This is a genomic window from Rhodococcus sp. GQ147, from assembly GCF_059759155.1.
In genome coordinates this window covers 114,807-170,238 of record NZ_JCAXDU010000002.1, presented here as the reverse complement: position 1 = coordinate 170,238, position 55,432 = coordinate 114,807, and the positions used below count along the sequence as shown (strand labels likewise).

At 68.6% G+C, this 55,432-nt stretch carries 56 protein-coding genes and 1 pseudogene (2 of these 57 only partly in view); 29 read left to right on the top strand and 28 right to left on the bottom strand.

Annotation, left to right across the window (positions count from 1 at the left end):
• Together AC6CID_RS03260 and AC6CID_RS03255 are read right to left on the bottom strand one after the other, a co-directional pair.
• A protein-coding gene (locus tag AC6CID_RS03260) for an ATP-binding protein (RefSeq protein ID WP_498353560.1) crosses the window boundary here: on the bottom strand, window positions 1-1,769 show its 5' portion. Its footprint begins 217 nt before the window's first position; the window shows 1,769 of its 1,986 coding nt (coding positions 1-1,769); it begins with the start codon at window positions 1,767-1,769; the stop codon falls past the left edge of the window.
• 32 nt (window positions 1,770-1,801) lie between these two features.
• Window positions 1,802-2,674, bottom strand: coding sequence for an SDR family NAD(P)-dependent oxidoreductase (locus tag AC6CID_RS03255; RefSeq protein WP_064060656.1), 873 nt, complete (start codon window positions 2,672-2,674; stop codon window positions 1,802-1,804).
• Window positions 2,675-2,814: 140 nt separating this feature from the next.
• Here AC6CID_RS03255 and AC6CID_RS03250 point away from each other — a divergent pair, with 140 nt between their 5' ends.
• Together AC6CID_RS03250 and AC6CID_RS03245 are read left to right on the top strand one after the other, a co-directional pair.
• On the top strand, window positions 2,815-3,303 hold the full coding sequence (locus tag AC6CID_RS03250) for a VOC family protein (protein ID WP_019288011.1): 489 nt from the start codon (window positions 2,815-2,817) through the stop codon (window positions 3,301-3,303).
• Between the two features lie 33 nt (window positions 3,304-3,336).
• Window positions 3,337-4,659 carry an MFS transporter gene (locus AC6CID_RS03245; protein ID WP_064060654.1) on the top strand — a complete coding sequence of 441 codons (1,323 nt, stop codon included), beginning with the start codon at window positions 3,337-3,339 and terminating at the stop codon, window positions 4,657-4,659.
• Between the two features lie 25 nt (window positions 4,660-4,684).
• On the opposite strand, the gene AC6CID_RS03240 is transcribed toward AC6CID_RS03245, so the two are convergent.
• Window positions 4,685-6,211, bottom strand: a complete 1,527-nt coding sequence (locus tag AC6CID_RS03240; protein WP_006550623.1) for an acyl--CoA ligase family protein — start codon at window positions 6,209-6,211, stop codon at window positions 4,685-4,687.
• 685 nt (window positions 6,212-6,896) lie between these two features.
• On the opposite strand from AC6CID_RS03240, the gene AC6CID_RS03235 reads away from it, so the two are divergent.
• The 9 genes from AC6CID_RS03235 to AC6CID_RS03195 all read left to right on the top strand — a co-directional run bounded on the left by AC6CID_RS03235 (window position 6,897) and on the right by AC6CID_RS03195 (window position 15,508).
• Window positions 6,897-7,250, top strand: a complete 354-nt coding sequence (locus AC6CID_RS03235) for a hypothetical protein (RefSeq protein WP_006550622.1) — start codon at window positions 6,897-6,899, stop codon at window positions 7,248-7,250.
• 77 nt (window positions 7,251-7,327) lie between these two features.
• Window positions 7,328-7,936: a ClpP family protease gene (locus AC6CID_RS03230; RefSeq protein WP_064060653.1), complete on the top strand. Its 609-nt coding sequence runs from the start codon at window positions 7,328-7,330 to the stop codon at window positions 7,934-7,936.
• Complete coding sequence (locus AC6CID_RS03225) at window positions 7,933-8,541, top strand: ATP-dependent Clp protease proteolytic subunit (RefSeq protein ID WP_064060652.1); 609 nt, start codon at window positions 7,933-7,935, stop codon at window positions 8,539-8,541. Before AC6CID_RS03230 ends, AC6CID_RS03225 begins: the two co-directional genes overlap by 4 nt.
• Before the next feature lie 86 nt (window positions 8,542-8,627).
• The gene (locus AC6CID_RS03220; protein ID WP_498353559.1) at window positions 8,628-9,902 is read left to right on the top strand and encodes a DUF6986 family protein; all 1,275 of its coding nucleotides are present in this window, start codon (window positions 8,628-8,630) and stop codon (window positions 9,900-9,902) included.
• A complete protein-coding gene (gene allB / locus AC6CID_RS03215; RefSeq protein WP_498353558.1) occupies window positions 9,899-11,251 on the top strand; it encodes an allantoinase AllB in 1,353 nt (450 codons plus the stop codon). Before AC6CID_RS03220 ends, allB begins: the two co-directional genes overlap by 4 nt.
• A complete protein-coding gene (alc, locus tag AC6CID_RS03210) occupies window positions 11,248-12,216 on the top strand; it encodes an allantoicase (protein WP_482127279.1) in 969 nt (322 codons plus the stop codon). Before allB ends, alc begins: the two co-directional genes overlap by 4 nt.
• Before the next feature lie 127 nt (window positions 12,217-12,343).
• A complete protein-coding gene (locus AC6CID_RS03205; RefSeq protein ID WP_064060648.1) occupies window positions 12,344-13,738 on the top strand; it encodes a uracil-xanthine permease family protein in 1,395 nt (464 codons plus the stop codon).
• Window positions 13,719-14,774 (top strand): isopenicillin N synthase family dioxygenase, encoded by a 1,056-nt coding sequence (locus AC6CID_RS03200; RefSeq protein ID WP_498353557.1) that lies wholly within the window; start codon window positions 13,719-13,721, stop codon window positions 14,772-14,774. The genes AC6CID_RS03205 and AC6CID_RS03200 overlap by 20 nt, the downstream gene beginning before the upstream one ends.
• On the top strand, window positions 14,771-15,508 hold the full coding sequence (locus AC6CID_RS03195) for an alpha/beta fold hydrolase (protein WP_231412171.1): 738 nt from the start codon (window positions 14,771-14,773) through the stop codon (window positions 15,506-15,508). Before AC6CID_RS03200 ends, AC6CID_RS03195 begins: the two co-directional genes overlap by 4 nt.
• A gap of 113 nt (window positions 15,509-15,621) precedes the next feature.
• Here AC6CID_RS03195 and AC6CID_RS03190 read toward each other — a convergent pair whose 3' ends face one another.
• The 4 genes from AC6CID_RS03190 to AC6CID_RS03175 form a co-directional block, all read right to left on the bottom strand.
• Entirely contained in the window at window positions 15,622-16,644 is a 1,023-nt protein-coding gene (locus tag AC6CID_RS03190; RefSeq protein ID WP_498353556.1) for a BMP family protein, read from the bottom strand.
• Window positions 16,645-16,714: 70 nt separating this feature from the next.
• A complete protein-coding gene (locus AC6CID_RS03185) occupies window positions 16,715-17,677 on the bottom strand; it encodes an ABC transporter permease (protein ID WP_145692698.1) in 963 nt (320 codons plus the stop codon).
• Window positions 17,674-18,747: an ABC transporter permease gene (locus AC6CID_RS03180; protein ID WP_498353555.1), complete on the bottom strand. Its 1,074-nt coding sequence runs from the start codon at window positions 18,745-18,747 to the stop codon at window positions 17,674-17,676. Before AC6CID_RS03180 ends, AC6CID_RS03185 begins: the two co-directional genes overlap by 4 nt.
• Complete coding sequence (locus AC6CID_RS03175) at window positions 18,744-20,315, bottom strand: ABC transporter ATP-binding protein (protein ID WP_498353554.1); 1,572 nt, start codon at window positions 20,313-20,315, stop codon at window positions 18,744-18,746. The genes AC6CID_RS03180 and AC6CID_RS03175 overlap by 4 nt, the downstream gene beginning before the upstream one ends.
• Window positions 20,316-20,643: 328 nt before the next feature.
• Between AC6CID_RS03175 and AC6CID_RS03170 the strand changes: the two genes are divergently transcribed.
• Window positions 20,644-21,636: an isopenicillin N synthase family dioxygenase gene (locus AC6CID_RS03170; protein WP_006550608.1), complete on the top strand. Its 993-nt coding sequence runs from the start codon at window positions 20,644-20,646 to the stop codon at window positions 21,634-21,636.
• Window positions 21,637-21,691: 55 nt separating this feature from the next.
• Here the strand turns inward: AC6CID_RS03170 and AC6CID_RS03165 are convergent.
• From AC6CID_RS03165 to AC6CID_RS03150, 4 genes and pseudogenes are all read right to left on the bottom strand, one after another.
• Window positions 21,692-21,871: pseudogene (locus AC6CID_RS03165) on the bottom strand (GMC oxidoreductase); the annotation flags it as partial.
• Between the two features lie 134 nt (window positions 21,872-22,005).
• On the bottom strand, window positions 22,006-24,702 hold the full coding sequence (locus AC6CID_RS03160) for a molybdopterin-dependent oxidoreductase (protein ID WP_498353553.1): 2,697 nt from the start codon (window positions 24,700-24,702) through the stop codon (window positions 22,006-22,008).
• Entirely contained in the window at window positions 24,699-25,541 is an 843-nt protein-coding gene (locus AC6CID_RS03155; protein WP_498353552.1) for an FAD binding domain-containing protein, read from the bottom strand. The genes AC6CID_RS03160 and AC6CID_RS03155 overlap by 4 nt, the downstream gene beginning before the upstream one ends.
• A 5-nt stretch (window positions 25,542-25,546) precedes the next feature.
• Window positions 25,547-26,935 (bottom strand): 8-oxoguanine deaminase, encoded by a 1,389-nt coding sequence (locus AC6CID_RS03150; RefSeq protein ID WP_498353551.1) that lies wholly within the window; start codon window positions 26,933-26,935, stop codon window positions 25,547-25,549.
• A gap of 141 nt (window positions 26,936-27,076) precedes the next feature.
• Here AC6CID_RS03150 and AC6CID_RS03145 point away from each other — a divergent pair, with 141 nt between their 5' ends.
• Window positions 27,077-28,540, top strand: a complete 1,464-nt coding sequence (locus AC6CID_RS03145; RefSeq protein WP_498353550.1) for a helix-turn-helix domain-containing protein — start codon at window positions 27,077-27,079, stop codon at window positions 28,538-28,540.
• A gap of 30 nt (window positions 28,541-28,570) precedes the next feature.
• Here AC6CID_RS03145 and pucL read toward each other — a convergent pair whose 3' ends face one another.
• The 3 genes from pucL to uraD are packed head-to-tail and all read right to left on the bottom strand — an operon-like array spanning window position 28,571 to window position 30,323.
• On the bottom strand, window positions 28,571-29,491 hold the full coding sequence (gene pucL / locus AC6CID_RS03140; protein WP_217580013.1) for a factor-independent urate hydroxylase: 921 nt from the start codon (window positions 29,489-29,491) through the stop codon (window positions 28,571-28,573).
• A 5-nt stretch (window positions 29,492-29,496) separates the two neighbouring features.
• Window positions 29,497-29,820: a hydroxyisourate hydrolase gene (gene uraH / locus AC6CID_RS03135; RefSeq protein ID WP_006550603.1), complete on the bottom strand. Its 324-nt coding sequence runs from the start codon at window positions 29,818-29,820 to the stop codon at window positions 29,497-29,499.
• The gene (uraD, locus tag AC6CID_RS03130) at window positions 29,817-30,323 is read right to left on the bottom strand and encodes a 2-oxo-4-hydroxy-4-carboxy-5-ureidoimidazoline decarboxylase (protein ID WP_006550602.1); all 507 of its coding nucleotides are present in this window, start codon (window positions 30,321-30,323) and stop codon (window positions 29,817-29,819) included. The genes uraH and uraD overlap by 4 nt, the downstream gene beginning before the upstream one ends.
• Window positions 30,324-30,544: 221 nt before the next feature.
• Here uraD and AC6CID_RS03125 point away from each other — a divergent pair, with 221 nt between their 5' ends.
• A complete protein-coding gene (locus tag AC6CID_RS03125) occupies window positions 30,545-30,937 on the top strand; it encodes a DUF6037 family protein (RefSeq protein ID WP_024103407.1) in 393 nt (130 codons plus the stop codon).
• 67 nt (window positions 30,938-31,004) lie between these two features.
• On the opposite strand, the gene AC6CID_RS03120 is transcribed toward AC6CID_RS03125, so the two are convergent.
• On the bottom strand, window positions 31,005-31,895 hold the full coding sequence (locus AC6CID_RS03120; protein ID WP_498353549.1) for a sigma-70 family RNA polymerase sigma factor: 891 nt from the start codon (window positions 31,893-31,895) through the stop codon (window positions 31,005-31,007).
• Window positions 31,896-31,970: 75 nt separating this feature from the next.
• Between AC6CID_RS03120 and AC6CID_RS03115 the strand changes: the two genes are divergently transcribed.
• Entirely contained in the window at window positions 31,971-32,432 is a 462-nt protein-coding gene (locus AC6CID_RS03115) for a carboxymuconolactone decarboxylase family protein (protein WP_498353548.1), read from the top strand.
• Window positions 32,433-32,497: 65 nt separating this feature from the next.
• Here AC6CID_RS03115 and AC6CID_RS03110 read toward each other — a convergent pair whose 3' ends face one another.
• Window positions 32,498-34,195, bottom strand: a complete 1,698-nt coding sequence (locus AC6CID_RS03110) for a fumarate hydratase (protein ID WP_498353547.1) — start codon at window positions 34,193-34,195, stop codon at window positions 32,498-32,500.
• 281 nt (window positions 34,196-34,476) lie between these two features.
• Between AC6CID_RS03110 and AC6CID_RS03105 the strand changes: the two genes are divergently transcribed.
• A complete protein-coding gene (locus AC6CID_RS03105; protein WP_085989295.1) occupies window positions 34,477-35,226 on the top strand; it encodes a CPBP family intramembrane glutamic endopeptidase in 750 nt (249 codons plus the stop codon).
• A gap of 69 nt (window positions 35,227-35,295) precedes the next feature.
• Entirely contained in the window at window positions 35,296-35,586 is a 291-nt protein-coding gene (locus AC6CID_RS03100) for a 2'-5' RNA ligase family protein (RefSeq protein ID WP_248846208.1), read from the top strand.
• 7 nt (window positions 35,587-35,593) lie between these two features.
• Here the strand turns inward: AC6CID_RS03100 and AC6CID_RS03095 are convergent, their stop codons facing one another.
• Both AC6CID_RS03095 and AC6CID_RS03090 read right to left on the bottom strand, forming a co-directional pair.
• Complete coding sequence (locus AC6CID_RS03095; RefSeq protein ID WP_026061451.1) at window positions 35,594-35,809, bottom strand: hypothetical protein; 216 nt, start codon at window positions 35,807-35,809, stop codon at window positions 35,594-35,596.
• 46 nt (window positions 35,810-35,855) lie between these two features.
• Window positions 35,856-36,674, bottom strand: a complete 819-nt coding sequence (locus tag AC6CID_RS03090) for a helix-turn-helix domain-containing protein (protein ID WP_019288031.1) — start codon at window positions 36,672-36,674, stop codon at window positions 35,856-35,858.
• Here AC6CID_RS03090 and AC6CID_RS03085 point away from each other — a divergent pair.
• Window positions 36,673-36,894, top strand: coding sequence for a DUF1330 domain-containing protein (locus tag AC6CID_RS03085; protein WP_482127283.1), 222 nt, complete (start codon window positions 36,673-36,675; stop codon window positions 36,892-36,894). The two genes, AC6CID_RS03090 and AC6CID_RS03085, sit on opposite strands and share 2 nt — an antisense overlap.
• Window position 36,895: 1 nt before the next feature.
• Here the strand turns inward: AC6CID_RS03085 and mug are convergent, their stop codons facing one another.
• Both mug and AC6CID_RS03075 read right to left on the bottom strand, forming a co-directional pair.
• A complete protein-coding gene (gene mug, locus AC6CID_RS03080; protein WP_019288033.1) occupies window positions 36,896-37,462 on the bottom strand; it encodes a G/U mismatch-specific DNA glycosylase in 567 nt (188 codons plus the stop codon).
• 25 nt (window positions 37,463-37,487) lie between these two features.
• On the bottom strand, window positions 37,488-38,873 hold the full coding sequence (locus tag AC6CID_RS03075; protein WP_217580012.1) for a carotenoid oxygenase family protein: 1,386 nt from the start codon (window positions 38,871-38,873) through the stop codon (window positions 37,488-37,490).
• 183 nt (window positions 38,874-39,056) lie between these two features.
• Between AC6CID_RS03075 and AC6CID_RS03070 the strand changes: the two genes are divergently transcribed.
• Together AC6CID_RS03070 and AC6CID_RS03065 are read left to right on the top strand one after the other, a co-directional pair.
• A complete protein-coding gene (locus AC6CID_RS03070; protein ID WP_006550592.1) occupies window positions 39,057-39,995 on the top strand; it encodes a restriction endonuclease in 939 nt (312 codons plus the stop codon).
• 126 nt (window positions 39,996-40,121) lie between these two features.
• Window positions 40,122-40,880, top strand: a complete 759-nt coding sequence (locus AC6CID_RS03065; protein WP_217580011.1) for a DUF1906 domain-containing protein — start codon at window positions 40,122-40,124, stop codon at window positions 40,878-40,880.
• Here AC6CID_RS03065 and AC6CID_RS03060 read toward each other — a convergent pair.
• The 3 genes from AC6CID_RS03060 to AC6CID_RS03050 all read right to left on the bottom strand — a co-directional run bounded on the left by AC6CID_RS03060 (window position 40,877) and on the right by AC6CID_RS03050 (window position 43,790).
• Complete coding sequence (locus AC6CID_RS03060; protein WP_482127285.1) at window positions 40,877-42,319, bottom strand: MFS transporter; 1,443 nt, start codon at window positions 42,317-42,319, stop codon at window positions 40,877-40,879. The two genes, AC6CID_RS03065 and AC6CID_RS03060, sit on opposite strands and share 4 nt — an antisense overlap.
• A 157-nt stretch (window positions 42,320-42,476) precedes the next feature.
• The gene (locus AC6CID_RS03055; protein WP_006550589.1) at window positions 42,477-42,860 is read right to left on the bottom strand and encodes a hypothetical protein; all 384 of its coding nucleotides are present in this window, start codon (window positions 42,858-42,860) and stop codon (window positions 42,477-42,479) included.
• Between the two features lie 87 nt (window positions 42,861-42,947).
• The gene (locus AC6CID_RS03050) at window positions 42,948-43,790 is read right to left on the bottom strand and encodes an Rv1157c family protein (protein ID WP_006550588.1); all 843 of its coding nucleotides are present in this window, start codon (window positions 43,788-43,790) and stop codon (window positions 42,948-42,950) included.
• Window positions 43,791-44,168: 378 nt separating this feature from the next.
• Here AC6CID_RS03050 and AC6CID_RS03045 point away from each other — a divergent pair, with 378 nt between their 5' ends.
• Window positions 44,169-45,422: a mannosyltransferase gene (locus AC6CID_RS03045; RefSeq protein ID WP_498353546.1), complete on the top strand. Its 1,254-nt coding sequence runs from the start codon at window positions 44,169-44,171 to the stop codon at window positions 45,420-45,422.
• Here AC6CID_RS03045 and AC6CID_RS03040 read toward each other — a convergent pair.
• The gene (locus AC6CID_RS03040; RefSeq protein WP_006550586.1) at window positions 45,358-45,654 is read right to left on the bottom strand and encodes a 4a-hydroxytetrahydrobiopterin dehydratase; all 297 of its coding nucleotides are present in this window, start codon (window positions 45,652-45,654) and stop codon (window positions 45,358-45,360) included. The genes AC6CID_RS03045 and AC6CID_RS03040 overlap by 65 nt on opposite strands.
• Before the next feature lie 25 nt (window positions 45,655-45,679).
• On the opposite strand from AC6CID_RS03040, the gene AC6CID_RS03035 reads away from it, so the two are divergent.
• On the top strand, window positions 45,680-46,102 hold the full coding sequence (locus AC6CID_RS03035) for a (deoxy)nucleoside triphosphate pyrophosphohydrolase (RefSeq protein WP_024103420.1): 423 nt from the start codon (window positions 45,680-45,682) through the stop codon (window positions 46,100-46,102).
• Between the two features lie 24 nt (window positions 46,103-46,126).
• On the opposite strand, the gene AC6CID_RS03030 is transcribed toward AC6CID_RS03035, so the two are convergent.
• Complete coding sequence (locus AC6CID_RS03030) at window positions 46,127-46,303, bottom strand: hypothetical protein (RefSeq protein ID WP_006550584.1); 177 nt, start codon at window positions 46,301-46,303, stop codon at window positions 46,127-46,129.
• A 360-nt stretch (window positions 46,304-46,663) separates the two neighbouring features.
• Here AC6CID_RS03030 and typA point away from each other — a divergent pair, with 360 nt between their 5' ends.
• The 5 genes from typA (at window position 46,664) to AC6CID_RS03005 (ending at window position 52,313) form a co-directional block, all read left to right on the top strand.
• Window positions 46,664-48,550, top strand: coding sequence for a translational GTPase TypA (gene typA, locus AC6CID_RS03025; protein ID WP_006550583.1), 1,887 nt, complete (start codon window positions 46,664-46,666; stop codon window positions 48,548-48,550).
• 79 nt (window positions 48,551-48,629) lie between these two features.
• Entirely contained in the window at window positions 48,630-50,648 is a 2,019-nt protein-coding gene (locus AC6CID_RS03020) for an ABC transporter family substrate-binding protein (RefSeq protein ID WP_498353545.1), read from the top strand.
• The gene (gene mshB / locus AC6CID_RS03015; protein ID WP_050993397.1) at window positions 50,627-51,550 is read left to right on the top strand and encodes an N-acetyl-1-D-myo-inositol-2-amino-2-deoxy-alpha-D-glucopyranoside deacetylase; all 924 of its coding nucleotides are present in this window, start codon (window positions 50,627-50,629) and stop codon (window positions 51,548-51,550) included. The genes AC6CID_RS03020 and mshB overlap by 22 nt, the downstream gene beginning before the upstream one ends.
• 86 nt (window positions 51,551-51,636) lie before the next feature.
• On the top strand, window positions 51,637-51,795 hold the full coding sequence (locus AC6CID_RS03010; protein WP_006550580.1) for a hypothetical protein: 159 nt from the start codon (window positions 51,637-51,639) through the stop codon (window positions 51,793-51,795).
• Between the two features lie 77 nt (window positions 51,796-51,872).
• Window positions 51,873-52,313, top strand: coding sequence for a hypothetical protein (locus AC6CID_RS03005; protein ID WP_094980799.1), 441 nt, complete (start codon window positions 51,873-51,875; stop codon window positions 52,311-52,313).
• Here the strand turns inward: AC6CID_RS03005 and AC6CID_RS03000 are convergent.
• Genes AC6CID_RS03000 through AC6CID_RS02990 form a run of 3 tightly spaced genes read right to left on the bottom strand, consistent with a single transcriptional unit; the run spans window position 52,270 to window position 55,084 of the window.
• Window positions 52,270-53,028 (bottom strand): uracil-DNA glycosylase, encoded by a 759-nt coding sequence (locus AC6CID_RS03000; RefSeq protein ID WP_019288045.1) that lies wholly within the window; start codon window positions 53,026-53,028, stop codon window positions 52,270-52,272. The genes AC6CID_RS03005 and AC6CID_RS03000 overlap by 44 nt on opposite strands.
• Window positions 53,025-54,530, bottom strand: coding sequence for a PH domain-containing protein (locus tag AC6CID_RS02995; RefSeq protein ID WP_220666028.1), 1,506 nt, complete (start codon window positions 54,528-54,530; stop codon window positions 53,025-53,027). The genes AC6CID_RS03000 and AC6CID_RS02995 overlap by 4 nt, the downstream gene beginning before the upstream one ends.
• Window positions 54,527-55,084 carry a PH domain-containing protein gene (locus AC6CID_RS02990; RefSeq protein ID WP_006550576.1) on the bottom strand — a complete coding sequence of 186 codons (558 nt, stop codon included), beginning with the start codon at window positions 55,082-55,084 and terminating at the stop codon, window positions 54,527-54,529. Before AC6CID_RS02990 ends, AC6CID_RS02995 begins: the two co-directional genes overlap by 4 nt.
• Before the next feature lie 101 nt (window positions 55,085-55,185).
• Here AC6CID_RS02990 and AC6CID_RS02985 point away from each other — a divergent pair, with 101 nt between their 5' ends.
• Together AC6CID_RS02985 and AC6CID_RS02980 are read left to right on the top strand one after the other, a co-directional pair.
• Complete coding sequence (locus AC6CID_RS02985; protein ID WP_006550575.1) at window positions 55,186-55,383, top strand: Rv3202a family protein; 198 nt, start codon at window positions 55,186-55,188, stop codon at window positions 55,381-55,383.
• A 45-nt stretch (window positions 55,384-55,428) separates the two neighbouring features.
• A protein-coding gene (locus tag AC6CID_RS02980; protein ID WP_482127289.1) for a bifunctional FO biosynthesis protein CofGH crosses the window boundary here: on the top strand, window positions 55,429-55,432 show its 5' end (the start). 2,594 nt of this gene lie beyond the right edge of the window; 4 of the gene's 2,598 nt are visible here — the first part of the coding sequence; it begins with the start codon at window positions 55,429-55,431; its stop codon lies beyond the right edge, outside the window.

Below are 55,432 nucleotides of genomic sequence, written 5' to 3'. Positions count from 1 at the left end.
CAACAGGGGTTACGAGAGAGGAGATCGGGCCGACGGAGGTCGTGCAGCGCATTTCGGACCGCCTCCGCGAATTCTTTCTCCGACAGCGCGAGAGGCAGGGACATCGTGGGCTCGGGACCGCTGTGCCCCTGAACCAGAGCACGATCGGTTACGACGGTGAGCCACTCGTCGACATCCCGACGGCGGAAGTCGTGAGCGAACAGTCCGTAGTGACGATCGCCGACCGTGAAATCCGCTCCTTCGGCACGGGGGAGATCTGCGACCGCGAAGTACTCGTTCCACCGGTCGGGCTCCGCCAGCGCCAGGAAGTCCCACGACAGATGCGGCAGGGTGAAATAGCGCTGGAAGGTGAGCACCGGAACCGAGTTCATTGTCGGAGAAGGATTCTGGTAGTCAGCGCGGTCGATGACGATGCGTGTGATCGCGACACACTCGCCGGGACGGGAAGGCGCTGTCCGCCGGGCGAAATCCCACGCGGCTCGCGTCGCCGGGTCGGCACGGACATCCTCGGGTGACGCTCGCGAGAGTTCCAACAGACCGAGCACACCACGTATCGATCCGTCGGTGTCGCGCAACACGAAGAAACCCTCGGGTTGTCGCTCGAGCCATCGTCGCGCATGCACCGCGGATTCGTCTCCCTCCGACGTCCGCACGAGATCGACGATCGCGGAGTGATCGGCCTGCTCCGCACGTTCGGGTTGCGCGCTTCCCCACGACTGCCAATCCACTGGCGACAGCACACCGGGGAGATTGCGGAACACGAACTTCAGGTCCACAATGGCCTGCTGCTGTTCGCATTCTCCTGCAGAATCGAGACCGCGGCGAATGCCCTTCCACACGCGGTGGAAGGTGTACCGGTAGGCATCGGGATCGCGCCAGCGCAGATCGGCGTCGAGGACATCGCGTGCCAGATCGTGGGGAAACAATCCGTCCGGCCCTGCTTCGACGAACGACAGCTCACGGAGCCATTCGAACTCGGCGTGTGCATCGGTGAGCTCGAGGGCGTCACGCAGCAGGGCTTCGGTGGTCACCCGGGCGAGCGCACACACTTCCAGGGCGCGGCGATGTGCGATCCCCGGCTCGGTATCGAGAAACCGTCGGAGCAACATCCCGACGAGATCCGGAGGCCACGGCACACGTACATCGCCTCCTCGGACGAAGACATCCGTGAGCAGACCGAGCCCGAGCGGATGTCCGTGCGTTGCCCCGATGATCTCGTCGTGCAGTTCCTCGGGAACCCGCGCAGCGGTGAGGTAGGCGGCGCTCGTAGCGGGGTCGAAATTCCTGAGAGACACGATCCGGAGCAGATCACCCCAACCCGGATCGGTGCGCCATCCCGCGGAGGGCGGTGACCTATCGGCGATCACCGTCAGCGTCGTCGCAGGAAGGCCGGGAAGAAAATCGGTTCGGATCCAGTCGTCGAGCACGCGTAGCCGCTCGTACGAGTCCAGGAGGAGCACCCTCGGCCGGTCGCCGATGTGGCGATCCACCGACGCGAGGACCGAGCCGGGCGACGCATCCGTGTTGCGCCCGTCGATCACAGTCACCGCGCGATGGCTCCGTTCCGCAAGATCGGAGATCGCGCCGAGCAAGCAGGTCTTGCCGATGCCTCCCGGACCGTACAGGTACAGCACGGCGATCGAGGGTTCGGGGGAGTCCAGTGCGGAGCGAACGATCTCGAGTTCGGCATCGCGACCGACGAACACACGTCGCGCCCGTGCGGCGAGACGATCGCTGAGAGGCCGTGAGGACCGCGAGGCGCTCCCCATGCCACCCGATACTACGCCCGGGGGACCTACACCTAACGGTCGGGCAGTCCGACGAGCCGTGCGCTCTCGCGCCACGACCGTTCGGCCTGCTCGTCGCTGCGAGCGAGCACCGACGGTTCGCCGCGGCGCAGTGCGAGATAACCCCGGCCGTCCGGAACGTCGATGTCACCGAGAACGAGGTCTGCGAGCGTGTTCCCGGCTTCGGTCTGCGTGTTGAAGGTGTCCTGCACGATGCGGAGGAACATGCCGGCCCGCGTCCCGAGGCCGCGCCACGCCAGTCGCATCGGAGTGGGGAGTGCTCGTGCCAGACCGGTTCCGAAGACCTGGCCGGGATCGAAGGCGACCGCGGTGATCCGTCCGGCTCGAACCGTGTCGTCCTTCGACAACCTCCGCATCGTGAGGACGGTGCACAGTTTCGAGGCGGTGTAGGCGTGCTGTCCGGCCTTGCGGGGATGCGTATCGAGGTCGGGATCCCGTTCAGGGTGGGCGAGCAACCCGGCGTCGCCATGTCGTGGCGGTACCAGTCCCGCACCGGTCGCGGGGTCGCGTGTGCCGCTGGTGGTCGCAACGACGACGGCCCGGTCCGCCAGAGCCGGAAGCAACGGGCGCAGCAGCAGGTAGTGGGCGAGATGGTTGACGACGAAGGTCGTCTCGAAACCGTCGACGGTCCGCGCGGCGACGTCGCTCCGGATCATCCCGGCGTTCAGCACGAGCCCGTCGATCCGGTCGCTCCGCTCGCGAACCGTCGCCGCGAAGGTACGAACGGAATCGAGGGAGGACAGATCGAGCGGTAGTGCCTCTCCGGTGGATGCGGCGTGCCGGGCACTGTGGACGAGGCGAATCCCGTCTGCGCCCGAGATCCGTTCGGCGGCGATCGCCCCGAAACCCGACGTGCCTCCGGTCATAACCGTTGGGGCATGCGTTCCCCCTACGAGCACGGGAGCCCTGCGGCTCGGCCTGCGAGTGCGCACGGCGATGAGAATCCGGGCCGGACAGGGTCTGCCTTCGTGACAGTGGAACACATTCGACGACACGAGGAGTCACGATGCCCAGGATCACTCCGTGGTTGTGGTTCGACATGAACGCCGAGGAGGCCGCGAACTTCTACATCGGCATCTTCCCCAACTCCGAGATCGGTGAGATCACCCGCTACACCGAAGAGTCCACCGGAGGCGACATCCCGGTCCCGCCCGGGACCCCGATGACGGTCGAGTTCTTCCTCGACGGTCAGGTCTTCTACGGACTCAACGGGGGACCGCAGTTCCGGTTCTCCGAAGCGGTGTCCCTCCAGATCGACTGCGCCGATCAGGAGGAGGCCGACCACTACTGGTACGCGCTGACCGCCGACGGCGGCGAGGAATCCGCCTGCGGATGGTTGAAGGACAAGTACGGCCTGTCGTGGCAGGTGGTACCGAAACGGCTGAACGAACTGCTCGCCGACCCCGATCCGGAGGTCGCGAAGCGCGTGACCGCCGCGATGATGAAGATGCGCCGGATCGACGTGTCGGCGCTGGAGGCCGCCGCGCGCGGCTGATCGGCGCCCGAGCGCTGCGGTACGTTTCGGTGCATGACCACTCGCACCCAGCGGCTCGACGACCTGCCGTTCACCGGCAGACATCGCCGCCTGCTGACCGGCTCCGGCGTGGGCTGGGCCCTCGACGCCATGGACGTCGGGTTGATCTCGTTCGTCATGGCAGCCCTGGCCGTGCAGTGGGATCTGTCGTCGACGCAGCTCTCGTGGATCGGATCCATCGGCTTCGTCGGCATGGCGATCGGTGCGTCCCTCGGTGGTCTGCTCGCCGACCGCATCGGACGCCGGCAGGTCTTCGCCGCGACGCTGCTCGTCTACGGTCTCGCGACCGGCGCGGCGGCGCTGTCGACCTCGGTGGCGATGCTCATCGTCCTGCGGTTCGTCGTCGGACTCGGTCTCGGCGCCGAACTGCCGGTCGCGTCGACGCTGGTCAGTGAGTTCGCGCCCCGCAAGGTGCGAGGACGCGTGGTCGTGGCCCTCGAGGCGTTCTGGGCGGTCGGCTGGCTCCTGGCCGCTCTCGTCGGTTATCTCGTCGTTCCTGCCGGCGACAACGGGTGGCGGTGGGCGCTCGCCGTCGGGCTCGTCCCGGCTGCCTACGCCCTCGTCGTCCGGTTCGGCCTACCCGAATCGGTGCGCTATCTCGAGAGTCGCGGACGGCACGCGGAAGCTGAGGCGATCGTGCGCGACTACGAGCGCTCGGCCGGTGTCACGTCCGTTCCGGAGGACGAACAGCCCGTCCGGACCGTCGCGGAAGTCGAGCGCGCACCCCGAGGCTCGGTGTGGGCGCCGAACCTGCGCCGCCGCACGGCGGCGCTGTGGATCGTGTGGTTCGGCATCAACTTCTCGTACTACGGCGCGTTCATCTGGCTGCCGAGCCTGCTCGTCGCGCAGGGCTTCGACCTGGTCACCTCGTTCGGCTACACGCTGCTCATCACGCTCGCCCAGCTACCGGGCTACGGCGTCGCGGCGTGGCTGATCGAGGTGTGGGGACGCCGCCTGACTCTGGGGGTCTTCCTCGCCGGATCGGCAGTCTCGGCGGGGCTGTTCGGGCTCGCCGAGACTCCGTCGACGATCGTCGCGGCGGGCATGGCGCTGTCGTTCTTCAACCTGGGCGCGTGGGGTGCCCTGTACGCGATCGGACCCGAGCTGTATCCCACGCCGGTGCGGGGCGCGGGCACCGGTTCGGCGGCGGCCTTCGGGCGGCTCGCGTCGATCATCGCGCCGCTGCTGGTGCCGGTGCTGCTGGGCGCCGGCGGCAACGGTCTCGTCTTCGGTGCGTTCGCGGCATCGTTCGTCGTCGCCGCGGTCGCGGCATTCACGCTGCCCGAGCGGGCCGGGACGGTTCTCGACGAGAGGTGACGTCGGGAACCGCCCCGGCCGGTGCTCAGAGACGCTCGCGCAGTTCGACCTTGCGGATCTTGCCCGAGGCGGTCTTCGGCAGGGCACCGAAGACGATGCTGTCGGGAACCTTGAAACCGGCGAGCTGCGAACGCACATGCGCGCGCAGTTCCGCTTCGTCGGCACTCGCGCCGCTGCGCAGTGCCACGTAGGCGACGGGACGTTCGCCCCACTTCTCGCTCGGCGCCGCGACGACGGCGGCCTCGAGAACGGCCGGATGGCTGATGAGCGCCGCTTCGACCTCGACGGACGAGATGTTCTCGCCACCGGAGATGATGACGTCCTTCGCGCGGTCGCGGATCTCGATGTAGCCGTCCGGATGCATGACGCCGATGTCGCCGGTGCGGAACCAGCCGTCCGGCACGGCGCGGGCGGTCGCGTCCGGGTTGTTGTAGTAACCGAGCATCACGTTGTTGCCGCGCAGCGCGATCTCACCGGTCGTCTCACCGTCGGCGGGAACGTCGGATCCCATCGGGTCGACGATGCGGAGTTCGCCGGCCACGACGTTGCCCACGCCCTGCCGCGAGCGCAGCCGTGCCTTCTCGTCCTCGGGGAGGACGTCCCATTCCGAACGCCACTCGCAGATCGCCGCCGGGCCGTACGTCTCGGTGAGCCCGTACAGGTGCGTGATGTCGAGTCCGAGCGCGGTGCACCGCTCGATGAGGGCGGGCGCCGGCGGTGCGCCACCGATCGCCGCGACGACACGATGGTCGATGCCGCCCGCATTCGGGGCGTCGACCAGCGACGCGAGAACGGTCGGCGCGCCGCACAGGTGCGTGACGTTCTCGGTGCGCACGAGATCCCAGATCCGCTCGGGGTCGACCTTGGGCAGGCACACGTGCGTGCCACCGGCTGCTGTGACGGCCCAGGTGAACGTCCAGCCGTTGCAGTGGAACATAGGCAGCGTCCACAGATAGGTGGATCCGCTGTCGAGCCCGAAATGCGCGACCATCGCCAGGGCCTGCAGGTAGGCGCCGCGCGCGTGGTACATCACGCCCTTCGGATCACCCGTCGTGCCGGACGTGTAGTTCAGGGCGATCATGGTGCGCTCGTCGGCGAGCGGCACGCACCGATGACGGGCGGCGGCGAGCTTGTCCTCGTAGTCGTCGCCGACGACCGTGATCGACGGCAGATCGGCCGTGGCCTCGCGGGCCAGGTCGGCCAGCGACTCCTCGACGAGCAGGACCCGGCTGCCCGAGTGCTCGAGAATGAACCGCAGTTCCGGCGCGGTGAGGCGCGTGTTGAGCGAGACGAGCACGGCGCCCGCGTAGAGCACACCGTAGTGCGCCTCGAGCATCAGCGAGGTGTTCGGCGCGAGTACTGCGACACGGTCGCCGGGCTCGACACCGAGAGCGTGCAGCATGCCCGACTGTCGCAGGCACCGATCGCGCAATTCGGCATAGGTGCGACGGATGTCGCCGTCCACCACTGCGAGGTCGTCACGGAAGACCCGGGCGGAACGGTCGAGAAATGCCGTGGGCGTGAGTGTTTCGAAACTGAATTGCTCGGTCACGTCTGTCGGTGCTCCTTCGGATTACGTCGCGCGCGCACTCCCCATCGCGAACGATGATGCGCACACCTCCCCGTGTGCTGTGAGGGCGATGACCATTCTTCCAAGAGCCGTTACCGATCTTGAACAGGGTCCACCCCTTTTTCCGTACCGGCTGAACGCTCCGTCTGCCGTTGACCGGACCCGGAATCCGGCGTTCACTGAAAGGCACCGTGCTCGTCCACGAGAGAAGGCGAGTGGTATGAGTGCTCGGCAGAACGAAGCCCGCCGAACCTCCCGTCCGGCGCGGCGGCCGACCGCGACGCGCGCGAGGGCCACGGAGACGGAGACTCCCGTCGAGCCTGTGCGGACGCGCAGCCGTCGACCTCGCGAGCCCGAGCCCACCGCGCGGCGTCGCACCCGCGAACCCGAACCCGCTGCACGGCGTCGGGACCGCGACCCCGGAACCGGCTCGCGGCGCACCTCGACCCGAACCTCATCCCGATCGACCACTCGGACATCGACCCGTTCGGACGCCACGCCCCGCTCTCGTGTGAAGCCGGCGCCTCCGAAGGAGAGACGACGACCGCGTCCGCCGGCGAACGACGCCCGGGCAGGGAAACCCACCCGCCCCGGACGTGAGCGGACACGATCCGAGCAGACCCGACCCGAGCAGGCACAGCCGGAACCCACATCGCTCCTCGAGAGGTTGAAGGATGCGCTGCGGGCCGGTGTCCGCAGCGCACTGGCCGAACTCCGGGGACTCGGGGCGAGACTGATCCGGAAGATCCGCGGATGGGTGGACTCGCTCCTCGGCGAGGTCACCAGCGGCGGCGTGGGATTGCAGGCGGTCCTCGCCGGCATCCGAGCCGCGCTGGAGGGTCGCAATCCGGCCCTCGCCGCGCTGGGCGGGCTGATTTCCGGACTCAGCACCAAGGCGAAGATCGGCCTGGCCGTCGTGATCACGCTGGTGCTGCTGCTCGGACCGGTCCTGCTCGTGCTCCTTCTGCTGGCCGTCCTCGTCGCGGTGGTGATCAGCGCCGTCCGGTCCGCGGGGGACTGATCTGCCGGAACGACCGGTCCGTCTGCCGTGAGCAGACGAACCGCCGGTTCGCACCCATCGGGGGTCAGGCTGGCTGCATGACGACCACCGAACCATTCTCGTACCGGGACCAACTGGCCGACAGGCTCTTCCGTCAGCGCATCCTGCGACTGACCGGAGAGGTGGACGACGAGATGGCCGAGCGCGTCTGCTCGGAACTCGTCCTGCTCGCCTCCGCCGACGACCGGCGCGACATCGTCCTGCATATCAACTCACCCGGCGGATCCGTCTTCGCCGGCCTCGCCATCTACGACACGATGCAACTCGTCCCCAACGACATCGTCACGGTGGCAGCGGGATTCGCCGCCAGTATGGGCCAGGTCCTGCTCGCGGCGGGCACCAAGGGCAAACGCGCGAGCCTCACCCACAGCCGGATCATGATGCACCAACCCTCGGCCGAATTCTCGGGGACGGCCGTCGACATCGCGATCCAGGCCGAAAATCTCGAGTACATGAAACTGCCGTCGCAGCAGATCCTCTCGGACGCCACCGGGCATTCACTCGAAGAAATCGAACGCGACAGCGACCGCGACCGGTGGTTCACCGCCGAACAGGCACGCGAGTACGGCATCGTCGACACGGTCGTCGGTTCGCTCGCCGAACTGGCGCCGTTCGTCGCGGGACGACAGATGGGACTGGGACGATGAGCACCTACACGATCCCCAACGTCATCGAACGCACCCCGGCGGGCGAGCGGTCGTTCGACGTCTTCAGCCGGTTGCTCAACGAACGCATCGTCTTCCTCGGCACCGAGATCGACGACGGGGTCGCCAACGTCGTGATGGCCCAGATGCTGCATCTCGAGGCCGAATCTCCCGACCGGGAGATCGGCCTGTACATCAATTCGCCCGGTGGATCGTCCACCGCGATGCTCGCGATCTACGACACCATGCAGTTCCTGCGTCCGAAGGTCGCGACCTATTGCATGGGACAGGCCGCTTCGGCGGTCGCCGTGCTGCTCGCGGCCGGAGCCCCCGGTCGCCGGCACGTGCTCGCACATTCGCGGGTGCTGCTGCACCAGCCGTCGGCGCAGGGGCAGGGCACCATCTCCGATCTGGCCCTGCAGGCGGCGGAGGTGATGAGGGTGCGGGCCCAGACCGAGGAGATCCTGGCCACGCACACCGGGCGCGACATCGACCGACTGCGCCGCGATACCGATCGCGACCGGATCTTCTCGCCGACCGAGGCGGTGGCCTACGGCCTCGCCGATCACGTCGTCGTCGACCGGGACGGATGTGTAACGGGCCCGTAACCGCAGTTAACCGAGCACATGACCTGGCGCCGATAACGTCGGCGCACCACGACGTATACAGCCGTGGATTCAGGACAGGAGTTCGGGTGCCGACAGGATTGCACAGGCTTGCGGCTGCGCTCGACGCGCAGCTCGCGGACACCGACGCGGCATACACTGCGACCTATCCCGGGACCGACGGTGCCCGCCAACCAGTGCACACCGTCTACGTCCCGGCCGACCGCTACGACGCCGGGATCGCGGCACGATGGGGAGCCGACGCGCTCGACGTCCTCGACACCCACATCGACGGTCCCGCGGACCTCGCCGCGGTCACCGGCATCGAACCCGAACTGGCCGACGCCGTCCTCCCTCTCGTGGAGGCCAAACTGCGCACCGAACCGATCGAGGATCTGCGCATCGACTTCGAGGACGGGTTCACCCGCCCCGGCATTCCGGAGCACGAACGGGACGCCGACGAGGACGCCCACGTCGCCCGCGCCGCCGCCGCGCTCGCGACCGATCCCACCGCGACACCCTTCGTCGGCATCCGGTTCAAGTCCTTCGAGGCCGCCACCCGGCGCCGCGGACTGCGCACGCTCGACTCCTTCGTCGCCGAACTGACCGGAAAGTGCTCTCTCCCCGACGGATTCGTCGTCACGCTGCCCAAGGTCACCGCGCCCGAACAGGTCGCCGCTATGGTGACCGTCTGCGAGCATCTCGAGTCCACCTACCCGCTCGCCGCGCCCCTGCGGTTCGAGATCCAGATCGAGACGCCGCAGGCGATCTGCGGACCCGATGGCACCGCTGCCGTCGCCACCATGATCCGAGCGGCCCGGGGCCGCTGTTCGGGACTGCACTACGGCACCTATGACTACTCGGCCGCGTGCGACATCGCCGCCGAGTACCAGGCGATGGACCACCCCGTCGCCGACCACGCCAAGGCCACGATGCAGGTTGCGGCAGCGGGCACCGGGGTGCGGTTGTCCGATGGGTCCACCAATCGCCTTCCCGTCGGCACCCGCGACGAGATCCGCGCGGCATGGGGACTGCACGCCCGCCTGATCGACCGGTCGCTGCGCCGCGGCTTCTACCAGGGCTGGGACCTGCATCCGGCGCAGTTGCCCACCCGCTACGCCGCGACCTTCGCGTTCTACCGCCGGTCACTGTCCACCGCCGCGGGACGCGTCGCGGCCTACATCGACCCGGCCCTGTCGTCGGGGTATCTCGACGAACCCGCCACCGCCCGTGCTCTCGCCGCCTTCCTCCTGCGGGGAACGAGCTGCGGAGCTCTCACCGAGAAGGAAGTATGCGATCGCACCGGCACGAATCTCGACCACCTGGCCCGGCTCGCGGGTCGACCGACGGCGGTGACGCGATGACCACCGTGATCCGCGCGCGACGCGCTGTGGTGGGGGACGAGGAACGCAGCTGCGCCGTCCACGTGCGCGACGGCCGCATCGTCGCGATCGAGGAATACGACGGTGCCGCTCCGGCCGATGTACGGGAGATCGTCCTCGCCGACGACGAGGTGCTGCTCCCCGGTCTCGTGGACACGCACGTCCACGTCAACGAACCCGGCCGCACCGAATGGGAGGGTTTCGCGACGGCCACGCGTGCCGCCGCGGCCGGGGGAGTGACGACGATCGTCGACATGCCCCTCAACTCCATCCCGTCCACCGTCGACGTGGCGGCCCTCGAGGTGAAACAGAAGGTCGCGGCCGAGCAAGTCACCGTCGACGTCGGATTCTGGGGCGGTGCGATCCCCGGCAACCTCGCCGATCTCGAACCGCTCTGGGAAGCGGGGGTGTACGGATTCAAATGCTTCCTCGCGTATTCGGGTCTCGACGAGTACCCGCCGCTCGATCGTGAGCAGATGATCGAGGCGATGCGCGTGATCGTCGGCTTCGGTGGCCTGCTCATCGTGCACGCCGAGGACGGACCGACCCTCGACGCGCAGGACCCGCCGGCCGGACCCCGCTACGACGACTTCCTGTACTCGCGACCACCGGTCGCCGAGTCCCGTGCCGTCGCCCAGGTGATCGACGGTGCGCGGCAGACCAGATGCCGCGTGCACATCCTGCACCTGTCGGACGCGGGAAGCCTTCCGCTCGTCGCCGCGGCGAAGGCCGAGGGCCTGCCCGTCACCGCGGAGACCTGCCCGCACTACCTGTCGCTGTTCAGCGAGGAGATCCTCGACGGCTCCACACATTTCAAGTGCTGTCCGCCGATCCGTGAGGCCCGCAACCGGGAAGCGCTGTGGCGCGGCCTGGCCGACGGCACACTCGACTGCATCGTCTCCGATCACTCGCCGTGTCTGCCGGAACTGAAGAAGTTCGTCACCGGCGACTTCGGTGAGGCATGGGGCGGTATCTCGTCGCTGCAACTCGGACTGCCCATCGTGTGGTCGGAGGCCCGCAAGCGCGGGCACACACTCGTCGACGTGGTGCGCTGGACGGCCGGTCGCACCGCGGCTCTCGTGGGCCTGGCCGACCGCGGTGCGATCGCTGTGGGCAACAGTGCCGATCTGTGCGTCTTCGCGCCCGACGACGCCTTCGTGGTCTTCCCGGAGCGACTGCACCACCGCAATGCCGTGACGCCCTACGCCGAACGCGCGCTGTCCGGGGTCGTGCGGCAGACCTGGCTCGCCGGTGAACCGCTCACCGTCACCCTCGGCGCCACCGACCCCGCACCGCGTGGTGCGCTGCTCTCCCGAAAGGAAAACCGTTGACCGAAGCAGCTTTCCTGCAACTGCCCGATCTCGCCGCGCGATCGCTGGGCGGGGCCGTCGTGTACGCGAACGACGAGTTCTTCGCGAGTCGCGAGAATTTGATCTCGCCGGGCGCACCGGATTTCGATCCGTCGGAGTTCGGGCACAAGGGGAAGGTCTACGACGGGTGGGAGACCCGGCGTCGCCGCGAACCCGGGCACGACTTCGCGGTGGTCCGGCTCGGAGTTCCTGGTGTCGTCGAGGGCGTCGTGATCGACACCGCCTGGTTCACCGGCAACTACCCGCCCTACGCGTCCGTCGACGGGGTGAACCTCGACGGCCATCAGACTGACCGAGCACTCCTGGACGCCCCGTGGGAACCGGTCCTCGAGCGGGTGGCCCTGAATGGCGACACCGCGAATGCCTTCGCGGTGGACGACGACCGGCGTTGGACGCACCTGCGCCTGAACATCTTTCCAGACGGCGGTGTGGCCCGCTTCCGGGTGCACGGCCATGCTCGCCCGGACCCGGCCTTCCTCACGGGCACAATCGATCTCGCGGCCCTCGAGAACGGTGGCGACGTCTTCGCGTGTTCGAACCGCTTCTATTCGTCGCCGCGCAACATCATCGGTCTCGGTCGCTCGCGGCACATGGGAGAAGGCTGGGAGAACGCCCGTCGCCGCGACGACGGCAACGACTACGTCGTGATCCGCCTCGCCGGGCAGGGCTGCGTCGACCACGTCGAGATCGACACCTCCTATTTCGTCGGCAACGCACCGGGGGCGGCGCGTCTGAGCGGAATTCCCGGTGAGGACGCGATGTCCGACGAATCGTCCTGGGTCGAACTCGTGCCGCGGACAACGTTGCTCCCGGACTGTCGGCACCGTTTCCGTGTCGATTCGCCGACACCGGTGGAGTTCGTGCGGCTCGACGTCTATCCCGACGGCGGCATCGCCCGTCTGCGTGTGAACGGACGACTGACCTAGCCCCGACGCGGGTGCGGTGAGTGGTTTCTTACCCGCGCGAAACACGATGACTCGAGCCCGAAAACTTCGGCCCCCAAGCTGTATCCCGCACCGTATACAGCACTGCATCCGAAATGGGAGCGTTCATATGACCTCACCGCACCCCGTCGACGCGCGGCTGCCGTTCGTCCGGCAGTTCACGTTCGGCCTCCAGCATGTCCTGATCATGTACACCGGATGCATCACCGTCCCGTTGGTCTTCGGCGCGGCCGTCGGACTCGACCGCGACACCATCGCGATGCTCATCAGCGCCGACCTGTTGATCGCCGGTCTGATCACCATCGTCCAGAGCCTCGGTGTCGGCAAACTCATCGGTGTCCGCCTACCCATCGTCTGCGGTGCGACCTTCGCCGGCCTGACGCCGATGATCCTCATCGCGAAGGAATACGGCCTGCAGGCCGTCTACGGCTCCATGCTGATCGGCGGCATCGTCGGTCTCGCCCTGGCCTGGCCTTTCGCCAGGATCATCCGTTTCTTCCCGCCGCTCGTCACCGGTGCCGTTCTCACCGTCGTAGGAATCTCGCTCATCGGCGTGGCCGGTGGGTTGATCGTCGGTACCGACCCGTCGTCGCCCACCTTCGCCTCGCCCACCAACATCGCCCTGGCCGTGCTGGTGATCGGCGTCGCCGTTGCCTTCCTGTGCCTCGGTCGCGGCATCTGGGCCCAGCTCGGGGTCTTGATCGCCCTCGCCGTCGGCACGGTCGTCGCGGTCCCGCTCGGCCTGATCGACCTCGGCGGCGTGACCGGTTCGTCGTGGGTGGGTCTGCCCGCGCCCTTCCACTTCGGTGCGCCGGAATTCCCGATCACCGCGGTCGTCGCCATGAGCATCGTCATGGCAGTGGTCTTCGCCGAGTCCACCGCGAGCATGCTCGCCGTCGCCGAGATCACCGGCAAGCGCGTCAGCAAGGGCGACATCGCTCGTGGACTCGCCGGCGACGGAGCGTCCGCCGTGCTCGCGGGTGTCTTCAATGCCTTCGTCGACACCGTCTTCACCCAGAACGTCGGTGCGGTCGCCACCACCCGCGTCTACAGCCGCTACGTCACCGCCACATCGGGTGCGATCCTCGTGGTCCTCGGCGCGTTGCCCAAGGTGAGCTCGGTGGTCGCGGCGCTGCCGAAGCCGGTGGTCGGCGGTGTCGGCCTGATCCTGTTCGCCACCGTCGCCCTCGTGGGCATCAACACGCTGCGCTCGGTGGACCTGTCCGACCGCATCAACTCGACGATCGCCGCCGTCGCGGTGGGTGTGGGTCTGCTGCCCGAACTCGCCGAGGGCATGTTCGAGCGCTTCCCGTCCGCTGCGCAGATCCTGCTCGGCAGCGGCATCACGCTCGCCGCGATCGCGGCGTTCTCGTTGAACCTGCTGTTGAACCACACTCGTCTCGGGACACTGGCTCGCGCGTCCCGGTCCGGCACGCCGGCCCCCGTCACCTCGGCCGGTACCATCTCTCCCAACGGAGTTGCCCATGAACCAGTCGCCGTCTGACGCCTTCGTCGTTCCCGCCGTCGACATCGGCCCGTACGTTCGGGCCGGCGACGAGGCCGAACGAGCTCGTGTCGCCCGTGAGATCGACGAAGCCTGCAGCCGTGTGGGATTCGTTCAGATTCTCGGACACGGCATTTCCGATCCGGTGGTCGACGGCCTCGCCGATGCCCTCGACGACTTCTTCGGTCTGCCGATGGACGACAAGCAGCAGTATCGGGTGGTGGGTGCGAACCGCGGGTACAGCCCGCCGAAGAGCGAGTCGCTGAGCCTGAGCCTCGGCGTCGAATCCGCCAGCCGAATGAACGATTTCTTCGAGGCGTACAACGTCGGCGTGGAGGCCCGGTCGTTCGCCCACCTGGACCTGTCGGAGGACGACTACGGAATCAACGTCTGGCCCGACGTCCCCGGCTTCGAGGACCGTGTGCAGACCTATTTCACCGAGGCTTCGCGGGTCGCGCGGACCCTCACCCGGATCTTCGCCGACGCGCTCGGGCAGGCCCCCGACTACTTCGAGCGGCTCACCGACCACTCGATCGACGTGCTGCGCATGAACAACTACGCGCTGCCCGAAGGCACCGTCGACCTCGACGGCGACCTCACCGGCATGGGCGAGCACACCGACTTCGGGATCGTCACCGTGCTGTGGGCCGACCGGGTCGCAGGGCTGCAGGTGCTCGGCACCGACGGCATCTGGCACGACGTCGAACCGCTGCCCGGCGCCCTGCTGGTCAATCTCGGCGATCTCACCGCCCGCATCACCGACGACCGGTGGATGTCGACGCTGCACCGCGTCAAGCCGCCGATCGTCGACGGGAGGATCCGGCGCCGTCGTTCGGTGGCGTTCTTCCACGACGGCAACGTCGACGCGGTGGTCTCCACGTTGCCCGAATATGCGGGCCTGGAACCCTATGAACCCATCCTGATCCGCGATCACATCAAAGCGAAGCTCGCCGGGTCGCGGCACGGCAAGGCCAACACCGCTGCTGTGCGGGAAGCCGCCCGGGTGCTGGCGGCGACGGGGGAGAACCGCGAGTGAGTCATGTCGTGCTCGTGCACGGCGCGTGGGCCGGAAGTTGGGTGTGGGACACACTGCTCGAACCGCTCCGTCGGGCCGGGCACGTCCCACACCCGCTCGGGCTTCCCGGTGTCGGATCGTGGGGTGCCGACGACGTGACGCTCGACGACGTCGCCGCGGTGGTGGCCGACCACGTTGCCGGACTCGACGGTCCGGTGATCCTCGTCGGCCATTCCGGTGGCGGCATCGTCGTCACGCAGGTCGCGGAGATGCTACCCGAGCGTGTCACCGGGGTCGCCTATGTGGCGGGGATGATGCTTCCGTCCGGGGTCGACTTCGGGATGCTCTGCGACGGAATCGGTCTCGAATCGCCGGTGGGCATCTCGCGATGGCTCGAACCCACCGAGGACGGTCGCGGGACGATCGTGCCCCCGGAGGCCGGTGCGGCGGTGTTCTTCCACGAGGCGGATTCGGCCGACGCGATCGGTGCCGCGCGCCGACTCGTGCCGCAACTCGAGACCACCCGGCTCATGGCGCCCAGCTGGACACCGGAACGATTCGGGCGCCTGCCACGCCTGTACGTCGAAGCGACACTGGATCGTTCGGTTCCCCTCGTCACCCAACGGGGGATGCAACGCCTCACCCCGGGTGCGCAGGTCGTGTCGCTCGAGTCCGACCATGCGCCACAGCTGTCCGCCCGCGACGACCTCGCGGCGGCGCTGGTGGAGTGGTGCGCGGAGCGCGTCCGAACATAGGTCGGATCTTCACAAAGGTCGAAGCTACGGAACGAGACCGACGTTGTGTGCGAAATCCGGTGGGAAATCGCGCACAAGGTCGGTCTCGTTCGTTCTACAGGAGGTGCTCCGGGTCAGTCGCCGCCCTTGTACTCGACCTCGAACTCGCCGGCCATGATCCTCTCGCGGTACTCCTCGAACAGCGCCATCGCCTCGGGCGAGATCTTGTCGGCGAAGGCCGGATTGATGACGACGTCCAGGCCGCCTTCGGTGATGTCCACCTCGTAGTACTTCGCCGGGTCGACGTTGCCGGCCTCGACGTCGGCGATCATCGCGCGGAGGACCTCGTCGAGATTCCACACGACGGAGGAGACGACGTTCTGGGGTGCCAGCGGGGTCTGATCCATCGTGTAGCCGGCGACGCCGACACCGCGCTGCTTGGCGCCCTCGATGGTGGCCGCGTCGACACCGCACGTGGAGAACTGGTCGGCGCCCTGGTCGACGAGGGCGTTGACGGCCTCGATGGTCTGGGCCGCCGCGTCGGACCATCCGCCGATGTAGGACGGACGCAACTGGATCTCACCGGGGCCCTTGTAGGTCAGGCGCGCGCCGTCGGCGAACGCCTCGATCTGGGCCTTGCACACCGGGATCTCGAAACCGGCGGTGCCGGCGAGGATGCCGGTCTCCGTCAGGTCGCCGGCGAGGATGCCGGTGAGGAACGAACCCTGATAGAACGGCTGGCTGTAGTCGGCGAGGTTGGCGGTGATGTCGCCGAAGCCGCCGGGATAGGCGAACAGCACGTCGGGGTAGTCGGCGATGATGCCCTTGATGGGTTCGCCGTAATTGAACGAGTGGCCGACGATGAGCTGGTTGCCGTCCTCCGCGAGGTCGGTGACGATCTGGGCGATCTGCTCCGAGGTCGCGCCCGAATCCTGTTGCACCACCGTCAGGTCGATGAGACCTTCCGCTTCGAGTTTCTCGGCGCCCTCGACCATGCCCTGGTTCCAGCCGACGTCGTTGACCGGACCCGAGGTGATGATCGCGGCCTTGACGACCCCGTCGGCCGAGCCGCTCCCACCGGAGTCGGAGCTCGAACACCCGGTCACGGCGGCTCCGACGACGGCGGCGGCCGCCACAGCGGTACCCAATTTCTTCACGTGGTTCTCCTCGGGGAAGGGAGGGCTCGCGACTACGAGCCCCATGACTGACGGGAAAGCTGACGGAAAGCTATTTCGCGGGGACGAACGGGACGCCGAGCGCCTTCGGGGAATTGCTGCGCGAGAACCACACGGTGGTGGCGATGACCGCGAGCAGCGTCACCGCGTACGGCATGGCCTGGAACAGCTCGTACGGCACCGATGTGGCCTGCCCACCGGATGCGGCCTGCACGCGCAACTGGAAGGCGTCGACGAGACCGAACATGAAGCCACCGGCGATGGCGCCGAGCGGATTCCACCGGGCGAGGATGACGACACCGAGCGCGATCCAGCCGCGACCACCGGTGATGCCGTCCTGGAAGAAGCCCAGGCCGTCGATGACGAGCGCGCCGGCCATACCCGCTGCGGCGCCGGAGATCAGCAGCGTGCTCCACCGGGTACGGGGGACGGAGACGCCCACCGAGTCGGCGGCCTCGGGGCTCTCCCCGGCCGCGCGGATCGACAGGCCGAAAGCCGTGCGGGTGAGCACCCACCACAGGGCGACGACGATCGCGAGCGCGAGGTAGACGAGCGGGGACTGCGAGAACACGACCGGGCCGAGCACCGGCAGGTCGGACAGCACCGGAAGGTCGAGGGGCGTGGTGCCCTGGATGCGCGGCGGTGTGCCGGTCACGCCGAACACCTGCAGGTACAGGAAGGACGCGAGGCCGGTCCCGAGGATCACCACCGAGATGCCCGTGATGATCTGGTCGACGGCCATCGTGATCGTCAGATAGCCGACGATCGCGGCGATCACCAGGCCCGCGGCGGCACCGGTGGCGGCGCCGAGCATCGGTTGCCCGGTGTAGTACACCGTCACGAACGCGATGATCGCGCCGACCATCATCTGTCCCTCGATACCGAGGTTCATCAGCCCCGAGCGCTCGGCGAGGCACGCGCCGGCGGCGGCGAGGATGATCGGCACCGCCAGACGCAGCGCGGCGGTGAACAGCGGGACGAGCGCACCGGCGCCCAGGACGTCGGACCAGTTCATCGGGCACGCTCCACGATTCGGTTGGCGAGCAGCACCGTCAGGATCATCACTGCCTGGACGACGGTGCCGATGGACGCGGGGATCTCCTGGGTGCGCTGCACCGCCTGACTGCCGAGAGTGAGCCCGGAGACCAGCGCCGCGGCGAGGACGATGCCGAACGGATTGCGACGCCCGAGCAGCGCCACCACGATCGCGGTGAACCCGATCCCGGACGAGATCGCCAGGGACAGGCGGAACTCACTGCCCAGCAACATGATCGCTCCGGCGATACCGCCGAGGGCGCCGCTGATCAGAGCGGAGGTGACCACGGTGCGGGCGACGGAGATGCCGTTGGCCTCGGCGACGCTCGGGCTCTCACCGACGATCTGCGACGCGAAGCCGAACCGGGTCGAACGCATGAGCCACCACACCAGCGGCACCGCTGCGATCGCGACGAACACACCGATGTGGATGCGGGTGCCGGGGATCGTCGCGAGCGCCGCCCAGTCGGGGATGCGCTCGGACTCGGGGGTGAAACCGTTGGGGTTGGCGAGGGGTTTGCGCACCGCCCACGCCAGTGTGTAGAAGACGAGGTAGTTGAGCATGAGCGACGAGATGATCTCGTTGACCCCGAGCCGCGCCTTCAGCACGCCTGCGATGCCGCCGATGCACGCACCTGCGGCCGCGGCGGTGACGGCGACGATCGGGATCGCGATCCAGCTCGTCCCCAACGGCATGCTCAGCACCACGGCCGTCGCGGTGATCGCGCCGACGTCGTAATGGCCCTGCGCGCCGATGGTGATGAAGCCGGTGCGGTACGCGATCGCGTAGCCGAGACCCATGAGGACGAGCGGCGTCATACCCGTGAGCAGGCGGCCGAGCTGCGTATCGCCGCCGAGAGCGGCGTCGAGCATCGTCGCGTAGGCCTGCCCCGGATCACCGCCCGCGAGGACGATGAGGATCCCGCCCGCCGCGAGACCGACGGCGACGGCGAGTAGCGGCACCCCGATAGTGGTCGTGAGACTCCGGATCCGCGACGCGGTGGGCGGCTCGGGTGGCGTCGTCACCGGTGGGCTGAGCGTGGCGGTCATGCTGCGGCCTCCTGGAATCCGCCCATGGCCGAGCCGAGGGCTTCGCGGTCGAACGGGCCTTCGTCGAACTCGGCGACGATCCGTCCGCGGTAGAGCACGACGATCCTGTCGGCGAGGCTGCAGATCTCGTCGAGATCGGACGAGATGAGCAGGATCGCGGCGCCCCGGGAGCGATGGTCGACGAGCGTGTCCCAGACGAACTCGGTGGCGCCGATGTCGAGACCGCGGGTGGGCTGGGCGACGACGAGGACGTCCGGCTCACCGTCGAGGACCCGGCCGAGCACCACGCGCTGGGCGTGCCCACCGGACAGGGTGCCGGCGAGCGTGCGCGGGCTCTGGGCCTTGACCGACAGGGCGGCGATGATGCGCTCGGCGCGTTCGCGGACGGCTGCCCGCGACAGGCGGCCCCAGCGACGGGCGAGCGGGGGATCGGTGTAGCTGTCGATCGCGAGATTGGTGTCGATTCCCAACGACTTGATCAGTCCCCGGGTGTAGCGGTCGGCGGGGACGATGCCGACACCGGCCTCGCGCATCGCGCGGGGGGACGAGGAGTCGATCTCCCGTTCGGCGACGACCACCGCACCGGTGGAGTCGGGGGAGAGCCCGGACAGGACGTCCTCGAGGGCGGACTGGCCGTTGCCCTCGACGCCGGCGACGGCGACGAGCTGCCCGGATGCGACCCGCAGGGTCACGTCGTGCAACTGACCGGGGACGGACACACCGACCAGTTCGAGCATCCGGTTCCCGGCCGGTTCGGTGGCCGCACGGCGGATACCGAGCCCGACCTCACGGCCGACCATGTCGCGGGCGAGTTCGGCGGTGGTGACCCTCTCGGCGCCGTTCCCGCGGATGGGGCGTTCGGCGACGAGCCGTCCTCCCCGCAGCACACCGACCCGATCGGCGGCCTCGAGGACCTCTTCCAGATGGTGAGTGATGAGCACGATCCCGACGCCGCGTTCGGCGGCGAGTCGGCGGACCTGTGCGAGCAGTGAGTGCACCTCGGCCGGAGCCAGATTCGCGGTCGGTTCGTCGAGCAGCAGGTAACGGGCGCCCAGGTGCAGGGCTCGGAGGATCTCGACGCGCTGCTGCTCGCCGACCGACAGGTTCTCCACGCGTGCGGTGGGGTCGCAGGCGAGACCGGTGTCCTTCGCGAGGGCGGCGATCTCGGCCTCGTTGCGCCGCAGGCGCTTCCGGCCGATCACTCCGCGGGACCGGCCGAGCAGGAAGTTCTCCGCAACCGTCATGCTCGGCACGAGCATGAAGTGCTGGTGGACCATCGCGATCCGTTTCCGGCCTCCGTCGATGAGCGACTTTCCGTCCACCGCAATGGAACCGGAGTCGGGCGGGAGAAGCCCGGTGAGGATGCGCATCAGGGTCGACTTGCCGGCGCCGTTCTCGCCGAGCAGTGCGTAGACCTCGCCGGGGCGCACATGCAACGACACGTCGCGCAGGACGGTGTTCTCACCGAAGGACCGGTGGATACCGCGCATCACGACGCCCTCGGCGGGAACCGATTCTGTCACTCCCGCAGTGGTGGTGATGCTCGCGGTCGAAGTTGCTGTCACCATACGGTGGGGCCTTCCGAGTAATCGCTATGTGTCGAGTCGAGACGATCCAGGTTGGTAGTTGAGCGGTCGTGTCCGATTCATGACGATTGTGTTTCGGGCGGCGGAAGGGAATGAAGTTCGTGATGCCGACGGAGAATGCAGTGCCGGAACAGGATCGCGTCGCTCGGACGGTCGCCGTCGGACTTCCTCGATCCGGCTCGCCCGGTGCTCTGCGTCGGGGCGCGGTCCGGGAACCCGTAACACGGTCCTCACCTCAGCGAGACGGATCCGCAGTATCGCAGGAGTTGACTCGGAGCGATCACCCGTCCGCTCTGTCCAGGAGTCACCCATGGAAGCCCTGCCTCTCATCGATCTGCGTCCGCTGCGCGACGGGAGCGACCCGCACGCCGTCGTCGGCGCGCTCGACGCCGCGTGTACCGACCTCGGGTTCTTCGTCGTCACCGGTCACGGACTCGACCCCGACCTCCGCGCGGCGACGATGGAGCAGGCGCGGCGCTTCTTCGCGCTGCCTTTCGAGGAGAAGATGGAGATCGCCATCGCGAGATCCACCTGTCACAGCGGATATGTGCCGCCGAAGACCGAGGCACTCGACCCCACCGTCGGAGCCGACGGCAAGGAGGCCCTCGACATCACCACCGACCGTGCGGCCGATCATCCGGAGGTGATGGCGGGTACGCCGCTGCACGGTCCGGCACAGTGGCCCGCCTCGCTGATGCCCGACTTCAAGAGTGTCGCCGACGAGTACGCGAAGGCGTGTCTGGACATCAACGCCCACCTCATGCGCGGTCTCGCACTCGCTCTCGGCCTCGACGCCGACGCCTTCGTGCCGATGTTCACCGACCCGCTCGGGTCGCTCCGTATGCTGCACTACGCACCCGTTCCTGTCGGCGATACCACACTCGGCGTCGCGCCCCACACCGACTACGGCTCGTTGACACTGCTCGCCCAGAACGACATCGGTGGGCTGCAGGTCGCCGCGCGAGGCGGCGGATGGATCGACGTCGTGACCCCGCCCGACGCGCTGATCGTCAACCTCGGCGACATGATCGCCCGGTGGACCAACCACCGCTACGTCTCCACCCGCCATCGTGTGCTGAATCCCACACACGGACACCGTTATTCGCTGCCCTATTTCGTCACCCCGGACTACCACGCCGTGATCGAGGCGATCCCGACCTGTGTCGAACCGGGCGCGGAGCCGATCCATCCACCGATCGGGGCCGGCGAGTACCTTCAATCGCGGTTCGAAGCGACGCACGCATACCTCGGGGCCCCGACCGACGGTCAGATCGACAAGCACACCGTCTTCGTCTCCAAGTAGTTCTCCGGCCCGGCGGCGCCGTTCTCGTAATCCCAGACGACAGTCTCCTCTCGGTTCCGGTGATCAGCGAGGCCGCGCGCTCGGCGAGGGCGATCACGGGGGCGTTGGTGTTGCACGACGGGAGCACCGGGATGACGGAGGCGTCGACGACGCGCAGTCCGTCCACGCCGTGGACCCGCAGGTCCGGGTCGACGACGGCGTCGGATCCCACGCCCATCGCGCACACAGCGTGATGAGTCGAATCGACCCCGCTGCATCAACTTCGTGGTACGGCTGCGTTGCGTGTCCGGCCGTACAACGAACGAGACCGATGTCGTGTGCGAAATCCGGCCGGAAACCGCACACAACATCGGTCTCGATGGGTGGGTCTCACAGCATGAGGCGCCAGATGCGGTCGCGGGACAGCGGCAGCTCGTGCGGCCGCACCCCGATGGCGTTGCGCACGGCGTTCGCCAACGCCGGGGCCACCGGGTTGAACGGGGCCTCGCTCATCGACTTCGCGCCCATCGGCCCGAGTTCGTCGTAGGTGTCGGCGAAGTAGACCTCGGTGCGCGGGACGTCCGCGAATTGCGGAATATGGTAGTTGCGTAACACATCTGTCGTCACGCGGCCGGCGTCGTCTGTGATGATCTCCTCGTACATCGACGCACCGAGCGCCTGCGCAGTGCCGCCTTCGATCTGCCCGCGGCACTGCTCGGGGTTGAGGACGGTGCCGGCATCGGCGGCCTGGACCGAGCGGAGGATCCGCACCTCGCCGGTACGGGTGTCGACGGCGACGCGGAATGCCTGCACGTTGAACGACAGCGACCGCGGCAGACCGCCGTGCCGGCCCTCGGTGCGCAACCGGCCACCCGCGACCTGCAGCAGCTCACTGGGAGGGACGAGATGATCGCCGCACCGCACGCCGTCGGCCTGCAGTTCGGCCTGCTCCGGGTCGAGGCCGGTCAGCTCCGCAGCGGCCTTGGTCATCCTGCGTCGCAGTTCGTGGGAGGCCGCCAGCAGCGCCTTCGACGCGACGACCGTGCCCGACGATCCGAACGCGCCGGTGTCGTGGGTGGTGACGTCGGTGTCGGACTGCTGGACCACGATCCGGTCGGGGGTGGTGCCGAGCGCGGTGGCCGCGATCTGGGTGTGGACGGTGGTGGTGCCGTTGCCGAACTCCGCGGTGCCCACCCGGGCGAGATACCGGCCGTCGGGCAGAAGTTCGATCGACGCCTCGGAGATGTGCCCGTTGGGCGGGTTGGTCGCGATCATCGCGAGCGCCATACCCTCGCCGATCCGCCAGTGATCACCGGTCGGCGCGGGCCGGCCACCCGTGCGCGCCATCGCCCGTTCGGCAAGGTCGAGACACTGGTCGAGTCCGTAGCTGCCGTACGTCAGGTCGGCGCCCTCGGGATGCGCGGCGACCAGCGGATCTCCCGGCAGGATGATGTTGCGGCGCCGGAACTCGTACGGGTCGATGCCGAGCTTGCCGGCGAGTTCGTCCATGGCCGACTCCACCGCGAAGATCACCTGGCCGAGACCGTAACCGCGGAAGGCACCCGACGGCCGGTTGTTCGTGTACACGGATTCGGCGTCGACGCGCTTGTTCGGGCATCGGTACACCGCGATCGACTCCGTGCAGCCGTGGAACATCACCCCGGGGCTGTGGTTGCCGTAGGCGCCCGCGTCGGCCAGCACGTCGATCGCGAGGGCGGTGAGGACACCGTCGGCGTCGGCGGCGAGGGTGACGTCGACCCGCATGGGATGCCGGCACGGAGCGACGGTGAGCTGATCGGAACGGGTGAACTCCCACTGCACCGGGCACCCCGTCTTCAGGACCGCCGCCGCGACGACATCTTCGACCAGCATCTCCTGCTTGGCGCCGAAACCCCCGCCCACCCGGGCCGTGTGCACGCGCACCCGGTCCCGGTCGAGTCCGAAGATATGGCACAGCTCGTCGCGCACCAGGAACGGAACCTGTGTGGAACTGCGGATGACGAGCCGTCCGGCCTCGTCGAGATGACCGATGGCTCCGTGTGTTTCGAGATGGGTGTGTTGGACGCGGTGGGTCTGCCAGCGTCCCTGCACCACCGCCGCAGCGGACGCGACCGCCGCGTCGACGTCCCCGCTGCTGCCGTGGATCGCGGCGACGACGTTGCGTCCGGGATCGGCGATGCGCGCGTCGGCGGACTTGTCGGCGTGCAGGAGGGGAGCCCCAGGCTTCCGGGCCTCGTCGGGATCGAGGACGAAGGGCAGTTCCTCGTACTCGACGTGGATCGACGCGAGCGCCCGGTGTGCGATTGCCGGACTCTCGGCGACCACCGCGGCGACCCGCTGTCCGCGGAAGCGCACGACCCGGTCGAACAGGTATGTGTCGTCGGGATCGTCGTTGCGGTTCTCGTGGCGAGCGGTCGAATAGGCGGTGGCCGGGGCGTCGCGGTGGTACAACACAGCGTGGACACCGGGGAACGCCTCGGCGGCCGAGACGTCGACGGAGAGGATCCGCGCATGGGTGTGCGGGCTGCCGAGGACGGCGATGTGCAGCAGGCCCTCGACGGTGGTGTCGAGGGTGTACGGCTCGGTGCCGGTGACGACCCGCGTCGCGGCCGGTGCGCGCTGCGAGCGGCCGCACGACGGGCCATCGACCTGCTCGACGTTGGTGCGCGACCGCAGGGCATCCTCGATCGATCGGTAGCCGGTGCACCGGCACAGGTTGCCCTTCAAGCGTTTCGGCAGGTCGTCGAGATCTTCGTCGGTGAAGGTGGACGCGGTGACGATCATGCCTGCGGTACAGAAGCCGCACTGGAAACCGGCGGCGTCGGCGAACTGTTGTTGGACGGGATGCAGGTCGTCGGGGGTTCCCAGTCCCGCGACCGTGGTGACCTCGCGACCCTCGACCCGCACGGCCGGGACCACGCAGGAGTGGACGGGTTCGCCGTCGAGCAGGACCGAGCACGCGCCGCAGTCGCCGGCGTCGCAGCCCTTCTTGACCTCGAAGTGCTCGGTCTCGCGCAGCAGGGTACGCAGGCACTGGCCGGGCCGGGGGTCGACGTCGCGTTCGCGGCCGTTGACGGTGAGTTTCACGGCTGAACCTCCGTTTTCGGCAGTGCAGTGTTCGACAGTTCGGTGCGGATCTCTTCGGCGAGCACCGCGGTAACGGCACGTCGCCAGTCGGCGGAGCCATGCGCATCGGTGTAGTAGCTCGTCGTCGGGACGAGACGGGCCAGTGCGTCGGACAACGCCTGTGCCGACGGGACTTCCGTGAACCCCAGGAGACAGGGACGCACCGTCGACGCGGTGATCGACAGCGTGACACTGCCGTCGTCGTCGCGGCGTCCGATCACGACGGCCCCCGAACGTCCCAGCGGAGAGAGGGCGATCTTGCGGAAGACCGTGCGGGAACTCAGGACCCGCAGAGGAATCCGGATGCTCCGCAGGATCTCTCCGGGTGCGAGGGCGTTGGAGGCGACTCCGAGGACGAAGTCGGCCACCGGGATCCGCCGTTCGCCGCCGTCGATCGTCCAGATCGCCGCGTCCGCGTCGAGTGCGGTCGCCAGCGAGATCATGGCACCGGCGGGGAAGGACAGGCAGATGTTGCCGCCGACCGTGGCGCGCTTCCAGATCTTCCACGACGCCAACAGTGCCTCGGCGCACTGCCGGAACAGCGGTGCCGCAGTATGTTCCGCCTCGTCCGAGAGTGCGGCCATCTGTTCGACCGTGCAGGTCGCGGCGATCTCGAGAGCGTCGGGGTGCCGGGTCACGGCAGGCCAGCCGAGACCGGACAGATCCACGAGTCGGTGGAGGTGCGGTTGCGGTTCGGAGAACAACCAGGTGCCACCGCCGAGCGGGGCCGCGCCCTCCTCGAAGGTCAGATCGGTGCGGTCGCGGGCGATGTCGTAGGCGGTGATGTTGTGCAGATCCATCGCCTTCACCCCGCCTTGGCGACCAGCGCGGCGTGTTCCGCCGCGACCTGCCGTGCCACGACGTCCTCGTCGACGGTCCGGACCTCGTCGCGGACGACCACCTCACGGCCGTTGATCAACAGCAGTTCGAGAGGCGGTGTGCTGCCGAGGACGAGGGCCGCGACCGGGTCGGCGATGCCGGAGTGGGCGAGGCCGTCGATCCGCCACAACGCCAGATCGGCGAGCTTGCCGGGCTCGATCGATCCGATCTCGTCCTCGCGTCCGAGGACCCGGGCGCCGCCGATGGTGGCGAGTTCGAGGCTCTGCCGCACCGTCATGGCGCGGGGGCCGCTGCGGGCACGGGCGAACAGTGCGGCGTGGTGGGCCTCTTCGAGCATGCAGCACGACTCGTTGCTCGCGGCACCGTCGACACCGAGGCCGAGCGGCACGCCCGCGGCGTAGAGGTCGGCGGCGCGGGCGATGCCGGCACCGAGCCGGGCGTTCGAGGTGGGGCAGTGGGCCGCACCCGTACCCGACGCGGCGAGCACACCGATGTCACGGTCGTCGAGGTGCACGGCGTGCGCGTACCAGACGTCGGGTCCGGTCCAGCCCAGCGACTCCATGTACTGGACGGGCTTGCATCCGAACTTCTCGAGGCAGAAGTCCTCCTCGTCGAGGGTCTCGGCGAGATGGGTGTGCAGCCGCACCCCGAGATCGCGGGCGAGCAACGCGGACTGCTTCAGCAGCTCACCGGTCACCGAGAAAGGCGAGCACGGCGCGAGCGCGACCCGCAACATCGAATCGAACGACGGATCGTGCCAGCGGTCGACGGCCTCGCTGCTGCCCTCGAGGATCGCGTCGATGTCCTCGACGATGTGATCGGGCGGCAGACCCCCGGCGCTCGCACCGAGGTCCATCGACCCGCGGCAGAGATGGAAGCGGATACCGACCTCGGCCGCTGCGGCGATCTCCGCGCCGAAGACGTCACCGCCCTCGCGAGGCACGACGTAGTGGTGGTCGGTGCTGGTCGTGCATCCGGTGCGCACCAGATGCGCGAGTGCGCCCTTGGCCGCGACGTGCACGGCGTCGGCGTCGATGCCACCCCAGACTGGATAGAGGGTGGTGAGCCATTCGAACAGGGTGTGGTCGGCGGCGAGCCCACGCGTGATCCATTGGTACAGGTGGTGGTGGGTATTGATCAGGCCGGGGGTGAGCACGCACCCGGTGCCGTCGACGATCTGCGCGTCGTGTATGGCTGTGCCGTCCTCATGGGCGGGTTCGCCCGACCCGACCGCGACGATCCGGTTGCCGGAGACGACGACATAACCGTCGCGGTGTTCGGCGCGGGCGGCGTCCATGCTCACCACGTGTGCGCCGCGGATGACGAGCGGCCGGGTGGTGGGATGCGCGTGCATAGTCGACTCCTCGGATCGTCGGGAGTCTTCAGTCAACTGCGCCGAACAGATGTACCTCTGCGGCAGCACGCACGAAACACCTCGGAAATCCGCGGCTCGTACTGTGCGATCGTCCAAGACCGTCACCAGGAGGTGAACATCGTGCTTCTTCGAGACGTGGTGGAGGCGCCGGGGCTGGGAATCGGTGTACTGCACGGCGACGCGGAGGCCCTGAGCCGTCCCGTGCTGCGCGCGTGCACCACCGACATGCCCGACCCCACGCGCTACGTCAGCGCAGGCTCGCTCGTGTTCACCGGCCTGGTGTGGCGACGTTCCGTCGAGGACTCCGACCTGTTCGTCAAACGGCTCGTCCGAGCGGGGGTGACGGCGATGGCCGCCGGCGAGGCCCTGCACGGCCGGGTACCCGACGACGTGATCGAGGCGTGTGCACGACATCGCATGCCGCTGCTGGTCGTGCCCGACGAGGTGCCGTTCAGCCGGGTCATCGAATACATGACCGGGCAGATGGCCGGAGCCCGGATGGATCGTCTGCAGACGGGACTGGCACGGCAGCGGCAATGGCTCGCCGCCGTCGCCGACGGTCGGAGTGTGGGGGAGCTGCTCGACGGACTCGCGCAGCAGCTCGGGGTGGAATCGGCGCTGATCACCTCCACAGGCGTGACGGTCGCAGGAGGTGCAGAGCTCGACGACGCCGAACTCGACCGGATCACCGCAGCAGCGTTGACCGCCGACCGCTTTCCACTGCGGCTCGACGGTGACTTCACCGTCCTGCCGGTGGGACGCGGACTGACGGACCGGATCGACGCGTGGTTCCTGGTGATCCGGCACGACGAGAGCGGACCGGAGTGCGTCGAGGCGTTCTCCGAACTCGCCGCGGTGGTCGCTCTCGATCGGATCCGGCGCGACGAACGGCGCCGGGTGGCATGGGAGATCACCGACCGGACCCCGACCGTGCGCGCTGCGGACTCGCGGGTCGCGGTGGCGGCCGAAGCCGAGGGCCGGATCTCGCCGGACGTCCTACGCGGTCTCGTCGAGGACGTCCTGGACGGAGCGGTCACATCGATCGACGCGGCGAACAGGGTGGTCGCCCCGGCGATCGGCAGCGACGTCGACGTGGCACGGCTGTTGAGCCGACGCCTCGGGCGTCTCGCGCCGGCGCTGCGCGGCGACCGGATGTTCGTCGGTGTCGGCGGGCAGAGTTCCGACGACGACCCGGCGGGAGCGGTCCGCGCGGCAGCGTCGGCATGCGCTGCAGCACACAATGATCCGGGCCCGGTGTCGGTGCGACGCGCCGAACTCGATTCGGCGCTCGACCTGTTGTCGACCCTGCCCGACGAACTGCGGCGCGCCTACGCCGACCGGCTGCTCGGGGACGTCGTCGAACACGACCGGCGCACCGACGCGGGTCTGCTCGCGACCCTCGAGGCATTCCTCGACTGCGACGGATCGTGGCGGCGCACGGCCGATCGACTGCACGTGCACCTGAACACGGTCCGCTACCGCATCGGACGGGTCGAAGCGCTCACCGGGCGTTCCCTCACACGCACGGGTGACCGCTTCGACCTGTATCTCGCGTTGCGTTCCTTAGAACCTGCTGTCGTGTGATCGACATCCGTTGTCGCGCCGCATGAGTGATCACATGGCGCCGGTGTAGGGCTCCCAGGCGATGCCGGCATCGGGGGCGTCCTCGCGCAGCACGCTCGCCTGGATCAGTCCGTAGGGCCGGTCGTCGGCGTGGAAGACCTCACCGGCGTTCTCCACTCCGAAACGTGTCAGGTCGTAGAGGAAGTGGTGCTTGTTCGGTGCGGACAGGCGGATCTCGGCGATCGACGGGTAGCGCTCGAGCACGGCGCGGCCCATCTCGTACAGGCTCTCCTGCAGGGCCTTCGAATGCAGGTTCGCGAACACCTCAAGGAGGGTGGCGCGCACGCCCGCGTAGACGGCGTCCCAGTCGACGTCGGTCGACGCGAACCGCCACCGCGCCTGGAGGCTCGTTGCCATGATGCGATCCTCCGCCGGTTCGAGAACCGTGTACGGGTCGGTGAGGAAGCCCTGGAACTCCGAGCCGGTGGACTTGAGGACGACGAGATCCTTCAGGCCGCCGACCACCCATTCGCGTCGGTCGGTCCCGGTGCCCTCGACGGTGATCGCGGCGGTGCGGACCTCGGATCCCTTGCGCGTCCAGGTGTGGTCGTGCTCGGCGCCGTCGACGACGACCCGCTCCCAGGCGTACTCCTCGATCTCGATGCGCGCCGAGCGGACGGGTTCGACGTCGTCGACGAAATGCCGCGCGAGCGCGAGGCCGTACTCCTCGACGAACTCGACGCCCTTCTCCTTGGCGTAGGAGTAGATGGTCTGCTTCTGGCTGTCGGTGGGCAGCACCGTGCCCTGATCTCCCTCGAGATGTGCGGCGTCGAAATCGCCGTGCAGGCAGGACGAGACGTTCAGGTCGCGGATCTCGTGCCGGTCGGTGTCGCGCACGATGCGCACCACCCGATTCTCGGCCTTGCCGTAGCGGTGCGGTCCGAGGACGATCTTGCCGGTCAGTTCGGTCATGGTGGTCAGCTCCCGCGGTAGGTGGAATACGAATAGGGCGACAGGAGGAGCGGCACGTGGAAGTGGCTGCTGCCCTCCGGGATACGGAAGGTGACGGTCACCTCCGGATAGAAGGACGCGACTCCGCGGCGCGAGAACCAGTCACCGGTGGCGAAGGTCAGGTGGTAGGTGCCCTCGGGCAATGGATCGGTGAAACCGGTGAGACGACCGTCGTCGTCGGTGACACCGGCGCCCAACGAGGTTCCGTGCGTATCGGTGAGGGCGACGCGCAACCCCACCGCGGGGGCACCGGCCGTCGCGTCGAGCACGTGGGTACTCAGGGTGTTCATGCGCGGCTCCCTGCGGTCTCGATGACGATCCGCTCGAGGCGGAGTCGGGTGATCTCGGCGAGCGCCGCACGCATCTCGGCTTTCTCGCTCTCCGGGTCGTTGTCGAGGCGACGCTCGAGGATCTCCAGCAGTTCCGGGGCCGTGCGGCCGGCGGCGCGGACGAGGTAGACGTGCCCGAACCGTTCCTCGTATTCACGGTTGCCGGCGGCGAGCCGGTCGAGGATGTCGGCGTCGGCCGTGGCGACGGCGGACTGCTCGCGACGGGAAGCAGCGTGTTCGCTGCGTTCGCCGATGCGCGGGTGGCCGGCGAGGGCGTCGGTGAGGTCGTCACCGTCGAGGTTCTCGGCCGCGGCAGCGGCGGCGGTGAGCAGCACGGTGCGCGAACCGAACGGGCGCGCTGCGACGACGGAGTGTGCCCATGTCCGGCTCGAACAGCAGTCGAGCAACAGAGCGACGGCCTCGTCCTCGGGCATCGCATCGAACCGGGCCGTTGTGAGCTGCACGGACCCTCCTTTCGTCGGTGCATTCGATACTGTCCGGTGGGCGTGCGGCGGGGGAGGTGCAAGCGCTACAGAGTTCGGTTCGCCGCGGGTGCGCCGGTTGGATGATCGGCCAACGAGGTGGTTGCGTCTTGAACGTTTTTCTGGAATAGTTCCAGTTATTGGATTTATTCCAGAAGAAGTGGGCGACCCGGGTGGGGTCGCAGGGTTGAAGGAGTGATCACATGTTCACCGCCGACCGTCCTCGAGCAGTGACGCTTCCGCCGGTCGTGCTCGGCGGACTGCGACCTCTCTACCGGCAGATGGTCCGCAACAACGTTCCGGCCGCATCGTTCGAGCACACCGCCGGACGGGCCGTCTTCGACGTCTGCCTGATCGCGGGGGAGCACGGTCCGCAGCTGCAGGTCCGCGCCCGCGACTTCGGGATCGACTTCACGCTCGCGATGACCACGCACTTCCGTATCGCGCCCGTGATGAGCGACGACCAGTACCGCGCACTGTGCTCGGTGCTCGCACCCGGCGCCGAACCGGCACCAGGCATCGTCCTCGACTTCCTGCAGCAGGTGGTCGTGCAGTCGCCCGCGGTGCTCGCGCGGACGCATACCTGCGCTGCCTGACGAGCACACGACCGTTCGAGCCCGGTGGGATCACTCCCGCCGGGCTCGACCCGTATCGGAGCAGGTGTCAGAGCAGAGCCGTGTCGAACGTGGTGATCGCCTCGGGATCCGCGATCACCTCTAGCGCCACAATGCGACCGTCCTCGACGGTGAAGCGGAACACCGACCGCACGATCCCGCCCGGCGCCCAGGCCGCCCCGGGCACACCGTCGATCGTCGCGGGCACCGCGCCGCGTGCGCGGCCGTGGAAGGCGTGTGCCACCGCGTCGGCGCCGCGCAGTTCCGGCTCGAGTGCGGGGCCACCGTGCAGCCTGCCCGTCTCGGAATTCGCTGCCGCCACAGTGTCGGCGCGGAGCACCACGTCGGGATCGAGCACCGCGAGCAGATCCTCGAAGCGGCCCTCGCGGGCCGCGACGAGGAAGGCGTCGACCACCCGACGCGGATCCCCGGCCCCCGATGACGTCGTACGTGCACCGCGCACCCGTCTCCGCGCACGACTGGCGAGCTGACGCGTCGCGGCTGCGGATCGGCCCACGACGGGCGCGATCTCGTCGAACGGCATGCCGAACATGTCGTGCAGCACGAAGGCGAGACGTTCGGCGGGACCGAGCGCGTCGAGGACCACCATCATCGCGATACCGATCGAATCTGCAAGCACTGCTTCGTCTTCAGGTGCCTCGGAGCTGTCGCTCCGTCGAGGCGGTTCGACGGGTTCGCCGACCACGACCTCGTGACGCGCCGAACGTGCGCGCAGCATGTCGAGGCACACGCGGCTCATCACGGTGGTGAGCCAGCCGCCGAGATTGTCCACGGACTCGGTGTCGGCGCGGACGACCTTGAACCACGTCTCCTGCACCGCATCGTCCGCCTCCGCAGCCGACCCCAGCATCCGGAAACCGACGGCGCGCAAGCGCTCGCGGTGCGCGTCGAACTCCCTCGCCAGAAATTCCTCGTCCATGGTCGTCACATTCTTCCGTCGGGATCCGTCAAGGAAGTGACGGATCCCGAAGAACCGATGTGACAGGAGCAGGCGATGGAAGCACGAATGAACAATCCCGTGATGGTGCTGCCCGGCACCCTCGACGCGTTGCAGGCCGCGGGCCGGACCTACGAGAACACCGGGCTCCCGGCCCTCACGGTCCACCTGGTGCACCTGCGGGCCAGCCAGATCAACGGATGCAGCTTCTGTGTGGAGATGCACACGCGCGAAGCGCTGGACGACGGGGAGAACGTCGAACGGCTCACGGCGGTCGCGGCCTGGCGCGAATCGCGACGATTCACGGAGGCCGAGCGCGCCGCACTCGCGCTCACCGAGGCCGTCACGCGGATCGCCGACCGGCCGGAGGCCGTCTCCGACGAGGTGTGGGACGCCGCGGCCGACATCTACGACGAGAAGCAGCTGGCCGCGCTGGTCATGCAGATCGCGACGATCAACATGTGGAACCGGGTCAACGCCACGATCCGGCAACCGGCCGGAACGGCACCCCGGAGCTGAAATCACGAATGGCCCGGCTGGAATCCTGCCGGGCCGTTCGGAGCAGTGCGTCTACAGCGCCGGGTCTACAGACCGGGTCGCTTGCCGACCGTGAGCGTGACCTCGCCGGTGTGCGCGAAGAAGTCGTTGCCCTTGTCGTCGACGACGATGAATGCGGGGAAGTCCTCGACCTCGATCTTCCAGACCGCTTCCATGCCGAGCTCTTCGTACTCGAAGACCTCGACGTTCTTGATGCAGTCGAGCGCCAGACGCGCGGCCGGACCGCCGATCGAACCTAGGTAGAAGCCGCCGTACGTGTGGCATGCGTCGGTGACCTGCTTGGAGCGATTGCCCTTCGCGAGCATCACCATCGAGCCACCGGCGGCCTGGAACTGGTCGACGTAGGAGTCCATACGACCGGCCGTCGTCGGGCCGAACGAACCCGACGCCAGACCCTCGGGGGTCTTCGCCGGACCGGCGTAGTAGACCGGGTGATCCTTCAGGTACTGCGGCATCTCCTCACCACGGTCGAGGCGCTCCTTGATCTTCGCGTGCGCGATGTCGCGCGCGACGACCAGCGGACCGGTGAGCGACAGGCGCGTCTTGACCGGGTGCTTGGACAGCTCCGCGAGGATCTCCGGCATCGGCCGGGTGAGGTCGATCTTGACCGCGGCACCCTTGCCGGTGCCCGAGACGCCCGACGTCTCGGAGTCGAGCTGGCTGTCGGTGACCTCGGGCAGGAACTGACCGGGGTTGAACTCGAGCTGCTCGAGGAAGACACCCTCGGGCGTGATCTTGGCCTTGGCCTGGCGGTCGGCCGAGCAGGAGACGGCGATCGCGACGGGCAGCGACGCGCCGTGGCGCGGCAAGCGGACGACGCGGACGTCGTGGCAGAAGTACTTGCCACCGAACTGCGCGCCGATGCCGATCTTCTGGGTGAGCTCGAAGACCTTCTTCTCGAGTTCGAGATCGCGGAAGCCGCGGCCGGTGATGGCACCCTCGGTGGGCAGCTCGTCGAGGTAGTGCGCCGAGGCGTACTTGGCCGTCTTGAGCGCGAACTCGGCGGAGGTGCCGCCGACAACGATCGCGAGGTGGTAGGGCGGGCACGCCGCGGTGCCGAGCGACCGGATCTTGGCCTCGAGGAACTGCATCATCGAGTCCGGGTTCAGGATCGCCTTCGTCTCCTGGTACAGGTACGACTTGTTGGCCGATCCGCCGCCCTTGGCCATGAACAGGAACTTGTAGGCGTTCTCGTGGCCCTTCGCGGTGTCCGCGTACAGCTCGATCTGCGCCGGCAGGTTGTTGCCCGTGTTCTTCTCGTCCCACATCGTCAGCGGGGCGTTCTGCGAGTACCGCAGGTTCAACTTCGTGTACGCGTCGTACACACCGCGCGCGATGGACTCCTCGTCGTCACCCGGGGTGAGCACCTGCTGGCCGCGCTTGCCCATGACGATGGCGGTGCCGGTGTCCTGGCACATGGGCAGCACGCCGCCGGCGGCAATGTTTGCGTTCTTCAGGAGGTCGAGCGCAACGAACTTGTCGTTGTTCGACGCCTCGGGGTCCTCGAGGATGCTCGCCAGCTGCTTCAGGTGATCCGTGCGCAGGTAATGGGAGATGTCGTGCAGCGCGGTCTCGGTGAGCAGGCGCAGGGCCTCGGGTTCCACCTTCAGGAAGGTGCGGCCGTCGGGTCCTTCGACGGTGGACACCCCCTCGGTGGTCAGCAACCGATACTCGGTGGGGTCTTCCCCGATCGGCAGCAGGTCCTCGTAGAGGAAGTCGGCCATTGTTTCTCCTGGAAGAGGGCTGGTGATCGCCGTACACGTTAGCGGCGCCGGCGCAAGGCCTTGACAACGGGGCATGTGACGGACTCGACCTGCAAACTCGATGTGACCTGCGTCTCGCGACTTTCGGCGGCGTGTTTATGTCGCCGACGACCGGAAATCCCGCAAGGGAGTCGAGGCCGGAGTGTTCGCCGTCACGGCGGCCGGCAGGCCCCGATCCGTACACTTGACCGGATGTTCGAGAGTTTCCGGAGGGATCGCACGTGACCGTAGAAATCGAACGGTTGCCCTCGCCCGAGACCGGACGCCTGCCGTCGCTGGCCTGGCTTCCCCGTTTCCACGCCTGGATCGATCTCGCCGTCGTGATCGCGGTGCTCGTCACCACCAACCTGATCGCCCACTTCACCACGGCGTGGGCGTCGATCGCGACCGTGCCGATCGCAGCATGCGTGCTGGTCGCGATGATGCGTCGACGCGGCATGCGCTGGTCGGAACTCGGCCTCTCACCCCGGCACTGGAAGAAGGGGACGCTCTACTCGGTAGCAGCCGTGGCCCTCGTCCTGGCGGTGGTGGCGATCGGCATCGCCCTGCCGTTCACCAGGCAGTTCTTCCTCTCCGAGCGCTACGCCACGATCTCCGGTGCCCTCGTCGCCTCGATGATCATCATCCCGCTCCAGACCGTCATCCCCGAGGAACTCGCCTTCCGCGGGGTGCTCCACGGAACCCTCGAGCGAGTGTGGGGCGCACGCGGGGTCTTCGCCGCGGGATCCCTGCTGTTCGGGCTGTGGCACGTCGCCTCGTCGTTCGGTCTCACGGCGGGTAACGCCGGCCTCAGCGCCTTCCTCGGTGCCGGGCTGCTCGCGCAGATCGCCGGCATCGTCGGCGCGGTGATCGCGACCGCCGCCGCGGGCTTCGTCTTCACGTGGCTGCGTCGTCGCAGCGGCAGCATCCTCGCGCCCATCGCCCTGCACTGGTCGCTCAACGGCGCCGGTGCCCTCGCCGCCGCGCTCGTCTGGCACGCCACACTCAACTGATGGCGCTGGCGGTCTGTCTCCTGTTCGACCCCGAGACCGACCGCGCGATCCGGCGCCTGTGGGGCCGGGATGTTCCGGCGCGGCCGGGCGTCGCTCGTGCCCGCCCCCTCGTCCGAACTCGTGCAGCGACAGGACCGCGTCGTGCGGGTCGTGGAGACGACGGGAGCGGACCTGCACCGCTACTACGTCCCGGGACGCTGGACCCCGCACTGTTCGCTGAGTCCCCGAACCCGGCGTGAGGAACTCGACCGTCTGGGCGCGGTCGTCTACGACGTGCTGCCCATCGACGCGACGCTCGATCGCGCGGTGCTGATCGACACCGCCACCGGCGAGCACACGCCGCTACGGATGATCCCGTGAGGGAAACTCACTCCTCGGGGTTCTCCACCCACGGTCCGTACGGAGGTGGGCCCTCGCTCTGGATCTGCAGGCCGAAGTGCGGACAGTGCTTCCACACGTAGCCGTGCAGGACGTGTTCTTCCGACGTCGCGGTGTTCATCAGTACGAGGTCGCCGCTGGGGCGGTGTTCGAGGGCGAAGCCGGACTCCCGCTGATCGAGAACCCACCATTTCGCAGTGCTCATGTCGGTGTCCTCCGCATGATCCGCTCGGCAGACGCGCACCTCCACATTAGCGCGGAAACCATTCGTGATCGGCCGATTCGGCGATCACGATCCGGTTCAGGACCCGGGCCGTCGCCTCATCGGCGGGATAGAACGCCTCGATCGCCAGTTCCGACACCGTCACGTCGAGCGGGGTCCCGAAGAGGGTGGTCGTGCTGAAGAACGACAACTCGCCGGCCTCGGTCCGCAACCGCATCGGCACGACCAGCGAATGCGGTTCGATCTCCTCCACCGGATCGTCGCAGGGATAACCGGCGAGTTCGTCGTACAGGCGCAGCAGGACAGGGTCGGCGGTCGCACCGATCTGGTGTTGCAGCCGGGCGAGCAGATGACCGCGCCACTGCCCGAGATCGACGATGCGCGGCGCCAGTCCCCGCGGGTGCAGAGTCAGTCGCAGCACGTTGATCGGCGGTTCCAGCAGTTCCGGAGCGCACCCCTCGACGAACACCCCGACGGCGTCGTTGGAATCGACCATCGTCCAGTGCCGGTCGACGACGAGTGCGGGAAAGGGGTGGTGCGACGACAGGATTCGCGTGATCGCGTCGGAGATCGCCGCCATCGGCATATCGCCGAGGTGATGCTCGGGGTAGACAGGCGCATGTCCCGCCGCGACCAGAATGGTGTTGCGTTCGCGCAGCGGGATGTCCAGCCGGTCACTCAGCTTCAGCACGGTCGCGCGTGACGGGCGGGACCGGCCGGTCTCGACGAAGCTGAGATGCCGCGACGAGATGCCGGCGGTATGGGCCAGGGTGAGCTGGCTCAGGCCGCGGCGCTCGCGCCATGCCCGCAGCAGGGCGCCGGCGTGGGGAGTGTCGACCGTGGTCATGCACCCGACAGTAGAGCCGGCCGGGAACGGTCACCATTACTTCCCGGGTAAATTCCCCGACGTCGACCGTGCCCGGTCCTGGTACGAATCCCCGGGGTACCAGGCGATCCTCCCGCTCCGCACCGAGAACTCCGAGGGATGGGCGGTCGTCGTGCAGGGCACACCGCCCGGCTACCGCGCCACCCACTTCCTCGACAAGGTGTTCGGCGCTCAGCGGTAGTTCAGGACAGGATGCCGGCCGCCCGGGCCGGTTCGGCGTAGGCCCGCGCCAGCGACTCCACCGTCTCGTGGGCGTTCAACCCGCTCGGATTGGGCACCACCCACAACGGGACGTCACCGATCGTGTCGTCCTGCCGCCCGGCCTTCGCCTTGCGCCGGCCGAAGGCCGCGCGGTAGGCGGTGATGCCCGCGACCGCCACGGCGCGAGGGCGGAACTCCGCCACCACGTGCGCCAGATGGCGTCCGCCCTCACGCAGTTCCTCGTCGGTGAGCTCGTCGGCGCGGGCCGTCGCACGCGGCGCCAGGTTCGTGATGCCGACACCCCGCTCGAGCAGGTGATCGCGGTCGGCGTCGCTCATACCGGACGACGCGTCGATCGGCCGGTCGACGATGCCGGCACGGAACAGGGCGGGGTAGAAGCGATTTCCGGGCCGCGCGAAGTGGGCTCCCGTCGCCGCGGTCCACAATCCCGGATTGATGCCGACGAACAACAGGCGGCAACCGGGCGCGACGAGATCGGGGATCACCGCATCGCGGAAGGACTCGAGTTCGGCTCGTGTGAAACCCATCCACCCAAAATAGCCGGAGCGACGCTCAGTCCGGCGGGAGCCAGGCTCCGTGCAGGCCGGCCGGGACACGGATCGGCAGACGGACCCGCGCGATCGGGCCCGATGCCGGGTCGGATGCGGGGAAGATCAGGAACCAGCTCGACATGTCCGCGCGGTCGGTGGCGATCGCGCCCCAGTAGCCGCCCGAATCACCCGAGAGATAGGCGGGTTCGCCGGGGGAGAGGGTCTCGTGTGCCCAGACTGCTTCGGTCCCGGACGCCACATCGAACCAGAAGAGCGAATCAGCTGCTCCCGCTGGGAGTTTCTGCGACCTGCTGCGCCCGATGGTCGCGACGACGGAGTGGCCGAGGGTCATCGACCGGTCGTCGATGCGGGGGAACTCGATGTCTCGTTCGTGCAGGGTCGTGCGGGTCACCCCGTCGCGACCGATCACGGCGCGTCGCAGGACGGACCGGTTCGGACCTGCCTTCTCGGTCAACGCGCCCGGATACGCCCACTCCACGTAGTCGAGCGCGACGTCGCCGTCGGGCAGGTCGAAGGCATTGGCGGTGTGCCACATCCAGAACGTGTCGGTCGAGAACCACCGCACCGCGCCGCCGTCGCGGGGGACGAGCGCGACACGCGTTCCGAGATCCGGCTTCCAGTCGAGCGGCGACCCGCCGGAGAAGATCTGCGAGAGATCGAACACGAGCGGGGCCAGGACCAGAACGACATAGGTCGGCGTCAGTGCCATGTCGTGGATCATCAACGGCCGGTCCATGCCGTCGATCGGGGTGGGCGCGCGCGTCACCGTCCCGTCCGGTGCGACCACCGACCAGGTCAGATACGGCGGGTCGAGCATGTAGCAGAAGGCGACCATCTCGCCGGTGTGCGGATCGATCTTCGGGTGCGCCGTCAGCCCGACCGGCAGGGTTCCGTCGAAGGTCTCGCGTCCGAGCGTCTCGAGGTCGGAACCCAGGGTGTACGGTGGCGCCGCTTCGGCCATCGCCATGAGCCGCCCGCCGTGCCGGACGATGTTGATGTCCGGCAGCTCGCGCATGGTGTTCGCCAGGTCGGGCCCGACCTCCTCCTCGGGAGGGAAGTACGGATCGGTGATGCCGGCCCACAGCGCGCGACCGGCCTTCTCCTCCGCGACGACCTGCGGGGTCCGCACGAACCTGTTCGTGTAGCGCGCGGTGCCCCCGGCGATCTGCACGCGGTGGACCATGCCGTCGCCGTCGATCGGGTAGACGTAGTGACCGATCGGGTCGAAGCGCGGATTGGGTCCGTTGCGGAGATAGCTTCCGTGCAGATCTGCGGGCAGTTCCCCGTGGACCTCCAGCTCGCGGACGTCCACTTCCTCGCGTTGAGGCGCGAACAGGCCACTGAGGTGCGGATGGTGTGCCAGGTCGACAGGCGCCGGACGTTGCATGACGACTCGCTTCGGTGGAGGCGATTCTTCTGTGGGGCAATCGTAGGACCGGGAAGGGCGATCGGTTCGTGATTCGGCGCGCCCGATCCCACACCCACGGACGGGGACCGTGCATCGGATAGAGTTGTTGCCTACGTGCAGGACTGATAGTGCGGCCGCACGGCCGCGACGTTAGGGGAAGGTGTGCAGCGCCGGAACGCGATCGGAAACTCCGTCCGGAACACCGGAGGTGACGAGGCCACGTTGCCGCCGTACACGGATCTTCTCTGGCCGACCGTGCAGGCGGTGATCGAACTCGGCGGATCCGGTGTCATCGAGGAGATCGATTCCGCCGTGATCTCCCGGACGGGACTGTCCGAGGCCGCACAGGCGGTACTCCACGGTGACGGCCCCGGAACGGAGATCGAATACCGGCTGGCCTGGGCCCGGACCTACCTCAAGGGCATGGGTCTGCTGTCGAATACCCGCCGCGGTGTGTGGAGCGTGACCGACCGTGGCCGCGCCGTGCGCGAGTCGGAGATCAAGCCCATGCAGGTCGCGTACACGGCCGAGAAGCGTCGCAAGCGCATGGTGCGGAACGTCTCGCAGGGTGCCCAGGTCGTGCCGCTCGCAGCCGCCCCCGAGGATCCCGAACTGTGGCGCGAACCCGTCCTCGGTGCCGTCGCCGACCTGTCGGAGGACGGTTTCGAACGGCTCGCCACCGCGGTACTGCGCGCGGCCGGATTCACCACCCTGACGATTCCGGCCCCGGGCGGATCCCACGCTCCCGAGGGCGCCGGTCACGTCGAGGGCACCGGTGTCCTGCGCGTATCGCTGCTGAGCTTCTCGGTGTTCTTCCGTTTCCTGCGGGCACCGGAGAAGGCGGGTGCCGACGTGGTCCGCGAGTTCCGCGCCGCGATGGTCGGGCGGGGCGAGAAGGGTCTGCTCGTCGCCACCGGATCGTTCACCGAGGACGCGCGCGCCGAAGCCCACCGGCACGGCGCCCCGCCGATCGATCTCGTCGACGGCGACGGGTTGTGCGATCTGCTCAAGGAGCACGGTCTCGGTGTCCGTTCCACGGTGCGGACGGTCGAGGACGTCTCCCTGGTGCCGGCCTTCTTCGCCGAACTGTCCGGCCGCTGACCTCGTAGCGCCGTTGCGGATATCGCCTGCCGCGACCTGTCGAATTCTCGGTGTGGCCGGTGGGACGGCTGTGATTGTGATGCAATACGGCGGACGTACAGACGGCAATACGAAGGACAGGTTGCGATGAGCCTTTCGCGGCGGGACATGTTGCGGTACGCGACGCTCGGATCGGGCGTCGCGTTGATCTCTGCGCTCGGCGCACCGGGTCTGGCTCAGGGACGCCCGGTGCTCGGGACCATCATCGACTACTCGGCCGCCGTACCGTCGCCGTCGTCGATCCGCGCCGCCGGCCATATCGGCGCCATCCGGTACGTGTCCGATGCACGACCCGATGCCGCCTGGATGCGCGCCAAGCCGCTCACCGGACGGGAAGCGGACGCGCTGCTCGACAGCGGACTCGAAGTGGTCTCGTGCTACCAGTACGGCAAGGCCGCGACCGCCGACTGGCTCGGTGGTTACGAGGCGGGGCTGAAGCACGCCCGGCGCGGCCTCGACCTCCACTACGCGGCCGGTGGCCCGGAGAACCGACCGATCTACGCCTCGATCGACGACAACCCGACCTTCGAGCAGTTCACGCTCCAGGTCGTGCCGTATCTGCTGGGCTGGCAGGAAGTGGTCGGCGCCGGAAATCTCGGTGTGTACGCCAACTCGCCGACGATCGACTGGGCGTCGGCGGTCTCCCTCGGGTCCTTCTACTGGCAGCACGACTGGGGCACGCCCAACGGGTACGTGCATCCGCGGGCGAACCTGCACCAGATTCCGGGCGAGGTCCGGATCGAGGGCATCGGCGTCGACATCAACCACGTGCTCACGCCCGACTACGGCCAGTGGTCGCTCGCCGGCAGCGCACCGAGTTCGGACCCGGGACTCCTGGGAAGTTAGCGCTCGGGTCGGGTGTCGTCGACGGGTCGCACGGAGCGGCCCGGCGGCGGGATGAGGACCGTGAAGACCAGTCCCACCACCGCCGCCCACATCGCCACCAGGAAGGTGGCGCGGAACCCTTCGAGTGCGGGCACCACGGAGTCGCCGATGCGCTGGGTCATCGCCGCCAGCATCACACCCACCACCGCTGCGGCGCTCGTCGTGCCGATCGACCGCATCAGGGTGTTGAGGCTGTTGGCCGCGGCGGACTCGCGCAACGGCACGGCGCCCATGATGAGCGCGGGCATCGCCGCGTAGGCGAGACCCACACCGGCGCCGATGAGCATCGAGGCGCCGACGATGTGCCAGACCTCCTGGTACAGCACGTACGCCATCAGATAGCCGAGGCCTACGAGCACTGCGCCGCAGCCGAGGGTCACGCGGGCGCCGAACCGCGTCGTGATGCGCGCCGAGACGGGGGACAGCGCCATCATGACGAGTCCGGCGGGGGCGAGCGCGATCCCGGCGGTGACCATCGTCTGGCCGAAACCGTAACCGGTCTCCGTCGGCGCCATCAGCAGCTGCGGGAACGCCAGGATGTTCGAGTACATCGAGAACCCGAGCGCGACCGACGCGAGATTCGTCATGAGGATCGGCCGGCGGGCGGACAGTCGAAGGTCCACGAGCGGACGCGATATCCGCAGTTCGTACAGGCCCCAACCGACGAACACCACGACTGCCCCCGCGAGCATCCCGAGCGTGGCCGGGGCGGTCCATCCCCAGTCGTTGCCCTTGGTGACGGGCAGGAGCAACAACACGAGGGCGACGGAGAGCAGCAGCGCCCCGGCGATGTCGAAACGTCCCGGATTGCGGTGCGACGATTCGGGCACGACGAACAGGATCGCGGTGATACCGATGAGCCCGAGGACCAGCGACGCGACGAACAGCATGTGCCAGTCGGTCGCCTGGGCGACGAAGGCCGCGGCCGGAAGGCCGATCGCGCCGCCGACACCCATCGTGGCGCTGATGGTGGCCATGGCGCCCGGGAGTCGCCGGGAAGGCAGCTCGTCGCGCAGGATCGCGATACCGAGCGGGATCGCGCCCATCGCGGCGCCCTGGAGAGCCCGGCCGACCACGAGCGGGACGAGGGTCGTCGCGAGCGCGCAGACCGCCGAACCGAGCACCATGAGCGAGAGCGAGGTCAGCAGCATCCGGCGTTTGCCGAACATGTCGCCGAGGCGACCGCTGATGGGGGTGACCACCGCGCCGGCGAGCAGAGTCACCGTCACAGCCCAGGACGTGTTCTCGGGTGACGCGCCGACGAGCACCGGCAGCCGCGGGAGGATCGGGACGATCAGGGTCTGCATGAGCGCGACGCTGATCCCGACGGTCGCGAGGACCGGCACGATGCCGCGCGGGGCAGGAATCTCCCGGGTGGAGAGCGGTGTCTCTACGGCCATGCGGCTCCTCGGTCCGGGGCCGGGGTGACGCGGCCTACAACGACAATTTGTGCGCAATACGAACGACGCTGCCATCGTGTCTAACACGGCAGGGCCGTCGATCCCTAGTGCCCTCCCGCCGTCCGGTCCTGCGTGGCCGTTCGACCGGCGTCCGGTGTCAGGACTGACAGTGCTTGTCGGGCTCGGATTCGTCGACGGTGATCGAGAGCGGCGGATGCTCGTCGGGCGCGGAATGATCGCCGCGCCACGCCAGCAGCGACCAGCGCGACAGGCCGGACAGTGCCGAGCCGAGACTCGCGAACGACAGTGAGGACAACGCCGAACCGAACGACCCGACGGAGCCGATGGACAGAACCGACCCGCAGCCACCGATCGACAGGATCGAGTACGAGGAACCGATCGACAGGATCGACCGCTCCGAGGCGATCGACAGGATCGAGCGGTGAGAGAGGAGTGAGCGGCGGGAATTCACGGACGCGGCGCCGGCCGGGTGCCGCAGACGACGCTGCTTCGACGGGATGCGCGACGCGGTGAAGGCCATGCTCCGGTCTATCACGCCCGGCGTCGACGGGGGAAGACACGAAGGCCGCCGGGAGAAACTCCCGGCGGCCTTCGGTGAGTACGTGAATCAGGGAACGGCGACGAGACCCACGGTGGGCAGGAAGGTGCACGAACGCGGATCGGCGCCCTCGTCCTGCGTGGTGATTCCACCGGAGATCACGGCAAGGACCTGACCCGAACCGGTGTCGGCGATCGCGCTCAGCGTGGTCGGGCCGTCGGGGTTGATCTTCGCGTCGTTGGTGAGCGGTTGCGTGCCCGTGCGTCCGTTGGAGACGTTGACCCAGCTCAGGGTGAGCGGCTGTTGCTGTTCGCCGGCGGCGGGTGCGGTGCCCAGCGCGGTGAAGACGAAGCCGGTCTGGCCTGCGCCCGGTCCGGGAGGGGGAAGGTGCGACGGACCCGCGACCGCGAGGGCGGTGCCCACGGAGTCCTGGCTGTCGCCGATGCAGCCCTTGCCGATAGTCGGGTAGAGGAACTGCGAGATCACCACGGCGCCGGGCTCGGGGATCTCGGGTCCGCCGCCGCCGCTGCCATCGAGGAAGGTGATGACGCGCTGGAGCGTGCTCTTCACCGATTCGGGGAGCTCGGAGTTCGCGAGCAGTTCCTTGGCCTGCGCCAGCAGGTCGTTCTTGCCGTCGGCCGCGTCGGCGACATCGGCGGGGCCCGCGGCCGCACCGATGATCGCGGGCGCAAGGGAAGCCAGGGCCTCGGCCTCTTCGGGGTTCGCCCGGACCCCGGCGAGCAGGTCGGTCAACGACTCTACGGAAAGATCAGCGGGAATCTCGAACTGGGGCAGTTCGACGAGCCCTGCCAGGTCCGGCAGTACGGGTGGCGCCGGTTGCGCGACGGCCTGCGTAGGCACGGCCAATCCCGCGGTGGCGGCGAGTGCGCACAGCGTGAGCGCCCGTCGCATTCCTCGAGTACGAAGCACTGTTCCCCATCCTTGTCGTTGAAGCATCCGGTTGTTCGGGACGAACGACCGGATGCTGACGGCTCGAGGAGACACTCTATGGACCCCCCGCACACGGGACAAGCCTGCCGTTTCGGAACGGCGCGCCCATCGCTGGTTCGGGATTCTAACCACGGGGTGTTCCGTCCCTCGGATCCTGTCGAACATAACGCGTTCGACCTGAGAAGATTGTGACTGTAGATGAAATCGTTACGGGAGTGAACTCCGGTTCGTTTGCATGCCTATCGGAACGGTAATCTCCTTCGCCGGGTCCGGTTCACCGGACGGACGTTCGACGGGAGAGGCCGCACCGCAGTGCCACGAGGGTTTCCTTCGCACCGGATGTGGTGGTGCGCGGCGTTACTGGCGCTGTCCGTCGTCGTCCGGATCGCCTGGGGATTCATCACTCCCAACGGCATGAACCTCGTCGACCTGCACGTCTACGTCGACGGATCGGCCGCTCTGCTGCAGGGCGACCTCTACGGGTTCACCTATTCGGAGGACACCCCCGACTTCCCCCTGCCGTTCACCTATCCGCCCTTCGCCGCGCTCGTCTTCCTGCCCCTGCACCTGATCCCGTTCGGAATCCTGGGCGTGGCCTGGCAGCTGCTGACGGTCGCGGCGCTGTTCGCCGTCGTGTGGATCTCGCTCGAACTCGTCGTGGACGCGCGGGCACGGAGCCGGTCGTGGGTCGGTGTCGCGATGCTGTGGACGGCTGCGGGCATATGGACCGAGCCGGTACGCACGACCCTCGACTACGGCCAGATCAACGTCTTTCTCGTCCTCGGCGTGATGCTCGTGGCCCGCAGTTCCCGGTGGTGGCTGTCGGGTGGGCTCGTCGGCGTGCTTGCCGGGATCAAGCTCACGCCTGCCATCACCGGCCTGTACTTCCTCGCGCAGCGACGCTGGCGCGAGGCGGTGTTCTCCGCGGTCGTCTTCGTGGGGACCGTCCTGGTGAGCCTGCTCGTGCTCGGCTCCCAAGCCGCCACCTATTTCGGGTCCCTCTTCGGCGACGCGGATCGGATCGGGCCGGTCGTGTCGGTGTGGAACCAGTCGCTGCGCGGAGCGCTGGGTCGTCTCGCGGGTGAGGACGTCGGACTCGGGCCGGTGTGGCTGGTCGGCGTCGTGGTCTGCGCGGTCCTCGCGTTCGCGGCGTGGCGGTCGCTGGAACCGCTGCCCGACGGAACGCGCGACCGTCTCGGCACGCTGCTGATCGTGCAGTTGTTCGGTCTGCTCGTCTCGCCCATCTCGTGGGTCCACCACTGGGTGTGGGTGGTCCCTTTGCTGCTGTGGCTTCTCTACGGACCCTTGGCGCGGTCGCTCGGAGCCCGCATCGTCGCCGCGTGCTGGGCCGCGGTCACGCTGATCGGCGTTCCGTGGGTACTGAGTACGGCGCAGAACTCGATCTGGGATGTCGAACGTCCCGCTCCGCTCGCCTGGCTCGGCGCCGTCAACGTGGTCGGTGTCCTCGCCGTCTACGTCGTCGTGATCCTCGCAGCCCGGGGACGTGAGGGGCAGGACGAACGGGTGACTACAGACCCGAGCGCCGTGCCTCCTCGTCGATCCGACGCGCAAGAGCCGGATCCGACTCCGTGATGCCACCGGCGGAATGCGTGCTCAACGCGAAGGTCACCTTCCGCCACCTGATGTCGATGTCCGGATGGTGATTCGCCTCCTCGGCGACGACGGCCACCCGGTCGACGAGTGCGATCGCGTCGGGGAAGGTGGGCGCCTCGATGGTGCGGACCAGCGACTGTCCCGCGCGGTGCCAGTGCGGCAACTCGGCCAGCGCGGCGTCGATCTCTCCGTCCGTCAGCAGCTGGGACATGACTCATTCTGGGACGATGCACGTCATGTCTGCAAGCACATCGTCCGCGAGTACACCGGCGCCCGACGGGCACGTCGTGGCCGGCGCCGTCATCCGGGACGGACGCGTGCTGCTCGCCCAGCGCACGCGGCCCGTCGACCTCGCGGGCCTGTGGGAGTTGCCCGGAGGCAAGGCGGAACCGGGGGAGAGCGTGGAGGCGGCGCTCGTGCGGGAGCTGAGGGAAGAGCTCGGTGTCGAGGTGCGCGGTGCGGAGCGACTGGGGGTCGCGGTGCCGTTGGCCGGAGGTCGCGAGTTGTGTGCCTACAGGGTCGAACTCGTCTCGGGTGATCCCGAGCCGCTGGACCACGCGGCGTTGCGGTGGGTCGACGCGGACGAACTCGGGGAGGTCGATCTCGTCCCGGCCGATCGTGCGTGGATTCCCGATCTACGCGAACATCTGCGGCGCTGAGGTCATACGGCGCATGCCTGGTGGTCAGGCGGCGCGGGCCTTGTCGAGATACTTGCGCAGTTCCTTCTTGCTGAGCCCGTCGTTCTCGACCTTCTTCATGCGCATGACGACGACGGGGCATTTGAGGCACCGCGTCTTCTTGCGGCAGCACTTCTTCTTCGGCTTCAGGCCTGCGACCTTGCTCGCCTTCACCTTCCCCATACGTCCCGCCTGCCTTCCACGGTCCTGCGCGCGGCGAATCACCGGCGAGCGAAGGTTAGCATCCCCTTACTCGCGGACCCAGGGGTGCATGTGGTGCCGGATTCGGCGGTTACGTCTCCTGGGGGAGTGTCGAGCGTCACCCCGATCGTCGCCGACCTGCGGGTATCTGATGAGCTAGAAGCGGCGACCGACGAACGGCCTGTAAAGTGTATTGACGGCCGCAGTGCCTGCACGCCGAGAATCGGACGGGGCAGGTAGCTCGCAATCTCGCGTCGCGGCCATCGAGACGAACGCCGTACGGGCGAGGTGCCGACCGGGTCCAGTGCCGTGTGGCCGGACTACAGCCAGGAGAGCTATCGCGTGAGCACCGCTGATTTTCGGAACGTCGCCATCGTGGCGCACGTCGACCATGGAAAGACCACTCTCGTCGACGCCATGTTGCGCCAGTCGGGCGCGTTCGCCGAACGTGCGGAACTCGTCGACCGGGTCATGGACTCGGGCGACCTCGAGCGCGAGAAGGGCATCACCATTCTCGCGAAGAACACCGCGGTGCACCGTCACCACCCGGACGGCACCGTCACTGTCATCAACGTCATCGACACCCCCGGCCACGCCGACTTCGGCGGTGAGGTCGAGCGCGGCCTGTCCATGGTCGACGGCGTCGTCCTGCTGGTCGACTCCTCCGAGGGCCCGCTGCCGCAGACCCGCTTCGTGCTCCGCAAGGCGCTCGCCGCGTCGCTGCCGGTGATCCTCGTGGTCAACAAGACCGACCGCCCGGACGCCCGCATCGCCGAGGTCGTCGAGGAGAGCCAGACCCTGCTGCTCGACCTCGCGTCCGACCTCGACGACGAGGCCGCCGAAGCCGCCGAGCTCGCCCTCGAGCTGCCCGTCCTCTACGCCTCCGGTCGTGAGGGCAAGGCCTCGAAGAAGCAGCCCGAGAACGGCCAGGTCCCCGACGCCGAGAACCTCGACGAGCTCTTCGAGGTCCTCATGGAGTGCATCCCCGCACCCAAGGGTGATCCGTCGGCGCCGCTGCAGGCCCACGTCACCAACCTCGACGCCTCCGAGTTCCTCGGTCGTCTCGCGCTGCTGCGCATCCACCAGGGTGAGCTGCGCAAGGGCCAGACCGTCGCGTGGATGCACGCCGACGGCGTCAAGAACGTCAAGATCACCGAGCTGCTCAAGACCGTCGGTGTCGAGCGGCAGCCGGGCGAGGTCGCGGTCGCCGGCGATATCGTCGCCGTGGCCGGCATCCCGGAGATCATGATCGGCGACACGCTCGCCGATCCGGAGAACCCGGTGGCGCTGCCGCGCATCACCGTCGACGAGCCGGCCATCTCGATGGTCATCGGCACCAACACCTCGCCGCTCGTCGGCCGGGTCAAGGGCCACAAGCTCACCGCTCGCATGGTGAAGACGCGGCTCGACTCCGAGCTCGTCGGCAACGTCTCGCTGCGCGTCCTCGACATCGGACGCCCCGACGCGTGGGAGGTGCAGGGCCGAGGCGAACTCGCCCTCGCCATCCTCGTCGAGCAGATGCGCCGTGAAGGCTTCGAGCTGACCGTCGGCAAGCCGCAGGTGGTCACCCGCACCATCGACGGCAAGCTCCACGAGCCCTACGAGGAGCTGACCATCGACAGCCCCGAGGAGCACCTCGGCGCCATCACCCAGCTGCTCGCGAACCGCAAGGGCAAGATGGTCCAGATGACCAACCAGGGCACCGGCTGGGTTCGTATGGAGTTCATCATCCCGTCGCGCGGTCTGATCGGTTTCCGTACCGACTTCCTCACGGAGACCCGCGGCACCGGCATTTCCAACGCCATCTTCCACGGTTACGCGCCGTGGGCCGGCGAGATCCGCGCCCGCCACACGGGTTCGCTCGTCTCCGACCGTGCAGGCTCGGTCACCCCGTTCGCGATGATCCAGCTCGCCGACCGCGGCACCTTCTTCGTCGAACCGGGCAGCGACACCTACGAGGGCCACGTCGTGGGCATCAACCCGCGCGCCGAGGACCTCGACATCAACGTCACCCGCGAGAAGAAGCTCACCAACATGCGCTCTTCGACCGCCGACGTGATGGAGACCCTCGCCAAGCCGATCGAGCTGACCCTCGAGGCAGCGCTCGAGTTCTGTGCTGCGGACGAGTGCGTCGAGGTCACGCCGGAGGACGTGCGCGTGCGCAAGCTGCACCTCTCGCAGACCGACCGTGCGCGTGCGCGGTCGCGGGAGAAGGCCCGTAACAAGTAGTCCAGGTGTGGGGTGGCCCCGGCGAGCGCATGCTGGCCGGGGCCACCCACGTACCACCTGCCTCACGGAAGGAGCCCGAGTGTCGCGTACGCGCGCTCGTCGCCGACTGATCGGGGCGACGGCCGGCCTGGCCGTGGCTGCGCTGGTCCTCACCGGTTGCACCGCCGACCCGCCGCCGCCCATCGAGCAGACGGAGCCGACCACGACCCCGGCTCCCGCTCCGAAGCGCAGCACGGTGGTGGTCGCGATCGACGAGGTCGGTTCGGGCTTCAACCCCCACCTGCTCGCAGACCAGTCGCCCGTCGCGAACGCCGTTGCCGAACTCGTGCTCCCGAGTGCCTTCCGGGCCGTGCCCGATCCGGAGAATCCCGCTGCAGCACTGTGGGTTCCGGACGACTCGCTGCTGCTGTCCGCGGAGGTCACCGACGAGGCGCCGTTCACCATCACCTACCGCCTGCGCGACGAGGCCCAGTGGTCGGACGGAGCGCCGATCGTTGCCGAGGACTTCCGGTATCTGTGGCGGCAGATGATCACCCAGCCCGGCGTCGTCGATCCTGCCGGCTACCGCCTCATCGACGACATCCGATCGTCGGGCGGAGGCAAGATTGTCACCGTCACCCTGCGCGAGCCGTATCCGGCCTGGCGCGAACTGTTCACGAATCTCTTGCCCGCGCACCTGGTCAAGGACACTCCGGGTGGCTTTTCCACCGGCCTGTCCGAGACGATTCCCGTGTCCGGCGCGCGATTCCACGTCGACAACGTCGATCGGGGGCGCGCCGAGGTGCTGCTCGAACGCAACGACCGGTTCTGGGGCACCCCGGCCGGACCCGACGAATTGATCATGCGCCGCGCCGGCACCGACGCCCAGGTGACCGAATCGGTGCGCAGCGACGACGCCCAAGTGGTCCAGAGCGCGGGCGGTGTCGCTCTCGAGGCGCAGCTCGCCGCCGTGCCGGGTGTGCGGACCGGCGTCCAGCTCCAGCCGCGCACCCTCGATCTGACCCTCAACACGCGCACCGCCGAACTCGCCGACCCGGTCGTCCGGCGAGGCATACTCGACCTGCTCGACCCCGAGCTGCTCGGACTTGTCGCCACGGCCAACAGCACCGGGGTCGTGCGGGCGCGGGCCCAGGTGCTCGCGCCGTCCGATCCGGGATACACCGACACGATGCCGGCGCGTCTGTCCCGGGAGCAGGCCCTCGGACGTCTCGCCGAGGCCGGATATCTACCCGTCCCGCCTGCCGTGCCCCCGGTGCCGACGGACCCCGGCGCACCCGGCCCCGAAGCGCCGGAGGCCGCTGCACCGGAGACGGGGGCATCCGAGACGGCGGCATCCGAGACGGCGGCGCCGACGAGCGCGACTCCCGGACCGAGAACTCCCGACGGGCCGGCCCTGCCCGAGGGCACCCTGGCCCGGGCCGGCGTGCCGTTGACGCTGGTCGTGGGCGTGCCGGAGGGTGACGAGACCGCCCGCGCCGTCGCAGGCACCGCCGTCGACCTGTGGCGTGGCGCCGGGATCGACGCATCGGTCGACGAACTTCCCCCCGACGAGCTGTACGGCGAAGCCCTCGTCGAGGGCACCGTGCACGCGGTCGTCGGCTGGATGCGTGCCGGTGGAGACCCTGCCACCGCCGCGCTGTCCCGATTCGGATGCGTCCCGGTGGCCGCAGCACCCACCGTGGCGGGGGAGGACCTGCCGACCGTGCCCGAGTCCGACCTCCCGGCGCAGCCCGACGCCCCCGGGACGGCGGAGGCGGCACAGTCGTCGGACCCCGCGACCACCACGCTCGACGAGGACGACGTCGAGGAACGTGAGGATGCGCTCGCAGCGCAGCTCGAGGCTCCGAGCAACCTCTCGGGTGCGTGCGATCCCGGTCTCGAACCCGATCTGCTCGCTGCACTGAACGGCACCACCGACCCGGCGAAGGTCGTCGCCGACGCGCAGGCCAGGCTGTGGGATCTCGCGGTGAATCTGCCGATCCTGCAGGACCGGGCCGTTGTCGCCGCCGGTCCGGGCGTCGAGAACGTCTCGCTGACAGCCGCCGTCGCCACCGGTATTCTCGGCGACGCCCATCTGTGGGGAAGGACCACACCGTGACCGATGCTCCGGGAGCTCTCCCCGACGTTGCGGATCGACGACTTCTGCTCGTCCACGCCCATCCCGACGACGAAACCCTCACCACCGGCGGCACCATCGCCCGGTACGTCGCCGAGGGCGCCGAGGTCACCGTCGTGACCTGCACGCTCGGTGAGGAGGGCGAAGTGATCGGCGACGAGTGGGCCCAGCTCACCGCCGACCGCGCCGATCAGCTCGGCGGATACCGCATCCTCGAACTCACCCGGGCGCTCGACGCGCTCGGCGTCGAGCGACCGCGTTTTCTCGGCGGTGCCGGGCACTGGCGCGACTCCGGGATGGCGGGCACCCCGTCCGCCGACAATCCTCGGGCCTGGGTCAACGCCGACCGCGACGAGGCGATCGAGGCGCTCGTCGCCGTGATCCGCGAGACGCGTCCGCACGTGGTCGTCACCTACGACCCGTTCGGTGGCTACGGGCATCCCGACCACATCGCGGTGCACGAACGGGTGACCGCGGCCGTCGAAGCGGCCGGCACCGAGGACTATCCGTCCGCCGGGGCGGCGTGGACCCCCGCGAAGGTGTACTGGACCGTCGCCGAACGGTCCGCGCTCGAACGCGGCATCGCCGCCATGGGCACGCTGCCCGACGGCTGGCGCCGACCGGAGGCCGGCGAACTGCCGAGCGTGCCCGACGACGAGGTCACCACCGTCGTCGACGTCCGCTCGGTTCTCGACGCGAAGCGGACCGCGATGGCCGCGCACACGACCCAGGTGCTGGTCGCGGAGGACGGCGAGCAGTTCGTGCTCTCCAACCTCGTCGCCCAGCCCGTCTTCGACCAGGAGCACTTCGTGCTCGTGCGCGGGCAGCTCGGCCTGACCGACTCCACGGGACGAGAGGACGACCTCTTCTCCGGCATCGGCTAGTGTGACCCGAGTCATCAACGAGGCTGTGGGTGGTTCGCGTCACCCGGCCTCGCGTACCACGCAGGCACACCGTCAGGGGGTTGTCGATGTACAACTGGTCCGTCCAGAACCAGATCGTCGCGTTCGTGGAGTCGTTGAGGCCGTACGCCGACGAGATCCGGGCCGACTACTGGCACGCTCTGTACTCCTTCGCCGACCAGCAGAGCGCGCTGCTCACCATGCTCGGATACCCGCCGGTTCCCTGACGTCCCGTGCGTGGGTCGCGGATGGTTCCGCGGACCCCGGTTGTGCTCGGGCGCGTCCGGTAGCGCACCATCGAAGCATGACGGTCGATCCAGCAACCGCTGCACCCCTCGCGTCACCGGTGGGCGTCCAACCCCGCCGGGGGCTCGTCGCGCTGCTCGTGCTCGACGGTGCGCTGTGCGCCCTGTTGTCGGTCTTCTATCTCGGCGTGTACATCGCCGGAGCGCCCTTCCCGATCACCATCCTGCTGGCCGGCCTCGTCAACCTGCTGCTGGTGATGGCCCTCCGCGCCGAGACCGGATCCCTGCGCAGCGCGGCCCTGCCGCTGCTGGCCTGGGCCGTCGTCTTCCTCGTCTGCCTCGTGGGTGGGCCGGGCGGCGACCAGCTCGCGCTCGGCGACTGGCGGACCCTGCTGCTGCCCGTGGCCGCGCTCGCCCCCGCCGGCGGCTACCTGTTCTCGGCCCGCATCAGGGAGATCACCCAGGCAGTGGGAGGGACGCAGCCCGCGCCGCGTCCCTGAGCACCTCGGTCACCATCTCCTTCGTCAACCGGCCGGTGAAGGTGTTCTGCTGGCTGACGTGATAGCAACCGAAGAGGTGCAACGGGTGCTCCCGCGCCTCGGTGGCAGCGAGCAGCACATGTGCGCCGTGCCCGAACTTGGGGCGGGGAACCGGAATCGTCCACCCCGCCGCCGACAGGACCGGCAGTAGTGCCTGCCACCCGAACCCGCCGAGCACGACGACCGACCTCAGCGTGGGGGAGAGCAGGTCGAGTTCCTGTTCGAGCCAGTGCCGGCAGGTGTCGCGTTCGACGACCGTGGGGCGATTGGCCGGTGGCGCGCAGTGCACCGGCGACGTGATGCGCGTGCCGAACAGTTCGAGGCCGTCGCCGATGTGCGTCGCGGTCGGTTGCGACGCCAGTCCCGCGTCGTACAGGGCCGCGTACAGCACGTCGCCCGACCGGTCGCCCGTGAACATCCGTCCTGTGCGGTTCCCGCCGTGCGCGGCGGGCGCCAGCCCGACGATCAGCAGGGACGCATCGGCCGGGCCGAAGCCCGGGACGGGCCGGCCCCAGTACTCCTCGTCGCGGAAGGCCGCTCGTTTCTCCCGCGCGACCTGCTCACGCCATGCGACCAGCCGCGGACACGCGTGGCAGTCGACGAGCGCGTCGTCGAGCTCGGCCAGCGTCGCCGGGGGAGTGCCGTGCAGGGGGCCTTTGCCGGATGTCGGCTTCATCGGTCGATCCATGCTTCTCCCATACCCGGTGTGACCTCCTGGACAAGCGCCCACGCCTCGTCCACGGGGATGTCGATCACCTCGTAGCGTCCCGCACCCGCCGGCGTCGCCGCGACGACGGTCGCGAGACCGACACGGCGCTGGAAGAAGGTCTGCCGCACCGTCCAGCCGATCACACCGTCCGCATCGAGACAGATGCGCTGCCGGTCGATCGAACCGCTGCGGGCGACGAGATGTCCGTCGACGACGGCGTGGCCGAGACCCCGGTAGCGGTCCTGCGCCAGCGCGCACGCCCCCGCGACCAGCACCACGACCACCGTGGCGATCACGGCGAACGGCACGTGCCGGTCGGTGACGCTCAGGGCGACGAGCCCGGCGGCGACCACGACGGCCACCGGCCACAGCGTCCGCGTGTAGCGGCGACGCCGGGCACGGGGACCGTGACTGCGCAGCGGAACGTCGAGCGGCAGCCCCCCGGTGAGCACCTCGGCCGCGACCCGCCGGACCTCCCCGTCGGGCGCCGACGGCAGGACCAGTGACGAACCGCCCTGTTGCGCGGTTCTGCCCGTCATGACGGCGTCGAGCCGTGCGGCGCCGACGAGCCGCAGCGCCAGCGGTTCGTGCAGCGCGATCCCGCGCAGCCGCGCCCGGTCGAGGGTGGTGTGACGGGTCGTGAGCAGGCCGTGCGCGATGCGCAGGACCCGCTGGTCGTCGGTTACCCGCAGATCGCCGTAGAGCAGCAGGTACCGCACGCACGCGGCCGGGCTGGCGACGAGCACGACGACCAGCACGAGGATCACGAGCGCGACCACCAGGCCGAGGTCTTCCGCGGTCTCCACCGCGCGGCGGACGACCTGCGATTCGGCGATCCACCGGCCGAGCCCGAACTGGAAGGCGGCACCGGCGACGGCCGCGATGGCGAGCAGTCCCGTCGTGGAGAACGGCGCGTAGCGCACCCAGGCCGGGTCGAATCGCGCCAGCTGACGCTCGGTGACGGCAGCGGTCGAGGTCGTCTCGACCGGCACGTCGTCCTGTTGCCCACCCCTCAGGAGAACGGCACGGAGCTCGGGGACTGCTGCGATCGGAAGGCCGTTGAGTTCGAACCGGTTGCGATCGGCGCCCCCGCTCTGACCCGTGCCGATCTTCACGACCGCGAGGCCCAGCACGCGATGCAGGAGGCGTTGCTCGACGTCCACCGACCGGATGCGGCTGCGGGGGATCGACAACTCGCGTCGTTGCAGCAGGCCGCGGCGGAGTTCGACGTGCTCTGGTCCTACGCGGTAGGTGGTGGTGAACCAGCGCAGCAGACCGACCAGCACGAGCACGCCCATCGCTGCGAGGCCCCACACGGGATTGCCGCTGGTGGACCCGATGACGAACGAGCCTGCGAGGACGGGCAGCAGGCGCAGGATCTCCTCGATCGGGTGGATCAGCAGCATCCGGCGATCGAGACGCGACCACGGCACCTCCTCGTCCGTCCCGGCCACGAGGGCGTCGTTCATGTCGCGTCCGTCTCCGAGCTCGCCGCGAGTGCGGTCAGGCGAGCGACGGTCTCGTCGGCGACCCGGCTGTCGAGCCCGACGATCTCCACCGCACCCGCCGCCGAGGCGGTGGTGACGGTGACGGTGGTCAGGCCGAGCCACCGGTCGAGCGGTCCACGCTCGGTGTCGACGGTCTGGATCCGGGAGATCGGTGCGATGCGGTGCTCCTGCGTCCACCAACCCGAACGCGTGTAGACCGCGGTCTCGTCCATCTCCCAGCGATGGACGCGGTATCGCCAGACCGGCACCACCGCGACGTGCAGTCCACCGAGGACGACGGTCGCGGCCGCGGCGGCGACGTGCCACCCGGCGCCCACCGGCGTGACGAGCACCCACACGACCTGCGCGACGACCAGCGGCAACCACATCAGCGCTGCACTCACGGCCCACAGCACACGCGCCTTCGGGCTCGGCCGCCACGACGGTTCCCTCATCACCACGCTCGTCGCTGCCGTGTTGTCGGCCGACCCCGCCGGCGAACTCTCGTCGTCCTCCACCCGCACCTCCTGCTCCATCGGGCCCCGTGTCCGGTTCCACGCTAGGCTGGGATCCGTAGAACCCGGCCGGACTCGCCCGATCCGATCTCACGATCGGGCCCTATCAGGAGGAGATCGCAATGACGGAGTCGAATGCGCTCGGCATCGAGATCCAGTCCGACAACGATTCCGAGGCCGACCGGCTCGAGCAGGCCATTCCCGTCTACGACGATCCTGCCGACGACCTGCCTTCGGACGTGCCCCTCGAAGCCGACCCGGCAGACACCTACGAGCAGTCCCGCGAAGTCCCGGCGGACGACGACTACCCGCGCGGATAGACCCCGAAGTGGCATGGGGGTGCTCGTAGGCGCATGATCGGGCCCATGA

What these genes read in the sequence shown, in the direction of transcription:
- AC6CID_RS03255 (WP_064060656.1), bottom strand. Translation starts at nt 2,674, where the DNA reads ATGACCGGAGGCACGTCGGGTTTCGGGGCGATCGCCGCCGAACGGATC.
- AC6CID_RS03040 (WP_006550586.1), bottom strand. Translation starts at nt 45,654, where the DNA reads ATGTCCCAGCTGCTGACGGACGGAGAGATCGACGCCGCGCTGGCCGAG.
- AC6CID_RS03050 (WP_006550588.1), bottom strand. Translation starts at nt 43,790, where the DNA reads ATGCGACGGGCGCTCACGCTGTGCGCACTCGCCGCCACCGCGGGATTG.
- AC6CID_RS03060 (WP_482127285.1), bottom strand. Translation starts at nt 42,319, where the DNA reads ATGGCCGTAGAGACACCGCTCTCCACCCGGGAGATTCCTGCCCCGCGC.
- mug (WP_019288033.1), bottom strand. Translation starts at nt 37,462, where the DNA reads ATGGGTTTCACACGAGCCGAACTCGAGTCCTTCCGCGATGCGGTGATC.
- AC6CID_RS03185 (WP_145692698.1), bottom strand. Translation starts at nt 17,677, where the DNA reads ATGAACTGGTCCGACGTCCTGGGCGCCGGTGCGCTCGTCCCGCTGTTC.
- AC6CID_RS02985 (WP_006550575.1), top strand. Translation starts at nt 55,186, where the DNA reads ATGACGGAGTCGAATGCGCTCGGCATCGAGATCCAGTCCGACAACGAT.
- AC6CID_RS03120 (WP_498353549.1), bottom strand. Translation starts at nt 31,895, where the DNA reads ATGGACGAGGAATTTCTGGCGAGGGAGTTCGACGCGCACCGCGAGCGC.
- AC6CID_RS03005 (WP_094980799.1), top strand. Translation starts at nt 51,873, where the DNA reads ATGACGGTCGATCCAGCAACCGCTGCACCCCTCGCGTCACCGGTGGGC.
- AC6CID_RS03035 (WP_024103420.1), top strand. Translation starts at nt 45,680, where the DNA reads ATGTCTGCAAGCACATCGTCCGCGAGTACACCGGCGCCCGACGGGCAC.
- AC6CID_RS03030 (WP_006550584.1), bottom strand. Translation starts at nt 46,303, where the DNA reads ATGGGGAAGGTGAAGGCGAGCAAGGTCGCAGGCCTGAAGCCGAAGAAG.
- AC6CID_RS03155 (WP_498353552.1), bottom strand. Translation starts at nt 25,541, where the DNA reads ATGGATCTGCACAACATCACCGCCTACGACATCGCCCGCGACCGCACC.
- AC6CID_RS03245 (WP_064060654.1), top strand. Translation starts at nt 3,337, where the DNA reads ATGACCACTCGCACCCAGCGGCTCGACGACCTGCCGTTCACCGGCAGA.
- AC6CID_RS02990 (WP_006550576.1), bottom strand. Translation starts at nt 55,084, where the DNA reads ATGGAGCAGGAGGTGCGGGTGGAGGACGACGAGAGTTCGCCGGCGGGG.
- AC6CID_RS02995 (WP_220666028.1), bottom strand. Translation starts at nt 54,530, where the DNA reads ATGAACGACGCCCTCGTGGCCGGGACGGACGAGGAGGTGCCGTGGTCG.
- AC6CID_RS03225 (WP_064060652.1), top strand. Translation starts at nt 7,933, where the DNA reads ATGAGCACCTACACGATCCCCAACGTCATCGAACGCACCCCGGCGGGC.
- AC6CID_RS03000 (WP_019288045.1), bottom strand. Translation starts at nt 53,028, where the DNA reads ATGAAGCCGACATCCGGCAAAGGCCCCCTGCACGGCACTCCCCCGGCG.
- AC6CID_RS03075 (WP_217580012.1), bottom strand. Translation starts at nt 38,873, where the DNA reads ATGCAACGTCCGGCGCCTGTCGACCTGGCACACCATCCGCACCTCAGT.
- AC6CID_RS03115 (WP_498353548.1), top strand. Translation starts at nt 31,971, where the DNA reads ATGGAAGCACGAATGAACAATCCCGTGATGGTGCTGCCCGGCACCCTC.
- AC6CID_RS03090 (WP_019288031.1), bottom strand. Translation starts at nt 36,674, where the DNA reads ATGACCACGGTCGACACTCCCCACGCCGGCGCCCTGCTGCGGGCATGG.
- AC6CID_RS03175 (WP_498353554.1), bottom strand. Translation starts at nt 20,315, where the DNA reads ATGGTGACAGCAACTTCGACCGCGAGCATCACCACCACTGCGGGAGTG.
- pucL (WP_217580013.1), bottom strand. Translation starts at nt 29,491, where the DNA reads ATGACCGAACTGACCGGCAAGATCGTCCTCGGACCGCACCGCTACGGC.
- AC6CID_RS03045 (WP_498353546.1), top strand. Translation starts at nt 44,169, where the DNA reads ATGTGGTGGTGCGCGGCGTTACTGGCGCTGTCCGTCGTCGTCCGGATC.
- AC6CID_RS03250 (WP_019288011.1), top strand. Translation starts at nt 2,815, where the DNA reads ATGCCCAGGATCACTCCGTGGTTGTGGTTCGACATGAACGCCGAGGAG.
- AC6CID_RS03065 (WP_217580011.1), top strand. Translation starts at nt 40,122, where the DNA reads ATGAGCCTTTCGCGGCGGGACATGTTGCGGTACGCGACGCTCGGATCG.
- AC6CID_RS03170 (WP_006550608.1), top strand. Translation starts at nt 20,644, where the DNA reads ATGGAAGCCCTGCCTCTCATCGATCTGCGTCCGCTGCGCGACGGGAGC.
- AC6CID_RS03230 (WP_064060653.1), top strand. Translation starts at nt 7,328, where the DNA reads ATGACGACCACCGAACCATTCTCGTACCGGGACCAACTGGCCGACAGG.
- AC6CID_RS03110 (WP_498353547.1), bottom strand. Translation starts at nt 34,195, where the DNA reads ATGGCCGACTTCCTCTACGAGGACCTGCTGCCGATCGGGGAAGACCCC.
- AC6CID_RS03055 (WP_006550589.1), bottom strand. Translation starts at nt 42,860, where the DNA reads ATGGCCTTCACCGCGTCGCGCATCCCGTCGAAGCAGCGTCGTCTGCGG.
- AC6CID_RS03205 (WP_064060648.1), top strand. Translation starts at nt 12,344, where the DNA reads ATGACCTCACCGCACCCCGTCGACGCGCGGCTGCCGTTCGTCCGGCAG.
- uraH (WP_006550603.1), bottom strand. Translation starts at nt 29,820, where the DNA reads ATGAACACCCTGAGTACCCACGTGCTCGACGCGACGGCCGGTGCCCCC.
- AC6CID_RS03200 (WP_498353557.1), top strand. Translation starts at nt 13,719, where the DNA reads ATGAACCAGTCGCCGTCTGACGCCTTCGTCGTTCCCGCCGTCGACATC.
- AC6CID_RS03095 (WP_026061451.1), bottom strand. Translation starts at nt 35,809, where the DNA reads ATGAGCACTGCGAAATGGTGGGTTCTCGATCAGCGGGAGTCCGGCTTC.
- AC6CID_RS03125 (WP_024103407.1), top strand. Translation starts at nt 30,545, where the DNA reads ATGTTCACCGCCGACCGTCCTCGAGCAGTGACGCTTCCGCCGGTCGTG.
- AC6CID_RS03180 (WP_498353555.1), bottom strand. Translation starts at nt 18,747, where the DNA reads ATGACCGCCACGCTCAGCCCACCGGTGACGACGCCACCCGAGCCGCCC.
- AC6CID_RS03100 (WP_248846208.1), top strand. Translation starts at nt 35,296, where the DNA reads ATGTTCCGGCGCGGCCGGGCGTCGCTCGTGCCCGCCCCCTCGTCCGAA.
- AC6CID_RS03010 (WP_006550580.1), top strand. Translation starts at nt 51,637, where the DNA reads ATGTACAACTGGTCCGTCCAGAACCAGATCGTCGCGTTCGTGGAGTCG.
- AC6CID_RS03085 (WP_482127283.1), top strand. Translation starts at nt 36,673, where the DNA reads ATGCACCCGACAGTAGAGCCGGCCGGGAACGGTCACCATTACTTCCCG.
- allB (WP_498353558.1), top strand. Translation starts at nt 9,899, where the DNA reads ATGACCACCGTGATCCGCGCGCGACGCGCTGTGGTGGGGGACGAGGAA.
- AC6CID_RS03150 (WP_498353551.1), bottom strand. Translation starts at nt 26,935, where the DNA reads ATGCACGCGCATCCCACCACCCGGCCGCTCGTCATCCGCGGCGCACAC.